Source organism: Streptococcus downii, assembly GCF_004353325.1.
Lineage (GTDB): Bacteria > Bacillota > Bacilli > Lactobacillales > Streptococcaceae > Streptococcus > Streptococcus downii.
This window is the reverse complement of record NZ_MZNX01000002.1, coordinates 57,672-101,919: the sequence shown is the minus strand read 5'-3', so window position 1 is coordinate 101,919 and position 44,248 is coordinate 57,672. Positions and strand designations below refer to the sequence as shown.

The 44,248-nt window shown below is 39.0% G+C and carries 27 protein-coding genes and 1 pseudogene (1 of these 28 running past the window's edge); 1 reads left to right on the top strand and 27 read right to left on the bottom strand.

Going from position 1 to position 44,248, the window contains the following annotated elements; all coding sequences use genetic code 11:
* The 23 genes and pseudogenes from E2R31_RS01065 to E2R31_RS00950 form a co-directional block, all read right to left on the bottom strand.
* The coding region (locus tag E2R31_RS01065) for a beta-N-acetylglucosaminidase domain-containing protein (protein ID WP_132972385.1) at positions 1-7,646 on the bottom strand (7,646 nt) is incomplete at its 3' end.
* 168 nt (positions 7,647-7,814) lie between these two features.
* On the bottom strand, positions 7,815-14,255 hold the full coding sequence (locus tag E2R31_RS01060; protein WP_132972383.1) for a SpGH101 family endo-alpha-N-acetylgalactosaminidase: 6,441 nt from the start codon (positions 14,253-14,255) through the stop codon (positions 7,815-7,817).
* Between the two features lie 283 nt (positions 14,256-14,538).
* Positions 14,539-16,520, bottom strand: a pseudogene (locus E2R31_RS01055) (peptide ABC transporter substrate-binding protein).
* 271 nt (positions 16,521-16,791) lie between these two features.
* A complete protein-coding gene (tagD, locus tag E2R31_RS01050) occupies positions 16,792-17,184 on the bottom strand; it encodes a glycerol-3-phosphate cytidylyltransferase (RefSeq protein ID WP_044812580.1) in 393 nt (130 codons plus the stop codon).
* A gap of 300 nt (positions 17,185-17,484) precedes the next feature.
* A complete protein-coding gene (locus tag E2R31_RS01040) occupies positions 17,485-18,513 on the bottom strand; it encodes an acyltransferase family protein (protein WP_243701277.1) in 1,029 nt (342 codons plus the stop codon).
* 25 nt (positions 18,514-18,538) lie between these two features.
* Positions 18,539-19,543 carry a glycosyltransferase family 2 protein gene (locus E2R31_RS01035; protein WP_132972379.1) on the bottom strand — a complete coding sequence of 335 codons (1,005 nt, stop codon included), beginning with the start codon at positions 19,541-19,543 and terminating at the stop codon, positions 18,539-18,541.
* Between the two features lies 1 nt (position 19,544).
* A complete protein-coding gene (locus E2R31_RS01030; protein ID WP_243701276.1) occupies positions 19,545-20,582 on the bottom strand; it encodes a glycosyltransferase in 1,038 nt (345 codons plus the stop codon).
* A 15-nt stretch (positions 20,583-20,597) separates the two neighbouring features.
* On the bottom strand, positions 20,598-21,389 hold the full coding sequence (locus tag E2R31_RS01025) for a DUF4422 domain-containing protein (protein WP_000789629.1): 792 nt from the start codon (positions 21,387-21,389) through the stop codon (positions 20,598-20,600).
* Between the two features lie 190 nt (positions 21,390-21,579).
* Positions 21,580-21,795, bottom strand: a complete 216-nt coding sequence (locus E2R31_RS09895) for an adenylyltransferase/cytidyltransferase family protein (protein WP_243701275.1) — start codon at positions 21,793-21,795, stop codon at positions 21,580-21,582.
* Positions 21,796-21,800: 5 nt separating this feature from the next.
* Positions 21,801-22,448: a hypothetical protein gene (locus E2R31_RS01015; RefSeq protein ID WP_132972375.1), complete on the bottom strand. Its 648-nt coding sequence runs from the start codon at positions 22,446-22,448 to the stop codon at positions 21,801-21,803.
* Positions 22,449-22,542: 94 nt separating this feature from the next.
* Positions 22,543-23,592, bottom strand: coding sequence for a glycosyltransferase (locus tag E2R31_RS01010; RefSeq protein ID WP_132972373.1), 1,050 nt, complete (start codon positions 23,590-23,592; stop codon positions 22,543-22,545).
* A gap of 4 nt (positions 23,593-23,596) precedes the next feature.
* Entirely contained in the window at positions 23,597-24,526 is a 930-nt protein-coding gene (locus tag E2R31_RS01005; RefSeq protein WP_132972371.1) for a LicD family protein, read from the bottom strand.
* Between the two features lie 13 nt (positions 24,527-24,539).
* Positions 24,540-25,958: an oligosaccharide flippase family protein gene (locus E2R31_RS01000; RefSeq protein WP_243701274.1), complete on the bottom strand. Its 1,419-nt coding sequence runs from the start codon at positions 25,956-25,958 to the stop codon at positions 24,540-24,542.
* Position 25,959: 1 nt separating this feature from the next.
* Positions 25,960-26,817, bottom strand: a complete 858-nt coding sequence (locus E2R31_RS00995) for a hypothetical protein (protein ID WP_165941771.1) — start codon at positions 26,815-26,817, stop codon at positions 25,960-25,962.
* Between the two features lie 331 nt (positions 26,818-27,148).
* Entirely contained in the window at positions 27,149-28,258 is a 1,110-nt protein-coding gene (gene glf / locus E2R31_RS00990; protein WP_132972365.1) for a UDP-galactopyranose mutase, read from the bottom strand.
* 78 nt (positions 28,259-28,336) lie between these two features.
* Positions 28,337-29,704: a sugar transferase gene (locus tag E2R31_RS00985; protein WP_132972363.1), complete on the bottom strand. Its 1,368-nt coding sequence runs from the start codon at positions 29,702-29,704 to the stop codon at positions 28,337-28,339.
* 21 nt (positions 29,705-29,725) lie between these two features.
* Positions 29,726-30,409, bottom strand: coding sequence for a tyrosine-protein kinase (locus tag E2R31_RS00980; protein WP_132972361.1), 684 nt, complete (start codon positions 30,407-30,409; stop codon positions 29,726-29,728).
* Between the two features lie 9 nt (positions 30,410-30,418).
* Positions 30,419-31,111, bottom strand: coding sequence for a capsular polysaccharide biosynthesis protein CpsC (gene cpsC, locus E2R31_RS00975; protein WP_132972393.1), 693 nt, complete (start codon positions 31,109-31,111; stop codon positions 30,419-30,421).
* Between the two features lie 8 nt (positions 31,112-31,119).
* Complete coding sequence (gene cps4B, locus E2R31_RS00970) at positions 31,120-31,851, bottom strand: capsular polysaccharide biosynthesis protein Cps4B (RefSeq protein ID WP_132972359.1); 732 nt, start codon at positions 31,849-31,851, stop codon at positions 31,120-31,122.
* 1 nt (position 31,852) lies between these two features.
* Positions 31,853-33,298 (bottom strand): LCP family glycopolymer transferase CpsA, encoded by a 1,446-nt coding sequence (gene cpsA / locus E2R31_RS00965; RefSeq protein ID WP_132972357.1) that lies wholly within the window; start codon positions 33,296-33,298, stop codon positions 31,853-31,855.
* Between the two features lie 189 nt (positions 33,299-33,487).
* Positions 33,488-35,449, bottom strand: coding sequence for a peptide ABC transporter substrate-binding protein (locus E2R31_RS00960; protein ID WP_132972355.1), 1,962 nt, complete (start codon positions 35,447-35,449; stop codon positions 33,488-33,490).
* A gap of 143 nt (positions 35,450-35,592) precedes the next feature.
* Positions 35,593-37,560: a peptide ABC transporter substrate-binding protein gene (locus E2R31_RS00955; protein ID WP_132972353.1), complete on the bottom strand. Its 1,968-nt coding sequence runs from the start codon at positions 37,558-37,560 to the stop codon at positions 35,593-35,595.
* Between the two features lie 168 nt (positions 37,561-37,728).
* Positions 37,729-39,339 (bottom strand): glycoside hydrolase family 13 protein, encoded by a 1,611-nt coding sequence (locus E2R31_RS00950; RefSeq protein WP_132972351.1) that lies wholly within the window; start codon positions 39,337-39,339, stop codon positions 37,729-37,731.
* Between the two features lie 152 nt (positions 39,340-39,491).
* On the opposite strand from E2R31_RS00950, the gene E2R31_RS00945 reads away from it, so the two are divergent.
* Positions 39,492-40,976, top strand: a complete 1,485-nt coding sequence (locus tag E2R31_RS00945; protein WP_042902876.1) for a DUF1846 domain-containing protein — start codon at positions 39,492-39,494, stop codon at positions 40,974-40,976.
* Between the two features lie 135 nt (positions 40,977-41,111).
* Here the strand turns inward: E2R31_RS00945 and E2R31_RS00940 are convergent, their stop codons facing one another.
* The 4 genes in view from E2R31_RS00940 to E2R31_RS00925 are tightly spaced (at most 12 nt apart) and all read right to left on the bottom strand, a layout consistent with a single transcriptional unit that may run on beyond the window.
* The gene (locus tag E2R31_RS00940; RefSeq protein WP_084945099.1) at positions 41,112-42,143 is read right to left on the bottom strand and encodes a sensor histidine kinase; all 1,032 of its coding nucleotides are present in this window, start codon (positions 42,141-42,143) and stop codon (positions 41,112-41,114) included.
* A complete protein-coding gene (locus E2R31_RS00935; protein ID WP_084945098.1) occupies positions 42,110-42,808 on the bottom strand; it encodes a response regulator transcription factor in 699 nt (232 codons plus the stop codon). Before E2R31_RS00935 ends, E2R31_RS00940 begins: the two co-directional genes overlap by 34 nt.
* Before the next feature lie 12 nt (positions 42,809-42,820).
* On the bottom strand, positions 42,821-43,543 hold the full coding sequence (locus E2R31_RS00930) for an ABC transporter permease (RefSeq protein WP_000588278.1): 723 nt from the start codon (positions 43,541-43,543) through the stop codon (positions 42,821-42,823).
* On the bottom strand, positions 43,543-44,248 hold the 3' portion of the coding sequence (locus tag E2R31_RS00925; protein ID WP_132972349.1) for a lantibiotic ABC transporter permease. It continues 83 nt past the right edge of the window; 706 of the gene's 789 nt are visible here — the last part of the coding sequence; the start codon falls outside the window, past its right edge; the stop codon is at positions 43,543-43,545. Before E2R31_RS00925 ends, E2R31_RS00930 begins: the two co-directional genes overlap by 1 nt.

Genomic DNA, 44,248 nt, shown 5'->3' with positions numbered 1-44,248 from the left:
GCCAATTCATAAAACTCAGCCTTGCCACCTTCCCAGACTAATTTGACGTCTAGAAGAGAGCCACCATTTCGGATAGCGAAGGTTTGGAGACTAGATGTAATGGCACCGAGGTCTGTCCAACTGTCTTGGCCATCCTTGAGTGTTCTAGCAAGAACACGTGCTTTCGCTCCTTCAGGAAGACTGGAAACGAGACGAAGGTGGTTGGCATTGGTTGGCTCAGATAAGTGATACACCAATTCGCCCTTGTCTTTTTCAGACTTGTAGCTGGTCAAGACTTTTCCGTCTACAAGATTGTTGTAGAGATTGCCTTGGCTTTCTCCACTGTTTCCTTCTACTGTCGGATCATTGATTGGTTTGACAAATTCACCATCATTGATGACCAATTCTGTAAAGCCTACAAAACGAGCATCATAGTCTGCAGTATAGAGAACACGGAGATAGTTGGCTTTGACTGGTGTCGTCAATTCACCCTCGATATAGCGATTTCCTGGCATCTTAGAATCATGTGTCCAACCATCTGTCAATGAATCATCGTGTTGACTATTGGCCACACCATCTCCTACTGTCACGACATCTGTCCAAGTTTTACCGTCTTGGCTGACTTGGATCTTACCATCACGAAGATAGTTTTGAGTTCCGTCTTGGATGTAGGCTCTGATTTTCTTAATCGTGCGTTCGCTACCAAGTTTCAAGGTTACATGACCATCTTTATGGGCATAGTCTGAAAACTCAACGAAGTTGTTGTAAACACCGTCAAATAGTTGATCTAGGTTGTTCAGTTTACGAACATCATTGCTGCCGTATGTTGGATGAATGCCCATAGTTGTAGATTCTAGTTTGGTTGGTTGTACTTCTTTGGTTGTCACAAGGAGAGAAGTGGCTGTCACAGCTTGTTCCTGATCCGTTTTGTTGACCAGACGAACATAACGTACCAAGTGGGTTGCGACAGATCTGTCTTTCAACTGGCTAGCTGACGTCCACTCTTGCGCATTTGCAGAATACTCTAGGCTAAGAGCAGGGTTGGCTTGGCCTTGGAGCTGGATGCTCTTGATCTGATGGATACGGTCAAGCTTCATTCCTAGATAGCTATGAGCAGGGAGTTTGGTTCCAGCTGGAATTTGAAGTTCGTAACTGCCTAAGCTATCCACTACTGGTGTTTCCTTCAAGGCGTCTACGTTGGTGTCCGTTAACTCACTGTTTCCAGAGCGTGTCTCAACAGAGAAGTCTTGGATACGCCACCAGAGGTCGAGTGCCTTGGTATTGCGGACTCGGATGTAACGAGCATTAATAGCTCTGGTCACTTCCTTGGTTTGTTCTCCTGATAGGCGATCTAACTCTTGCCATGCAGTTCCATCTGTAGAGTACTCAAGTACACCTGCGGCAAGCTTATCACCCGTCCCTTGGCGAAGTCGTACTTTAGTGACTGACTTGACTTCACCGAGGTCAAGTTGTGCCCAGGCATCTACTGGTGTCGTATTGCTACCGTCAGCATTTGCCATCATGGCTTCTGTATTGTCCTTGCCATCAGTGATTTGACGGGCTGAGGTATTTAGTTTGTAAACTAAGTTTGAGCTTAGACTAACTGTCGTTGCTTGTTGGCTACGAGCTTTTTCAACTGGACGGTTAACTGCAATTTCCTGAACTGCAAACCAAGTGTTCTCGCGGTCTGCTGTCGCAATCATGCGAACTGCCTTGGCCTTGATAGTGAGATTTTCAAACTTAAGAAGGGATTCATTTCCAACATAGCTTGGCTCTTTCAAGGTTACCCAGTTATCGTTTTCATCTAAATACTGCACTTCGGCCTTACTAAAGGTATCACGTGGATTTGCCTGCGTTCCCATTGCAAAGGTCAAGGTTTGGATCGCTACCGGCTTGTTGAACTTCATACCAATATAATCACCTGTCTTGATGCTGTTTGGTGATTTAATAATCGCATGGGTTGCCAAGTCGCCATCCGTTACTTCTGCTAAACCACCTTCTACACCTGTTCGATTGGTGATAAAGGTACTGATGATTTGGTCTGGGTGCAAGACTTTTTGAACTTCAGACGCTAGAACTTCTTTCAGGGATAGGATAAATGGACGAATATGTTGAACACCCAATTCAGCTTTTTCCATATGGTCTACATAATGGAAGGTGTGAGTTTGAGACTGTTCGTACAATTTCAAACCTTTATAGTAGCTATCCCAGAGTTTGGCTGCATCGTTTGTAGCCATGGCTTCAGTTCCTGTAAGGAAGGCATCGAGGGCATTCATTTGGTCGATTGCATTATCCAACCAATAGTGGATTTGGGCAACCATTTTTTTATCGCCTGATGCTTTATAGAGTTCGGCTGCTTCTTTAATCTTGGCAAATTCTGCACGCAAGGCTGCACGTTCCGCAGTCACATCCTGACCTGCTTTGAGTTTGGTCATGAAGTCTGTTAATTTTGGAGCCAAGTCTACCGATTCTTCTAGTTTAACGACACGATTATCCATGTTTTGGTTGATCATGTGCTTGCCAAGTTCACGGAAGGCTGCTGATACCTTGCTATCTTCAAAATGACCATTTTCTACAAAGTTGAAGGCAATATCATTGATTTTCTTAGCTTCTTCTTCTGATTTCCACTGTTTCCATGAGTATTGAGCTCCTGCAAAGAGGGCAATCTTAGATGGTTCAGACTGTTGCATTGGGTTCAACATGATACCAGATAGCAAGCTTGGATCCACATTTGGATGAAGGAATTTCTCACCACCACCTAGAATCAAGTGTTGTTTAGAGTTATCTGTTACTGGCCAGTTAATCCAAAGTGAAACTGGGCGATAAGTCTTGCCACCTGCGGATAGATTGTTCTTGAGAGTTGAAAGGAAGCTTTCAGAGGCTTCACCCCAAATCTTACCACCCGTCAAGGTCATGGATGTTGAACTTGGGAGATTTTCATTGAGGGATTTCAACTCATCCTCACGTCCATTACCCCAATACTGGCCAGGAACAAAGATCATTTCTTTGCGAAGACCACTGTAGGTTCCCTGCATTTCAGTCAACCACTTGGTCATATCTTGCATCAAGCGGTTGTAGCTATTGTAGCCTCCGACTGGGCTTGGAGCATCATCTGCAAGGATACCAAATTCGCGGACACCCACTTTCATCAACTGGGTAAATTTGGCCTTGATGGTTGCCAAATCTTCTTGGTAATGCGCTTCATTGCCAAAGCGGATGCGGTTGTTCATGAATGGATGAATAGTCCAGACATAGCGGGTTTTACTTTGATTTCCGACACGAGCAAGTTCACGGATTTCAGCTAGTTTTTCTTCTGGATAGAGTTCACGCCATTTCTTGTTGTGATATGGATCATCTTTTGGTGCAAAGAAGTATTGGTTCAATTTCAAATCGCCACCATAACGCATGAGCTCTGCACGATCGGCATTCGACCATGGATTTCCATAGTAACCTTCGATGAAACCACGGTTCTTGAGCTCTGCGTAATCTTCTACTGTCACATTGCGAAGAACTGGAACTTGACTTTCCTTGAGCATATGTTTCAGAGTTGTCAAACCATAGAAGACTGCATCTGTATCTTTCCCGACGATAGAAATCGAGTTATCCTTAATGGTCAAGACATAGGCGTCAATCTTGTCAAAGAGACCTGCTGAAACATTGGACAAGTTTTGCTCTGCTTGTGAACCTTGTCCATGCACTCCAAGATAGATATTGGTTGCGCCAGCGATTGCTGCCTTACCAGTTGTATAAGATACTTGATTGTCCTGCAAGACACTCTTCAAGCGATTACGAGTATAGATATCGAGTTGATCGCCCATGACCAGATTGACTTGCTTACGAAGGGCTGTGACTCCTTCTCCATAAGTCACTTTTTGTGGCGTTGGGAAGACCTTGTACTCTTTCTTGAGATAGTCTGCGCTCTTGCTGGCAGCCACAATGCTGTCTTCGCTAGCTGGTTTACTTGCAGTGAATTGATCTGCCAATTCAACTGTTCCATCACCTGTTTGCTCTACTTTTGGTTTTTCTGGTGTAGTTGGTTTTTCTGGTTGACTTGGTGCAGGCGTTTCTTGCTCTTCTTTGACAGGCTTCAATAGATGAACTTCGGCTGCACTTGCAAAGCCACCAACGCCTTCCAATACTTTCAACTCAATCTTGTTGGTATCTACCGCCGCAAAGTTGACTGTTTTTTCTTGGGCGTTGTTGTCCCAGTTTCCTTCTGAAACCTTGACCATTTGGCCATCTTTTTGTGCGTAGATTTCGTAGCGTGTCACGACACCATTTCCACCACCTGGACGTGGGAGATAGGTCAAGCCATTGACTTTTTCTGCTTCTTTCAAGGTCATAGTAAGGGTGTATGGCGCAGTGTCACCAGTCCACTTAGTATGCCAGAAGGTATTTGGATCATTGTCAAAGGCCTTTTCAACAGCGCCTTCAGTCGCATTTCCTGGAAGCTGCTGACTGCTTGCGGTTGCTGTAATCTTATCATTTGAAATCAAACGAGGATTTACAAATGGTTTGTCTGACAACTCTGCGCTATGCAAGATTCCTTTGAATCCACCGATGCTTTCAAGCGGTAGTACCAAGCTATTGTGGGCAAAGCGAGGGTGGGCTGGATTTGCGATACGCTCAATCTTTTCACCATCCACATAGACTTCTGTTGACTGTGGTTTGGTTACGATGGAGATTTGATAACGTTTGTTCTTTTCAAGTTTTTTATTGAATTGGATATGGAACTGTTCAAATTGATAAGCAAGGTAGCCGTCTTTATCAGCTAGATAGATACGGTTGTCCCCACTTGTTGAGAAGGTTTGTTCACCGTCTCCAGTGATAGTTACATCAAACTTCAAGACATGACTTGGACCAACATCACCTGCTAAGCCTTCGATGCTGCTGTCTTTCTCAAAAGCCAATCCATTTTCTGTTGCAGTTACTTTCTTCGTTGCATATTCTTTCACCTTATCTGGAGTGATGTTGAATAGTTCCTCTGAAGCAATTGCTTTTTCAGGGTTAGACTGTGGCGCATAAGGACTAGTTGGTAGGGTGCGTTCTGCAAAGCTCGCAGCCGCACGATCGGATCCCCAAGTACGTTCTGCAGTGGTTTGCATGCTCTTGAAGAAACGTTTAAAGATATCATAAGAGGTCAAGCCTGTCTCATGAAGGTCGATATTGTCATTCCAAACTGCGTGCCCACCACCAAGGATACTTGGATGAGAAGCTGGTAGAAGTGGACCTCCACCTGTTCTAAAATCATTCGGTGTCCAGCTATTGTACTGACGTTCGTAGTTGGCATAGTCCCCGTAGGCTGCTTGACTATTGCTTCCACTTGGGACACTATATGTCGGCACATCCGTGATGTTAATAATCTTAGCTCCCTGAGCAATGGCTTCATTTGGTCGTTGCCAGCCAATGCTCCAGATATCAACTTCTACTCCGTTCCAATCAACAGGAGTGTTCCCACGTTTCGCACTGAGCGAGCCCCAGATACGTGGTGTATAGCCCTTAGATTTGATATATTGAATCAAATCATTGACATAACGACGATAGCTTTCTCTGCTACCATAATACTCATCTGTACCGATATGAACAGTGGATACACCATGCAAAGGAGCATCTGGACCATCGAGGAGTTTGTCATAGACGGATTTGACAAAAGCCAGCGTTTCATCGTACTTGTTATCCAAGTCTAGCATGGCTACGCGCTCAACATTGTGCTTGCCTGAATAATCGCTCAAACTACCTTGATACATGAGGTCTGGGCGAACTTTGACAAAGGATAAGGCGTGACCTGGTGTGTCAATTTCTGGTACTAGGTTGATATGCAAGGCCTTGGCAAGTTTAATCAGATTTTGCATTTCTTCCTTGGTATAATGCTCATCTGATGTCAATTTTTGGCCATTCTTACCAACAATATCTGTCTCCACACGGAAACCAGTCTTAGCGTGTTCAAGTACATACTTGAGTTGTTCTTCTGGACTTAAATTCTTACCTGCCAAGTGTTCCTTTAGGAAGATATAGTTATCGTTGAGGTGCAACTGCAAGTCGTTCATCTTGTAGTAAGCCATGTTGAGCATGATGTCTACAAGAGTGTCGTAAGGGATAAATTTACGACCTGTATCTAGCATAAAGCCACGGTGGCTGAAACTTGGGAAATCACGAATTTCGCCATTTTGGAGGTTACTTTCTCCCATTTGAAGAAGGGTCCGAGTGGCGTAGAAGGCTCCTGTGTTTGTGGCAGCTTCGATGGTAATCACATCATTTTGGATAGTGATGCCGTAGCCTTCCTTACCGTAACCCTTGTTTTCAACCTTTTTAAATTCGATTCGTTTTTGAGCTTGCTTGTCACCTGTTGCTAGTTCCAATCCACGGCTGGCAAGGTCTGACTGATAGAAGGTTGCAGCCTGATCAAAGCCAGAATCACCAACTGAAATAACAGTATCAGCTGTAATCGAAGATTTGCCTTCGCGACCATACCATTGTTGGACCGCTGGTGCAACTTTTGGTTTCACACCCACACCCTCATCTTGATGTAGCCCCTTGATAACAACTTCAAATTCTTTAGTAAAAGTATGGCTGTCTTTGATTTGTTGTATCATGACCTTGACACGTTGATCTGTCAGAGGTTGGTAGATGCGATTTTGAAGGTCAATCACACCCTGCTTGTTACTGCCAATCAGACTAACCTGACCTGGCAAACTTGGTAGGACAAGAGACTTGCCATCTTCAGCCACATCCAACTGGTTAACTTGGCGGATATCCGTTACCTTACTATGGTCCGGAACGTTAGAATAAGCTCGAATTTCTTGGATTCCAACGTTTCTCCAGTTCATTGTTCCCGCTTGGTAATCATTGATCTCCAATTTGAGGTACTTAGCTTTGATACTTTCAGCTAGGTCTACTTTCTCATCTAAAACAGGATCTCCAGTCTTGGTATGCGCTAGTTTCCATTGTTTTTCTCCATTAGCGCCCACGTCTTCTTGACCTGCGTAGTAGAGACTCCAAGATTTGATATTTGGGTCATTTTGCCCATTGCGAAGACGACGATCCCAGTCAATTTCCACATGCTTGATGAGGGTAGTTTTTGGAAGAGTTAATTCAAAAGTTGGTTTTGGTACATCTTTGTCTGTAGCCCAACGAGTATTGTCATCTCCATCAATAGCCTTATCTGCAGTAAAGTTGGTTCCAGCCTCATGGTTGTTTGCTGAAGCAGTAGCACCTTCGAGATGGTTGACATCTTCTCTATCTTCGATTGTCTTTTCAGCTGGTTTTACTGCTGGTGTAGTGGTTTCCGCAGGCTGTTTGTCTGCCTTTGGTGTTTCAACCGGTTTCGGCGTTTCTGCTGGCTTGGGACTTGCAGGACTTGTCTCTGGTTTTGTCTTTTCACTTGCTGCAGGTTTTGTTCCTTCTTCGGTTGCCTGGCTACCCTCTTGATTTCCTTCTGTTGCAGCTTCTGCATCCGCCTTTTCAAGCGCAGCTGCTAAATCATCTGGTAACTTATCCAGAGCTTGAACATGAGTGATACTTCCCTCTGTCTCTGAAGGCGCTGCTGTTTCTGCTGCCTGAACCATATTGGCTCCAAAGATACTAGCACCAATCATAACTGAGGCTGCACCAATTGCAAATTTGCGGATACTATAATGACAGCGTTTCTCAAAAAAGTGTTTGTCCATATTTCTCCTATTTCCTTTCATCCGCCTACGCTAGTAAGCGTTATCATTTCTCCTTTTAAAAAGGAGAGAACCAAGAGGTCCTCTCCAGGTGTTTGATTCATTTTCCGACTCTGACCCCCATAGAAGTCCAAGTCACTTATCCAAACAATGTAGCTGTGGAATAAATATCTATTCTTTTTTACTGTTAATAGCAAAGAGGGCAGCTGACAATGCTAGGCTGATTCCTGCTAGGAAGAGGGCTGTATCAGACTGGTCTTCTCCTGTTTCTGGGAGTGTCTTCTTGCTTTCTTCATTTTTCAGAGTATCTTTGATTTTTGATGTCTTTGTATCAGCTAGCGGAGCTGGTGTCAACTTATACTCTGGTTTCTCAACAGTTGGTGCTGGTTCATCACCTGCTGTACCTAGCGGGCCTGTGTACTCTGGTTTTTCATGTACAGCTGGCTCAACTCCATTGACGCCACCGGTGTATTCTGGCAATTCGTGAACCAAGGCTTCAACCGCATTGACTCCTCCCTTGAACTCAGGAACCTCATGTACAGCTGCTTCTGCCGCATTAACGCCGCCCTTGAACTCAGGGACTTCATATACAGCCGCTTCTGCCGCATTAACGCCGCCCTTGAACTCAGGGACTTCATGAACAGCTGCTTCTGCCGCATTGACTCCGCCTTTGAATTCTGGTACTTCAAGAACTGGTGGTTGCTCTTCACCCTTGCTGCTTGTAGGAGCGTCTGGTTTCGGAGCAGAATCTTTTAATTGGTTGAGATAGTCTGCGAAGTAGGCCACCATTCTTTCCGTCAAGAGATGGTTATCCGTCGCATATTTCATGCTCGCCTGAACGCTAGCCACTTCCTCTTGATTGTCCTTGTCTGTTAATTTCTGCGCCTTAGCTAAAGCTGCTTCATATCTTGACAAGTCAAGCGGTGTTTCTGCTACTTGTGGACGGGTAAAGATGAGTTCCGCTGCAGATTGGTATTTATCGCCACCATCTCCGTAAGTCTTGGTACCAGTAAGGACAATTTTCTTAGCCTTGATTGTCTTGCCAAAGTCAATGTCTTTTGGCTTATTGTTATCTGGCCAATCTGTCACGGTGAAGGTATGCTCCTTGCCAGACTCATCTGTGACAACCAGTTTCACATCACGCAAGTTACCATTTGAACCTGAACCACGTGGAACATAGCGAAGTCCTGTGATTTCAGTCGGCTCTTTCAAGACCATGGTTGCAGGCTTGCCTACATCTCCACCATTCCAAGATGTATGCCATAGACTAGACACATTACCATCAAAGGCATTCTCTAGACCTTCACCTGGTTGAGCTGGCGCATCCAAACTTTCAAAGTCTTCTGCTACCAAGGCTGTCTTCTTCTGAACCAAAGCATTCTTCAAGGCTTCAATCTTGGCAATCTCTGCACGCGCTTCTTCGACACTGATATCATCATCTGCCTGACTAAGGTTAAAGACTGCCTCTTTCAATGCATCCATAGACTCTTTGGTGTAGTTGGTCATGGCAACCGTTGGCAAGTAGTTCTTCAGAGCATTTTCTGTCAACATCTTACCTGTGAGGGTAATTTCTTCGATTTGAAGATTATCCATCATGAAGTCGTTATATCCACGGAAGTTGGCATTTCCACCAGAATCACCACGAGTATTGCTTGCATTTCCAGTTGAGTAGATACCTACCCAAGTATCACCTGTTTCTGCACCAGTCACGAGGAAGGTTGCCTTCTTGGCTTTCTTAGAATCTGTCCAGGTATTTGGCAATTCATGCATTTCCAAGTTGCTTGCTTTCGTACCACGGTTACCAGATTGGAATTCTCCCTTACCAACTACAAAGGCGTAGGTATTGTCTGATCCTGCTTCGTATTCAAAAGTTACACGATAGGTCTTACCAGCTTCAAAACGGAAGTTTTGTGGAATAGTTTGATAAACCAAGTTACGACGGCTCACTAGTCCATTGGTCTTCAATGACCAATTTCCATCGATAACATCATCAACTTTCTTACCGTTCCAACCACGTTGTGTATATGGATCATGCTTTTCAGACAAGTGAGTACGGTTATCTTCAACACCTTCGACACCGCCCACTACGAATGGGAAGATACCCTGAGCAACATTTTCAAAGTCTTGTTTGAAGGTGCCTTTACCTGTATCATGGTTTTCTCCGTACATGCTTGAATTATTTTCAAAGGTACGAATTTCATCAAAGTAAGTTGCTTCATCACCAGCTTCACGACTCAAAGTAAGAGTAACATTTGATACGTCAGAACCAGTTGTAAAGAAGGCGTACATGTTTTGGAAGTAACTTGTATTGTCAACTGTAGCATTGTCACGACGATTGTTATGAGCATAAGCTTTGATATAGTTGAGAGCGAGTGACTTATTGGTATAAGTAGTCACTTCTTTCTCGCCAGTATTCACTGTGATACTTGCCTTAGCATTACTACGGTTATCAACACCGACATAAACCGCATACTTAGTATTTGGTTTCAAGCCAGTCAGTTTCTGAGTGAGGCTGACCTTGCTCTTATTGCCTTGGATACGAAGCATTTCATTTGCGCCTTGTGATTTGACAATTTCTGCCTTAGAAGCATCACCAGAAATAGTCCAATGTTTCAAGGTACCGCTGTTAAATCCTTGGTCATAGATATGCATGCCTTCGCTCCATGACATTTCAGGATTGGTTTGTTTTGAACGATAGAGAACGTATGGTTGATTTGCTAGAAGGTCTAGGGTAATCTTGCCATCTTTTACAGTTAGTTCTTGCTCTTCTGTCTTACCTTGGTCAGTTAGCTTGTAAAGGTAAACCTTGCTATTTGCCCAATCACTCGGAAGTGTCCAAGTTGTTGCGCCAGCTTGCGTATTGAAGTAGTACATCTTTTCCTTATCAGCAGGAAGTTTCTTACCATTTGCATCCCAGTTCCAAGGAGTCAAGTAAGCTGAACCATCTTGGATCACACGTCCGTTGAGAGTTACTGTACGTTCGCGATATTGTGGGCTATTGACATCATTTGACTTACGAGTCACAACCACTTTATTGTTGTCAGCATCTACCAATTCCACTCTCATTTCTGGAGTCCATTTATAGGTGCTACCGTTATCAGACATGGTAACTGGTGTACCATTTTCCCATTTACTTACAGTGAAGTGTTGGAAATACTTGGTCATCAAGTCGTGGGCAAACAAGTTGGTTACATAGCCATTGTAATCACTTCTTCCTTGCCAGCCTTCAAAGTCTTTCATGCTGTAGCCACCTAGAAGTGGATAATCTGCTGCACCACCGTAACTTCTGTAGTCCCCTACCCAAGCATCTTTTTGATGGTTACGGATAAAGCGGGTGATGGCACTGTTGATACCTTTATTGGTGTAGCCACCGTAGGTCAAGTCAGCAGCCCAATGATGGAAGGTAGAGTCGTACTCACCACCATGGCCCCACTCGATTGCAAAGCGCCAACCTTGCTTGTTGATTTCTTTTGCAAGAACGTGGGTAGCCCAGGCACCGTTATCACCTGATTGACCATTACCCCAAACGTCCACATAGATAAAGTCGAGACCGTCACCAAGTTTTTTCTTCAAATCTTCCCAACGTGCCAAACGGCCATGTGCTAGGTCATAAGCAGCATCAATGTTGATACCTTGGTCTAGCCAGTTCCAGCCATAGCTATAGCTACCATCTGGATTCTTACGGAGGATTTTTTCATTGAAGTATTTAGACTCAGGATAAGTCTCAGAAGCGTTAACATGGATACCTAGATGAGCACCATATTTCTTCGCTTTCGCAATCAAGGTCTTGAAGTCTTCAACACCACCAATACGTTTACCAATATCAGCATAGTTCAAGTGACCAGAGTCATGACCTTCACTACCATAACCTTTAAGGAGAACACCTTGTCCTAGACCATCTGTGTGAAGATTGATTTTCTTGATACCATCCAAAGTCATGAGGAATGGGTTCTGTGCTTGAGAACCAAAGTTCATCGCGATACGATAAGCTGTGATATCCTTGACTTTTTCCCAACCTTGAGGGTTGTTCATGATACTACGGTAAGCAATGGCTCCATCTTGCCAATCCACTTTCTTATCCGCATTGGCATCTTCAGTGATAACAACCTTGGCACTTGGAAGTTCCTTGGTATACTCTGGGAAGACAATGCCCTTATAAGCTTTTTCCCATTGCCATTCAGAGCTATGAATTCCGACATAGTTGGTATTCCCGACTGTTTCCTTGTAGGCTGTCAAGCGGGTCCAGTCATAAGAACCTCCACCGTAGCTGTTTTGAGAGTTGCTCCAAACACCTGCAGCAAGCTTATCTGTAGAAACAAATCCATACATGTAACCCTTGGCTAGGTCTTTCATTGGATTGGTTACATCAATATGATCATCTCCGCTGACATGGGTATTATTTGACATGGTTGCCCCGTCAAACTTAGCACCAGCTTGGTCACTTGAAACAGATACTAAAGCATTGCCAAGGAAACTAATGGAAGAAAGCAGTTTTCTTTCATCATCAATCTTTTGACCTGGAGTAACTTGATTATGGTTGACAATCTTGGTCACATCAAAGTGCAATTGATTATCCACAACTTGCAAACGAACTGTCATTTCCGCATTGATAAGATTAGCATCATCGCGAAGCTTCATCAAGTACTCTGCTGTTGTCTCATTGATTTTTTTGTAGGTAACTTCAGGTGTGACTTCGTGTTTGTTGATAAACACTTTATTGAATTGTTGGACTTGTCCTGGCAAGGTATGCCCGTTCAAACTGTATTCTTTAATACGTGGGAAGGCTTGGTCAATAACTGCTTTGAGGACCTTAGACTGGATAGTGTCATAAGTCACCTTGCTATCATCAACTTCAGGACCTGTTTCTTTTTCAGCAGGAGTATCCTCTGTTTTTACCCCCTCTTGGTTATCCGTCTTAACGCTAACAACTGTTCGCTCATCGCCATAAGAGCCTGCCTTGAGAAGAATCTTCTTCTCATTTTTAAGATGGTCATTGACCGCAGCTGGTAGAGTAACTGTGTCAAAGAGATTGATATCGTTATTGCTTGCATTTAGCTGACCGTCTGACTTGAGAGTGATAGAGAGACGGTTTGTTGATCCTGTTTCAGGGGCAGCGACACGACTACCTCTATACCAAGTGCTAGTTGTTGGAGATTTATACTCCCAGAACCAGCCATCCTTGTCATAACCGACAAAAATATTATTATTGGTATCTTTAAATTTCAGGAAGACACCAAAGCGTGATTTGCCCTTTTCAGAATCTTCTTTGAAAGTTAAATCAACAGTTGCATTTCCATTGGCATCAACGGTCAAGCCCTTCTTTTCAAACAGGGCTGGTTTGCCTGCGTTATCATTTTGAGCAGTTGAGGATAGTTGGTTGTAGCGGACACCTTTTTCTTCTCGGATAGTGACTGTTCCTTGTTGTTCTTTTTTCTCTACCGTTTGCCATTCAGCTGTCACTTTTTCAGGTGTTTCAGGTTTAGCAGCTGGTTTGTCCTCTTTTGGCTTGTCTTCAGCTGGTTTTTCTTTCTCTTCCAAGTCTGCTGGTTTGACACTTGAAATTCCCTTCATGTGATCTTGGATCCATTTCAATTGAGCAGGTGAGAAGAGAATACCACCACTACGTTGGCCAACAACTCCATTTTGATGAACACCGACGAGTTTTCCTTCTGTATCAAAGATACCACCACCACTAGCACCTGGATGGCTACCTTGATAACCGATCCCTTTTACGCCCTCACCGTAGGATTCGACTAATTCAACAGTTGTATTGAGGACTGGTGATAATTTTCCAGTTGGGTAGCCAAAGACATGCAATTTATCTCCAACCTTTTTCACTGCAGGTTTTTCAGTCACTTCTGCTGGAGCATTTTCCAGAACTGTTCGCAATCGAACAAGAGCCAAATCATTCTTGTAGCCTTTTAGGAAACCTTCACGATCCCAGTGAATAATGTCTTTTTTACTAAATTTAACATCTGGTAGTCCTGGATAGGAAATGCTATAGATATCTCCATCACCATTATCATTGTCAACGACCTTACGATTATTGCCATCTGGAACATCTTTTATAAAGTTATGTGAAACAGTTAAAACAAGATTTTCGCCAATGACTATCCCACTACCTTCACCTGATGGTGTCTTAATTTTGACAGTTGCTCCGTAGTTTAATTCACCATTCTTGGTTTTAGCCACATCTTCTGGAACAAGATTCCCAGTATCTTTAGCTAATTGATCCTTATCAACTTCTTTCCCTTTATCTTCAGCCTTATCCAATTTGCCCTCTAAGCCTTCTGGTAACTTATCTGAACTAGCTGATTTTGCTTTTTCAAGTGCTAATAGTTCTTCTTCTGTCTTAGGTCCATCAGTAACTTCTGGAGACCCTTGGTCTTCTCCCGCCTTTGGTGCTTCAAAATCACGCCCATCATTCTCTTTTGCTGTTGCAAGAGCAGCGGCTAAATCCGCTGGTAAATTCGCTGTGGAGCCAGACTGCACGCTATCTGCAAGAACTGTACTTGTCCCAAAGAATGCAGCCCCAATCATAACAGAAGCAACACCTAATGAAAATTTCCGAATACTATATTTACAACGTTTTTCAAATAATCCTTTATTCATAAATTCCTAAATCCTTTCATTTTTGAGTAAGCGTTTACATTCTTTTTTTAAAAAATACTCCTTCCTCTGAAAGTGCAATGCTTAACCCTGATAAATAAAAAATAATTGTGCTTTTAATATAACAAATAATAGCTAAGAAAGCAATAGAAAACAAGTAAAATTAACGAAAATTTTCTCTATTCTGACAAAAACAGGCTCCAAATTTAGAATCTTTCTTTACAAATGTAAAAAAGGATTCAGCATTCAAGAGAAATACTAAATCCTTTCTTATATTTTGCAACAGTTATTTCACATGTTTTGCAAGATCTTCTTGGGCCTTTTTATTCGACTCTTCTTTTTCTTTCATCCATTTATCTTGAGCTTTTTGGTATTCATCTGCTGTCACTGCTTTATCTTGTACGTCTAGGTATTTATACAAGAGAGCTTCGCTTGTACCCTTGTTACCAGAGTATGCAAACGGAAGCGTAAATGGTACCATCTTAGACAACATTGGACGACCAGTTTTAGAAGTTGTTGGGATGATCAAGGCACTGTCGGTCAACCAAGCTTGGGCTGCAGCATATTTCTCATAACGTTTTGAAACATCACTCACTTCTTCCCCGGCTTCTACAACCATTTTTTCGTAGTCTTCCAAACCAACTTGCTTAGCTGCAGCGTTGTTTGTTCCAGAGTCAAATCCTAGGTAAGTCTTTGTATTTTCTCCGACAGATGGCTTGATGATATCAAGGTAAGTAGATGGGTCTGCAAAGTCTGGAGACCATCCCACATTATCTGAGATATCCCAGTCTTCTCCAGCTGCAGTTTCAGCAAAGTAAGTGATATTCAAGACATCATCTTTTTGAAGTTGTTGGATATCGACAACGACGTTCTCTGACCCTAGAGTAGCTTCAAGCGATTGTTTGAAGGATTGAACACGTTGGACTTTCGTCGTGTTTGTTTGGTCTACTGGCATATCCAAGTGGATTGGGAATTTCACACCTTCTGCTTGAAGAGCTGTCTTAGCTTTGGCAAATTCTGCTTTGGCCTTATCTGCGTTATAGAGTCCATCTTGGGCATCAGCTAAATTTACATCCTTCCACTCGTCTCCAAAAGTCACCAATTTTTCTTTGACCAACTCACCAAAGTTTTTGCCATCTGCTTGAACAAATGTAGGTGGGACAAACAAGTTACGAAGCAGTTTAGTCGCACCACTTGCACCGTTTACTTGAGAGGCATAGGCGGTTCTATCAAAACCAAAGGCAAGAGCTTGACGGAAATCTTTGTTTAGAAGAGCTTTCTTGGTTGATGTTTTTTCTTCATCCGTTGTCTTAGAAGTATACTTATAAGACTGGCGATCAATATTAGTACCTACTAAATAAGTAGTAGAATCTTGTTGTGTGTAAACAATATTATCTTTAAATGCTTTTTCAGTCTCTGGGTAGCTAGCGCTTGTTGGGAAGAGACGGGCCATAGTGAAACTTCCATCCTTGAAGGCTTCAGTCGGTTTGTTGGTATCTTGACCATCCCAGAATGATAATTTAACCTTATCAAGATGAACATTGTCCTTATCCCAGTAGTTTGGATTTTTTTCAAACTCAACAGAAGATTTAGCTACGATAGATTTGAGCAAGAATGGTCCATTGTATAGGATGCTACTTGGATCTGTTCCTTTAGCGAAATCATCCCCTTTAGAGTTTAAGAACTCTTCATTAACTGGTGCCATTACACCCATCGTTGTCTTAGAATTCCAGAAGCTTTCTGGTTTGTTCAAAGTGTACTGAACTGTCTGATCATCCAGAGCCTTAATTCCTACTTGTGAGAAATCTTTGATTTCCCCTTTTACATAGGCGTCCAATCCTTTGATCGATTCTTGAACTAAATAAAGACCATCAGATTTTTTATCAGCAGCATATTTAAGTCCTGTTACAAAGTCTTGAGCTTTGACTGCCGCGTATTCTTCACCTTCAGAAGTATACCATTTTGCATCCTTACGGATAGTATAAGTGTAAGTCAATCCATCCTTGGATACAGACCAATCCTCAGCCATAGATGGCACAAAGTTACCATAGCGGTCATTTTCAAGCAATCCATCAATCACATTACTAGTAATGTCAGCGTTGCAGCCTTACCAGTTGTTAAGTAGTTGAGATTATCTGGGTCTGTTTCATAGATATATGAGAATGTCTTCTCTCCTTTAGCGCTCGAACCTGATCCAGAGCATGCAGCTAAAGTAGTAGCCGCCAATAAGGTTACACCTGCAAGAGCAAATAGTTTTGAACTTTTCATCATTTTCTCCTTTAAAACTTTCTATCTATTATAGAACCTTTTCAGAAAGATGTCAACAGAATTTTCAGAATTTTTGTGTTAGTTTGGTATATTCTGAAAAATCAAAAAGGAGAAGACCGTGATTGTCCTCTCCAGATCTTATCTGACAAAGAGCCACATTATAAATCTAAAATAATTTATTTTAATTGGGAAATGAGATTTAAATAGTCAAGACATTAATAATTATGGAAACAAATTTATTATCTGATCTCAAAATATTTTTGTAAAAAATCTAATCTGCTAAATCTTCTTTAATTTTAGTTGTAGATATTTCTTTAGTTCTTGGTAAATAAACTACTTCCACTCCTTCTTCTTTTAAATAATCAAATTTTCCTTTCCAATCATCCCCCATAACAAATGTATCAATGTGATATTCTTTAATATCTGTTTTTTTCTGTTCCCAGCTTGTTTCAGGAATCACCAGATCAACATATCTTATTGCTTCAACCAAATTTTTTCTATGTTCAAAATTAAAGTAACATACTTTATTTTTTTCTTTCAAATTGAACTCATCACTTGAAACTACAACAATGAGATAATCTCCTAATTGCTTTGCTCTCTTTAGCAAATTGATATGTCCATAATGAAGCAAATCAAAGGTTCCATAAGTAATTACTCTTTTCATTGATATTTCCTTTCAATTTTTTTATTAATCCTAAATTACATAAAAACAATTATTCATTATTAATACTGGTTTGATATCCACTATATTCTTAATTTGATTCTAAATTTTCAATATCAACTTTTTAGCGATGTAATTATTTTATTTCTCTTTGTAAACAAAAGAAATAAAACAATTACAATAATTGCATATCTTATAATGGCTAAGTTATAAATAACAAGTATCAAAAATAGTATTATTAATAATATTAAAGATATTATAGAACTTCTTCTTCCTTTAAATTACATCATAAGTTCAAAATTACTATTCAGTTTTTTTCTTTAAATACTTCATAGGGTAGAAAACAAAATCAACGTAAGAAACTTTCTTGATAAGGTAAAGAATAAATAGTGAACCATACCAGCCTAATAATAATCCTAGTATTAAATGAACATAAATGTTACTAATATTTAATTTTAATAAAATAATGCGGGTTATAGAAACAATTGGTGCATGTAATAAGTATATGACTAAACTATTCCTCCCTATCTTAGAAAAATACGTCCCAAATCTTTTGAAGTTATTTAAAATCGGATAGCAAGTAAAAGCTAAAACGACCGACACGGAAAAGATTAACCCCCATAGACCAGGAGTGTCGTAAGAAATATAGAAACTAGGAGATGATTGTTGCCAAAATATCAAAAACATTATAATAACTCCTATACTTAAAGAAGTTATCCATTTCCACTGCTCCAGCAAGAACATCGTCAATCCAGATTTTTTCAGCCAATAACCAAAGATAAAGAAGAAGGACCAGAGAAGTACTTTTTGGATAATATAAATATTAACTGGAAAAAATAAAGATAAAATATAAGCAAATAAACTAATTAGAAATAATTGATTATAAGATTTAACCCTAATAGAAATCAAACCAACAACTAAATAAATCCACCAAAGAACATAAAGGTACCAAGAAACGCTTAAAGGTGTTTTATAAATCTGTAGCAGATCAGCAAGAGATGCTGCATTTCGAACACTTTCTCCACCTATTGTTTGCAAAATAAATTGAAGAACTGAGTAAAAGAGATATGGCACACCTAGGATTATTGTTTTTTGCTTAAAATAGTTCCAAAACTTTTTTAAATCTACCACTGGTTTGAAGAAAAAACCTGACAATGCGTAAAAAACAGGAATATGGAATAAGTAAAAAACTTGTGTTAGGAATAGAAGCACAGTATTACTATTTTCGAATTTCCTAGATTCAAAAAGACCTAAAACAACATGTCCTAAAACGACCATTAGAATGGTGAACCCTTTACCAAAATCTATCCATTCAATACGTTTGCTTTTCATTTTCACCTCTTAAATTTCCTTGTAATCAGAGTAAAGATAAACAGTAGTTTTTAAAACGAACTATGAAATGAATTACAGATGCTATCCATGCATAGTGACTACAAAATAATATAATAAGCATTTTCCTATTCAAAGATATCTTTTCTACGAGTAGGCTTTTTTTGCTTTTCTTCAAACGAATACGCATCTCTTTAATTTGATTAGCATACTTTCTCTTTAAACTATAAAAATTTTTGTCCATTGCGAGCATCATCAGCAAAGATAAATCAATTCGTTTAATATTTATATCAATCCACTTATCATATATTGGATTGGTATTAATTTTTTCAACAACTGCCCAAGCTTTATAGACATCAAATTTTTTATCTGTAAAAGTTGCCGTTACACTTTTGGGATTGTTATAATAGTTGTACGTTATTTTGTCAGATATCGCAATTATTTTTGAATATAATATGTATTCAAAAACAAATGGAACATCCTCTGCTATTCGCAATTCAGCTACAAAACGAATCGATTTTAATATACTAGCTTTATATAACTTATTCCAAGGATAATATTCTATGGATTGAGACTCAATTTTTAAAAATTTTTTAACATATTCGTCTTGTTCAAGTAGCTGTTCCTTCACATTTTTTGATGTTGATACCTTTGAAGATAATTTACTTGTCCGATGATAAGAAGCTACAACTAGATCAGCAGAAGTTCGTTCCTGCAAATTAATCATATACTGGAGCGCATCTTCTTCTAGCCAATCATCTGCATCTAAAAAAGTGATGAACTCTCCTAAAGCTAAATCTAAAGCATCATTCCTTGCCGAGCTAACTCCTTTATTTTCTTTGTAATAAATTTTAATACGATTATCTTTATTTGCGTAAGAACTTACTATCTGTCTACTAGAATCGTCACTGCCGTCATCAATAACTAAAACCTCAAAATTAGGGTAGGTTTGAGCTAATAAAGAATCTAAACATCTTGTCAAAGTATTCTCGCTATTAAAAACAGGGAGAATTACACTAATTTTTCTTTTCATATTATTTTAAAGCATCCAATGCCGTATTAAAGTAATAACCTTGGCGAATCTTTTTACCTATCATTCTCACATTCTGCTGCATTTCTTGATAATTTTTCTCTGAAACTCCCTTTAGGCTTTCCGAAAGATGATGAAGATCATCAATTACGATACCAATATTATTTCGTTTAACAAAATCAGCCATAGCCGCTTGTGACCAAATAATAACAGGAAGATTGGCTGCCAAATACAATGATGTTTTATGTGGATTATTATATTTAAGATAGGCACCTGTATTACCAGTACATTTCTCTACTGAAGTTCCATCCCAAACTAATCCAAAGTTTCCCTCTAAATGTTGAATCAATTCATCTGGTGAAAATGCTCCCTTATAAATATCATCAGGAATATCCCCTTCATAATTGACACCATACAAACACATATCTACATTCAGTTCCTTTAACTTATATACATAACCACTTTTTTCTCTCGTAAGATTTCCTGCAACAATCACCTTCTTTCCATTATTACGGATTATTTCAGGAACTGGTTCATTATATAAATAATCAAAAATTTCAAGATTTACAATTTTTTCTGAAGATATTCCAATTGAATGGAGATATTCTGACATAAACTTATTATGACTAATAACATAATCAAATCGAGGTAATAATTTTAAATCCGCTATGATTGCAGTAGATTTTCTTTGTTGCCCAATACCATCACGCAGTGTCTCCAAATCGTGAATTAACGCAATGAACTCTACTTTCTTTCTTTTTTTTATCCAGGGAATAAATCTATTCGCATATCGTACTCCAGGAGCAGGATGTTGCCAGATAACACGGTCTCCATTCTTTACAGTCTTAGCAATATGAATCCAGACTTTAATACTCTCAATTAAAAGAACGAATTGACGATAAAATAAATTTTTATCAAAAGGCATTGGTGGAATTACAAACGATTTCATTCCCCTTCGACGACAAATTTCAGCAATATCGTCGGGCGCCTTTGCTCCTGCATGTGCTTCTCCTTTATTACGAACCTCAATAATATAGTCCATTTTTTCTCCCTTCACCTAGAAACTTTTTCCATACTTTTGGTTGAAGAATTTAGCAAATAAGAACGATTTTAACTTCCTAATAAAATCAACTTTATCCATATAGATGAATGGCATTTCTTTCACAGTCAGCTCATTTTCTACTATCCAAACATTAAACAATAATTCACTTATACGACCAAACAAACGCGCTTCAAATGGTGTATATTCTGAAACGTCTATTCTTTCATATAACTCTTTAATGATAGGAAATAACCAACTACAATATCTGTCTGTCAATTCTTTGCTCATAATAAACATATTAAACATATAGCCACTATTTTGCTTCATAACCTTATCATAGCTAGTTAAATAATCAGGAGTCAATTCACTTATAACCTTACGTGTTTCATCTAAATGACTTGAATCATGGGTGTTTGAATAATGAGAATATAGAGTTTCTATATAGTAACGTCTTTTTTTAGGAACAATAACGTCTGCCTGCTCCAATTGTTTCTCAACATCTTCTTGATTTAAAATCACTTGATTTATATCGATATTTTCTTTATAGAATATTGTTTTTCTAGCAAAATACCTTCTATAATGTACCAAACCTAGATAGTCAACATCAAGATTCTTCCATGCCCAATATAGTCCTGTTAATTCACAATAATAAGGATTTAAGTTTGAAATATTTTCTCCAGTATTATCTCCTTGATAACCCAAATCATTTTTTCCTTCTCTACCAACATGGATTGGTAAGTAAAGTTGTCGATCCTTAGGCATTTGAAATTGTTTATGTGTTGCAATAATTAGCTTGATATTTTTCACTAACTTTTCTATCCCCTAATCTACATTTTTCTCTGAAATTAGTGCTCTTAGTTGACTACTACTTGTTCCATCTGTATAAGGGAAATAGATTATCTCAACTCCCTTTTTCCCTAACTCTCTCATAATTTTTAAAACGTTCCGTTCCTTTATAATCACTACCAACAAATAGCTTATCATAATGATAAATATTTCAAGCATCACTGTCTTCTGGAAATGATTCAACTGCTTTATCTACATAAGAAATAGAAGCGATAATATCTAAACGTTCTTGAAAAGATATAAATGTCTTCTTTCCTTTATGTGAAGCATTAGGATGTACTCCGACAATTAAATAATCACATTGCTCCTTGGCACGTCTTAACGAATTCAAATGTCCAACATGAAATAAATCAAATGTACCAGACAAGTAGCCTATCTTATCTTTGTGGTATATGGCATCATCAAGGTTACTATTTTTTTACAGTGTCTATGCATCAAATCAAATTTACGAAATTCTAATAGATGACTTTCAAATAATTCCCTTACAGATTTATCACAATATGAAACATATAATTCTTCAATGATTGATACTGTTAATCTTTCAGTTTCCTCATCAATATGAAGAAATTCAATCGAATCTAAAATGACACTTAAGATTCGATTATTAATTTTACTGCGTCCAAGTTCCATATTGATATCCTTAATCGTTTTAATCAATGCAACTTGAGAACCAGAATATATGGAAGAGGATGCAGAAGAAAATATTCCTAAATCTGGAATCACTACACCTGTATAAAAATTTTGTTTTGATAGAATTTTATCATAAAGATAGTGTATGATCTTCATAACAGAAGTTACATTAACAGTTATAATTCTCTGTATTTCAGTAATACTCAAAGAATCAAATGGCGTAGCCTCACTAAATTCTGTAATAACTAATAAAATTTCAAACAGTGGATCCTCTTTTATAATTTCAATTCTAGTGATATCGACAGCTTGTAAATCAATAGAATTATATTGAATTCTATCTTCTTTTAAGATAACACCTTTTGGAGGCGCAACTGAATCAAAGACGTGCACAAAATAACCTTTTTAATCAACTGATTAACTATAGCCACACCTGGTTTTGTACTTCCTCCGAAAACTGCAGCTTTTTTCATAATTGCCTCCAAATTCAGTGTTTAGTTTGATCCATAGCAACACTAAAATAATGTCCTGCTTTTACTTTTTTTGAAATTTTTTCAATATTATCTAACATTTTTGTATATTGATCATCGGTTACTTTAGCTAATGTTACTTCCAGATGATTTAAATCATCAATAACAATACCTACACCATTCTCCTCTACAAAATCAGCAAGCGCCGCCTGTGACCAAATAATAACAGGTAACTGTGCTGCCAAATAAAGTGAAGTTTTATGAGGATTATTATACTTCAGATATTGTCCTGTATTCCCTGCACATTCTTCTAATGAATTACCATCCCAGACTAACCCAAAAGCACCTTCTAGGTGCTCAATTAACTGATCTGGACGAAATGTTCCTTTATATGCAGAGTCATTTTCATCACCCTCAAAAAACATCCCATACAATCTTAAATCTACATTTAAATTTTTCAAATCATAGATATAGGCACTTTTTTCACGTGATAAATTGCCAGCAATAATAACTGATTTATCATTTATACGAGATATCAGATTTGGAGTTCCTTCATCTAAGTAATCAAAAACTCCTAAATTAATTAACTTATTAGATTCAAAGCCTTGCTCCAACAAATAGGCCGTCATTTTTTTATTATGACTTATTACATAATCAAATTTAGAGAGTAAAGAATTATCTGCAATCTTTGCTCTAGATTGATCCTTCGAATCATAAGAACCAATCCCCTCTCTCAATGATTCTAAATCGTGAATTAGAGCTACAAAGGTTACTTTTTTGCGCTTTTTAATCCAGGGGATAAAATAATTTGCATATCGAATACCATAAGCTGGATGTTGCCAGACTACAATGTCTCCATTTTTTACAGTGAGAAACACACGAGCCCACAATTTAGTACAAGTAATAAACAACCAAATTAAAATGTAAATTCTTGATGTTTTGTTTGGTAATACTGGAATTGTAAAAACTCCCATACCTCGTTTTCTGGCAATTGATACAATATCATCTGGTGCTTTTGCACCGGCATGCGCCTCACCAACATTCCTAGTTTCTATAATATATTCCATTTACCTACCTACTTTTATTAAATTTTTCTAAATAATCCGTATACGGTCTATCAACATCAAAAATAATTTTCCCATGCATAGAACCTCCTTTTACAGGCTTCATATAATCTCCATAGCGATCAGTAAGAATATGATTATATCCTTTTGGCACAGGAATCTGCATAAATTCAAATGGCATATAGACAATATCATCATAGTCTGCACGCGATTGAAAATGAATCGGATCAAATTGAAAACTCAAAAGAGAAATTTGGGGTGTCTGAATATTATTATATCGCGCACATTCTCTTTCAAAAAGTCTATAAGGTTTTTCGCAATTCTTATTTTTCCATCTATAATATGTACTTCTTAACGGCGCTAATATATTTTTAGGAAATTTGTACTGCTTCTTTTTATAATTGTATATCACGTCTCGAAGATACAGACAATGTCTACGATATGATTCAGCTCTTTCTTTTTGCTCCTCAAACAACTTTTTATCATCTATAACAGAATCAAAAGGGAAAATATCAATAAAAATCCCCTGATTAAATTTCTGAAGACCTTTTTCAAACTCAAGGATTGCAGTTGTGGAACTATTTCTTAGTTGAGCATGTCCACGAAGACTACCCGGATCCGTATACTCTGTTTGCCAAAAATAATTTCCTGTAAATTCCTTTGGTGCAATTTGACAAAGTTTTTCATAATTTTCTCGACTTAACTTCACATCTATATCATCATCCCACGGAATAAACCCCTTATGACGAACGGCTCCCAACATTGTTCCCGCATCTGCAAAGTATGTAATATCATATTTTCTGCATACACGATCAAATTCAGCAAATAAATCAAGTTCTACTGCCCATACTTTTTTCATGTCCGAGGTAACTAGGTACCCTTCACGTATCTCTTCATCTAAAAAACCGTCTGGAAGATCAATTTTTAGTTTTTGCATTTTTATCCTCTCTTTACCTTTCTGACATTTTCGCCTTCAATATTTGAAGAATATTATCTTTTTGTAAATAAGTTATCATAAAATAGGTCATACCTCCAATAAGCACTTGAATTAGCAGTCCCAGTAAATCATTTGATAAATATTGTTTTATAAATAAAATAATTAAATACATAATGAAACCCGCTATAAACCTAGGATTGAAATAAAAAGCTAATTGTTTAAAATCTACATAACCATTTGAATTTTTCACATATAGAAATGTGATCAATGATTCGGCTAGTACTGAAGAGATAACCGCTCCTTTACTTCTAAATACTGGAATAAATACTAAATTGAGTAGAAGATTCAAAACTGATCCAATTATTATATATTTAGCACTCTGACTACGAAGTCCGGCAGGTGTATAATATTGTGAACCCAAACAATTACTTACACCTATAATAACTACAATCGGAGAAAATACATAGAGCAAATAAATAACTTGATCATAACCTTGCCCGAAAAATATAGGAACAAAAGTTTCTGAAACAGATAGAAGTCCAAAGAAAAATGCCATTCCTATGAAAAAAATAAAGTCTAGAGACAATGCTATTCGTGACTTAATTTCATCATACTTTTTCTCAGAAAACAGATAAGCGATACGAGCCCCTAGCACAGAGTTCAATGCAGTAAAGGTTATTGATTTCAATATATTAATTATTTTTGTCGCTTGTTCGTAATAACCATTCTCATTAGCATTTTGAGTTATCACACCAATCATTGTCTTGTCTAATACAGTATAGATAGAGGTTGCTATAGTTGGTACAAAATATATCAATGTTTGTTTTAAGTGCCCCTTTAAACTTAGAGTATTCAAAGATACTTTTACCAATATTTTAGGAAGATAAATCCATAAAGAAATGCTTGATAACAAACTAGTAGATGCAATAATAAAAATATAAGTATTCAAATCCGATGGTTCTTTTATAAAAGTAAAGATTGCAATAGTACCAAATATTTTAAATAAGGCATTTAATCCAATTGTATACACGAATTGTTCCAAACCTGTATAAAACCATGATATATCAAATAGAACAGCAAATAAATTCAAAGTCAAAATCAAATAAATTAATTGAAACTCTTTCGAAAAGACAGCCCATAAAAGCCACAAAATAATTGCAACAGAACTAGTCAAAACCGTAAGTAATTCAATTTCCCAAAATAGGGTAGAATACTGTTTTTTATTATCTCTCTTGCGAGCTATCTCACGAACACCATATACTCCTGTACCCAAGGCGGCAAATATTGTAAAATATGCTTGAATAGATGAGGTATAACTAAAAATTCCTGTTCCCTCAGCTCCTAGAACCCGTGAAACATAAGGAGCCGTAACTAATGGCAAGAATAAGGTTAGTAGCTGATGTATTGAGCTCAAAATAATATTAAATTTCAAACTATTGTTTCTCATATCTTACATTTGAAGCCAACAAGCTCCCTCCCAACATGAAAAGTAATGGGTTATATGTTATGTTTACCCAAGTGTTATTTATAAATGAAAAGAAGAATATTGCCATACACCATATATATATTGCCTTATCTTTATTTTTATAAGCCTTATAAAAAATTGATGTATATAATATTATTAATAGTATTGTAAATAAAATGCCATATCCTAGCCAAGAATATAAAAAACCAGAATCTAAGTAGAAACTATTTTCTGTAACAATTCGATTCAAAATTTCAATCTCATAATTTCCAACCATTTGAATATCATTTCCAAATAACTGAGGTTGATATAAAGCAAATGCAATTTTTTGAAAACCTAGACGATTACTCAGTAAATGATTTAAGTTTCTCCAAATTACCTCACCCGGATCATAATTATTTGCTATATAAATAGAGAGCAAAAGTCCTACTGAGTAGGAATATAATGAAAAAATTTTAAAAAAATATGATTTAAATTTAATCCAGTTTAATTTAATTGCTAATACAAACATTAGCAAAACAAAAATTCCGAGATAATGACTTAATCTGTTAGTTGTAGTTGAATATACAAGATAGTCGATAGCAAATAATCCTATAATTTCAAAATAAGTAATACTTTTACCTCTTAAAAATAAATAATTAAGAAATAAGTAAAATACTAAAAATGATAGATGAGAAAAATATGAAAAACCAAAGCTATGTGATATACGTCCTCCCGTAATATAAACAAGGTCGCTTAATATTCCCATTTTTGATGCCACAACTACTGTTAGTGTAGCAATCAAAGTCCCCCAGAATGAACTATTAACAATTTTTCTAAAATCCACAGTCATTCCATTAATTATAAAAAGTGCATAATTTATTAAATATAATCTTTTTGTAACAAATGCTGAAATAAGAAATATTATCAATATGAGAACAGAAATCGTAAAATATTTTATATTTTTTAAATAGCTTAAATTCTTCCCAAAGAATATTATTATCAAAAATACGAATAATATCATTTGCACAACATTATTTAATTGAAAAGTATTAAATAACGATAAATCTATAACATAGAAAAATGAATACAAGAAAAATAGTAATAATAACAAAAAATTCAGATTAAATTTTATATAAAATTTCAAGTTCAAACCTACATTTTCTTTTTACTAATTATCACTTAATCTCACTACGAACGCACTGTAAAGCCGCTGCTATAACTTGATGCATATCATAATATCGATAATGTCCTAAACGACCGCCAAAAATAACATTTTTATGTGCTTCTGCAAGTTTCTTATACGATTGGTATAAACGATTGTTACGATCATTATTAACCGGGTAGTATGGTTCATCTCCCTTTTCCCATGTTTTAGAATGTTCTTTAGTAATAATAGTTTTTTCTTGATTCCCAAACTCAAAATGTTTGTGTTCAATAATGCGAGTATATGGGGTATCAGCATCTGTATAGTTCACAACTGCATTTCCTTGGTAATTCTCCATATCCAAGGTCTCGTTTTCAAAACGAAGACTACGGTACTCTAGTTCGCCCAACTTATAGTCGAAGAATTCATCAATCATACCCGTAAAGACAATCTTAGGAAACTCTTTTAGATATTGCTCTTTATTCGCAAAGAAATCAACATTTATTTCTACATCAATATTTTCATGATCCAACATTTTTTCAACTATTTGAGTGTAACCACCAATTGGAATCCCCTGATAGGTATCGTTAAAATAGTTGTTATCGTAGGTCAGGCGTACTGGCAAACGGCGAATGATAAATGCTGGAAGTTCTGTAGTTGGCTTGCCCCACTGTTTCTCTGTATAGTCTTTGATTAATTTTTCATAGATGTCTGTACCTACAAGAGAGATTGCCTGTTCTTCCAAATTTTCAGGAGTTTTCCCATTTAAAACTGCACGTTGTTCATCAATCTTAGCTTGTGCTTCTGCTGGCGTTACAACTCCCCAAAGTTTATTGAATGTATTCATATTAAAAGGAAGGTTATAAATCTCTCCCTTATAGTTTGCAACAGGAGAATTTGTGTAACGGTTAAACTCTGCAAATTGATTTACATAGTCCCAAATTTCTTTCTCAGAAGTATGAAAGATATGTGCACCATACTGATGTACTTGGATCCCTTCCTCTTCACGAGTATAAATATTTCCCGCGATATGATCGCGTTTCTCAATCACTTTTACTTTTTTTCCTTTAAGCGCAGCCTCATGTGCAAATACTGCACCAAAAAGTCCTGCACCTACAATAAGATAATCATAATTTCCCATTTTTTCTTCCTCTTTCACTTTCTTTATCACACTTACAAAAGACGCATTATAATATGAGTAGTAGTTGAATTTAACTCTCTACTTCGCTCCATCTCTCATAAATACTACTTTAACTGTCTTCAATAAAATTTCAATATCTTTCCAAATTGTCCAATCGTCTATATAGGCCACATCTAATTTGACAACTTCATCGAAATTTTTGATTTCACTTCGTCCGCTGACCTGCCATAACCCCGTTATGCCAGGTTTAAAACTTAGGCGACGTTTTTGTTCTGGGGTATAGTGCTCATACTCGTCCACTGTTGGTGGTCGTGTACCTACCAAACTCATATCTCCCTTTAGAACATTGTAAAACTGTGGTAGCTCGTCCAAGCTAGTCTTCCTTATAAAACGACCAATTTTCGTGATACGTGGATCATCATCCACCTTAAACATTCCACCCTGCATGGTATTTTGTTCCATGAGTTCTCTTTTTTTATCCTCAGCATCTACACACATAGAGCGAAACTTATAAAAAGTGAACTGGCGGCCATTTTTCCCAATACGCGTCTGAGCAAAAATAGCAGAGCCCCCATCCTTTCGAATCAAAGGAACCAGCACAATACTGACTAAACCACATAGTATCAAACCTACCAGAGAACCGATAATATCAATAACCCGCTTAGCAATCACGTGGCTAGTCTTATAAAATGTTGTAGAAAAAGTCACAACGTTTAATCCTGCCATCTCACGAATTTGCTTGTTACGTGCCAAACTGCGATCAAAAGCATTTAGATTGACTGTTACATCAATTCCCATCGTTTCAAACTGAGAGACGAGCTCTCCAATATTGTATTTTTCACTTGGAAGATTGATAAAAACTTCATCGACCACCTCATGAGTCGCAAAGTTTACTATCTCCCCTTCTGCTACAACCTTTAAATAATCATGCTGAAAATCTGGTTTGTCTAAAACACTGACGGCTACCAACTCCCCAACAACATCATCTGATTCTATTAGTCTATCCAGTACCTTTTCGACACGAGAAGCTGCTGTAAGTAGGAGGATCTTCTTACTTCCTTTAAAGTTGGGATAAGCCCGCTTCCAATACCACTTGATAAATAGGTTTAGCAAATAGACTAAGAGAGCATGTAATAGGAGGAAGTAAATCATACCTCGTCTGGAAATACTAAATCGATCTTCTAAGAAAAAATTAGAAATACTAATCGCTAGCGCAAAGAATAGGATATATTTCAATGTCTGGACAAGTTCAATCAAATATCCCCTTTTAAAAAAATCCTGTCCATAATCACTGATATAAAAGACAAAATAGTGGAGGATATAAAGTGCAATAGCTGTTGTTGAAACAATCTCCGTTTCTCTCACAGCACTAAGTAGATAAGTCAATAAAATAATAAGAAAACTCTGGACTATGGCCAATGAAGGCTTTACTACTTTTCCATTCATCTCTATCCCCCAGCCTATTTTTTATTCTTTTCCGTAATCACCATAATTTCCATAAGAACCGTATTTGTCTACTGAAGTATCGAATTTGTTCAACACAACTCCTAAAAACGGCTTCCCAGTTTGTTCCAACTGTTCTTTCGCTTTTTGAATATCCCGTCGATTTGTTTCACCTGCCGCTGTCACTAAAATAGAAGCATCGCATTTTCGCGTAACGATAGCCGCATCAATCACGACACCGACAGGAGCAGTGTCTACGATGATATAGTCAAAATATTTACGCAAGGTTTCAAGCATTGTACTGAAATTCTTACTTTGGAGAAGTGCTGTCGGATTTGGTGACACAGAGCCAGCCTGAATCACAAAGAGATTCTCAACATTGGTATCACAAAGCCCCTGTGACAGGTCTGTAGTCCCTGATAGAAATTCTGTCAGACCTGTAATTTTATCCCTTGCTTTAAAGACACCTGACATAACAGAATTGCGAATATCTCCATCAATCAGCAGCGTTTTGTAACCTGCACGCGCAAAAGCCCAAGCGATATTGGTGGAAGTCGTTGATTTTCCTTCTCCTGGTTTCACAGAAGTGATAGAAAATACTTTCAAATCATCTCCACTTAACTGTAGGTTCGTGCACAAAGCATTATAATATTCCTCTGCCTTTTTTACAAGATCCAATTTTGCCTGTGAGATTTCTAACGTTGGCATAACTTCCTCCTATTTCATTTTGTCCAAAGCTGGAACGACTCCTAGAAGTGGAATTTGCAGTACATCTTCAACATCTTCAGGACGTTTCACACGGGTATCGAGTAACTCAATCAAAAGAACAGTAATTACTGTTACGATGGCTCCTCCAAGAAAACCAAATAAGGTATTGCGTCGAACATTTGGAGAAGAGGGAGTCGTAGCTGATCGCGCTTCTTCAAGCGTCGTTACATCAGATACTCGCGTTACAGCGATGATCTTTTCTGCAGCAACTTCTCGTAGAGAATTAGCAATGCGACTGGCTTCCTCTGGTTGTTTATCCTTGACAGAGATTGAGACGATACGAGTGTCAGCTGGTACAGTCACTTGAACTTTGCTAGCTAACGTTTTTGCTGGCATATCCAATTTCAAATTTGTCGCTACCTTTTCCAATACATCTTGCGAAAGGATAATTTCGCGGTAGTCTTTTACCAGATAAGATCCTGCCTGCAAGTCCTGATTCGTTAGTCCTGGCTTATCTCCTTGATTACGGTTGACTACGTAAATACGCGTGGTACTCGTATATTCTGGCTTAACAATAAAAGTGCTATATGCAAAAGCTCCCGCACCTGTCACAAGTGCCACTAATAAAATTATTAGCTTGCGTTTCCACAAGGTTTTAAGTAATTGAAATACATCAATTTCTATCGTGTTTTGTTCTTTCATCATTTCTCCTAAATTAGTTGATCCATTACAATTTTTCGAGGATTGTCTATAAAAAGTTCCTGAGCCTTTGCTTCTCCGTATTTTTGGGAAACAAGGTCATATGCTTCTGCCATATGAGGAGGTCTACCGTCTAGATTGTGCATATCACTTGCAATCACATGAACCAAATCACGCTCCAAGAAATACTGCGCTCTTTTTTTCATGAATTTATAACGTTCTCCAAAAAGTTTGGATTTGAGGACATGTGAACTATTTACTTGCGTGTAACAGCCCATATTGATCAGCTCTCGAACGCGTTGTTCATCATTTTCAAGTGCATCATAACGCTCAATGTGAGCAATGACTGGAGTAATTCCCAACATCAATATTTTACTCAAGGCACTATGAATATCGCGATAAGGGGTGTTCATACTAAACTCTATCAAGGCATAACGACTATTATTGAGGGTCGGAATCCGATTTTTTTCCAGCTTAGCCAAAACATCTGGTGTGTAGTAAATTTCAGCCCCATAAGCAATGACCAAGTCACTCGCGACTTCCTTAGCTATTTCCCGAACCTGAAGAAAGTTTTCTGCTATCTTCTCTTCTGGAGTTTCAAACATGCCCTTGCGACGGTGAGAGGTAGAGACAATGGTTCGCACCCCCTGTCTGTAGGCTTCTGTCAAGAGAGCCTTGCTTTCCTCTCTTGACTTGGGACCATCATCTACATCAAAGACAATGTGCGAATGAATATCAATCATTTCATCTACCCTCCAACACGTCTTGAATAGCAGTTTTGACAGATGCAAGGCTACTGTCGTTAATTTCCATCATATAGAGGTTACTATCTGGCATCGCATAGGAAGGAAGATCCATCCGTCCCGTACCCTTCAAGTCTTGCGAATTCACTTTGTAAGTTCCACCACTTTCTAACTGAGCATTGACCAAGTTCATCATGGTCTCAAGTGGCATGTTTGTTTGGATAGAATCTTGCAAGCTATCAATGATTGTACTATAATTTTTCAGTGCTTCGGTCGAAGTTAATTTTTGAAGGATAGCCACAATCACCTTTTGTTGATTGCGTCCACGATCACGATCTCCATCTGCTAGAGAGTAGCGCTCACGAACAAAACCAAGAGCTTGCTCAGAATCTAAGTGGACATTTCCAACTGGATAGTACTTCCCATTAGTGTGTGCGGTAAATTCCTGATCATTATAAACATCTACCCCACCCAACAAATCAATCAATTTCAAAAATGAAGTAAAGTTCAATCGGACATAGTAATTGATATCAACCCCATATAGGTTTTCCAGGGTATGAATCGACGAGTCTACTCCATAAATGCCTGCATGGGTCAATTTATCCTTTTGATTATTTCCACCATCTGCGATTGGTACATAAGCATCACGTGGCGTTGTGGTCAAGAGGATTTTCTTGGTATCTCGATTGACAGTCATCAGGATATTGACATCTGAACGCGACACCGAACTAATTGGACCATAAGTATCAATTCCACTAACATAGATATTGAAAGACTGATTCTCAGACGTCTTAGGAGCTTCTACTTTTTTAGTGAATCCCTTGGTATAAATCTTTTTTATCTTCGATGCGTAATCTGGATAGTCTGACTCGATGATATTTTCAAAGACACTATTTAGGACAATGGCTTTGGCATCTCCTGCAATCAAACTCTTGTAGGCTGCCAAGTAAGACGAACTCTGATTGACCGTCAAATCGGTATTCTGACTTGATTTGATATCAGCTAGTAGTTTTTGAATATTTTCATTATCAGTCCCAGTCGGTGCTGTCACATTCGTCAGTTGCGTAACATTCCCAATCTCACTATCTGCTAAAACAGCGACACTGATCGAATATTCTGAGTAATTAGATGTCGCATTTAAACGATTGGTCAGTCCAACAAACTGCTGTACTGCAAAGAGCGACACAGAGCTGGCAAGGATAGAGAGCACCAACAGAAAAATGGTAAACTTTTCAGCTTTTTTATAGATAATCAAGAGCAGCCCTACTAAGGCAACTAGTAGAACTAAGGCAGTTGCCACTAGATTAAGATATCTAAAAGCAAGGATATGGTATTTAAAAATCAAAAACAATAAAAAGCCAGCCAACAATAGATAAACAGCTAACAAGGCTATGTTAACGCTTCGCTTTACTTTCCCCGAGCGAGATCTCTTTGAACGTTTAGTCATGGTACTCCCCTATACGTTAATTATTAGATTAATTATACCACAGAAGTAGGACAAATTCCATTTATTTCCCTAATTCTCAGCGTTTTCATTCATTTTTTCTTAGCTATATTTCGAAGTGATCGCTTTCATTATTTAGGAGCTTGAGCAAACAAAAATAAGATCCCTTGCAAGAGACCTTATTTCAACTTTTTATTTAACGTGGTTTGAAAATTCTTTTTGACTCTTTTCGATAGCTTTTTTACTTTCTGCTTCCCACTTAGCCTTGGCTTCATCAAATTGTTTCTTGGTAACAGGATCTTTTTGTAATCTCATGTACTTGTAATTATTTCCGTCACCCTTGATTCCCACTAGAGAGTAGGCACGTGTAAACGGAGTTACTTTGGTTACAGAGGCTGTACCACCATTTGACATAGCAGACATGACCAGAGAATTGTCGATCATCCAAGCTTGAGCTTCAGCGTATTTTTCATAACGCTTAGCGACATCTTTGTTCTCAGCATCTGCTTCTTTCAGGAGTTGTGTATAGGTATCTAACCCTAGACTCTTGATGAGCTCTTGGTCATCCTTGGCGTCAATACCAAAAATCTTGAGATAGAAGCCAGTTTCAGCGTTGAAGGGATCTAAATAAGTTGATGGATCCTGGTAATCACCAACCCAACCATCAAAGTTTAGGTCGTAATCACGAGCTGCTGGATTTGGTGCTAGGAAGGCGACATTTCCAAAGTCATCTGTCGAAAGCTGTTGAACATCAATGACGATATTGTCAGAACCTAGTACTGTTTCAAGGGTTTGTTTAACCGAGTTCATACCAGAGACCGCATTTTTATTCGTCTGATCAACAGGGACATCCAAATGGATTGGGAAAGTCACGCCTTGGGCTTCCAATTCCTTTTTGGCTTCCGCAAATTTTGCTTGGGCCTTTTCCTTGTTAAAGTAGGCATCTTGAGCATCTGCCAAATTGATACCTGACCACTCAGTTCCGTAGTTCACAAGCTTAGAAGCTGTTACTTCTCCAAAAGTCTTATCTCCCACCTGGACAAATGTTGGGGGAACAAGGGTATTTCGAAGGGTCTTACTTGCCGCTTCTTCACCGTTAGATTGGGCAGAGTAGGCTGTTCGATTAATACCAAAGTTGATAGCCTGACGGAAATTTTTATTTAAGATAGCTGTTTGCGTTGAGTTCTTTTGTTGATCTGATGTTTTTGCAGTATGGTTATAGGCTTTACGGTTAACGTTAAAGTTGAAGTACCAAGAAGTCTTGTCCTGCAAGCTATAAACGATATTGTCTTGGTATTTTTCTTTCGTCTTAGCATAGTTCGAACTATTTGGATAGACTCCTGCAATCGAGTAAGCACCACTTTCAAAGTTTCGAATGGTCATCTCCTGATCAGAGCCATCAAAATAAGCCAGTTTAACTTTTTCAATGGTTACTTTATCATGGTCATAATAGTGTGGATTCTTCACATATTCGATCGAAGATTTTGATGTAAAATCTTTTAACAGATATGGTCCATTATAAAGGATACTGTCTGGTGTCAAGGTACCAAAATCTTTATCCTTTGATTTCAAGAACTCTTCGTTGACTGGGAAAAGGATACTATTGGTTGTTTTTGAGTTCCAATAAGGTTCTGGCCGTGTCAAAGTATACTCGACTGTGTAGTCATCCAAGGCTTTGACACCAACTGTTGTGAAGTCATTGGTCGCACCTGTCACATAGTCATTCAATCCCTTGATAGAATTTTGAATGAGATCCATGGCTTGCCCCTTGTTGTCCGCAGCATATTTGATCCCAGCGACAAAATCCTGAGCTTTGACTGAAGCATATTCCTCACCATCAGCCGTATACCACTTGGAATCTTTTCTGAGTTTGTAGGTATAGGTCAAACCATCTGCTGAAACAGACCAATCTTCAGCTAGAGCTGGCGTTAGATTGCCATAGCTATCATTTTCCAGCAAACCATCTACAAGATTGGTAATAACGGCAGTGTTATCCGCATAATAATCTAGAAGATAGTTAAAAGTTGTCGGATTCGCACTAAATGTGGATGAATAAGTGCTTGTATCTGTGTTGGACTGTCCACATGCCGAGAGCAAAATCCCTGTCGCTAAGACAAGACCTGTCCCGATAAGTCTTTTTTTCATTTTCATCATTCACTCCTTTATGTCACTTTTTATAACATAGGCATATTTTATCAAATTTATTCAAAAATGTAAAGTTACTGCTTTTATGACAACTGGTATCTCAAAATAAAAAAGGAAGCACAGTTTCTGCAACTTCCTTTTCTATTTATAGATTACTTGACGTGTTTTTCTAGCTCTTTTTGGTATTTGGCATTTGTTTCAATCTTTTCTTTCTGCCATTTCTTGAGAGCTTCTTCGTATTCTTTTGTAGTTACGACATCCTTTTGCAGCTCCAAACCTTTGAAGACAAATGGATCTCCCTTGATTCCGACTTGTGAGTATGCTTTTGAGAACGGTACAGTTCGGCTAACAGTTGGAGAACCACCTGAAGAAGCTACTGGGATTAAGAGTGAGCTATCTGATACCCAAGCTTGAGCTTTAGCGTATTTCTCATAACGCTTATTGAGGTCACTGGTTTCAGCTGCGGCATCATCCAAGAGTTTCTTGTATTCGTCTAGACCGACTTGAGCCATCACTTCTGGGTCTTTTCCACGGGTGATACCCAAGTGTTTAAGGGCAGAACCCTTCTTAGCATCAAGAATGTTTAGGTAGGTAGCTGGGTCCTGATAGTCTGGTCCCCAACCAGTTCCGTTCAAGTCATAGTCTTTTTGTGCTGGAACCTTAGCTTGAGACGTAATACTCATTTTTTCATTATCTGTCATTTGAAGGACATCGACGATGACATTCTCTGTACCAAGTGTTGACTCGATAGACTGCTTGAGTGAGTTAGTCTGTTGAACCGCGATTACATCTGTTTGTTCAACGGGGATGTCCAAACGGATTGGGAAGGTCACACCCTTGGCCTGCAATTCTGCCTTAGCCTTTGCAAAGGCTGCCTTAGCTTTTTCAGGACTATAAATCGTATCCTTGCCATCTGTAAGGGCTACATCTTTCCACTGGTCACCATAAGAAACGAGCTCTGCCTGAGCCAACTCTCCAAAGGTCTTTTCACCTACTTGAACGTAGTCATGAGGTACTAGGCTATTACGGATAATCTTGTCCGCCCCTTCTTCACCATTCAACTGAGCAGTGTAAGAGTGACGGTCAAGGGCAAAGTTCAGTGCCTGACGGAAGTTCTTGTTGAGAAGAGCTTCTTTGGTTGATGTTTTTTGAACTTCGTCTGTTTTGGCTGTTTTATTGTAAGATTGACGGTTTACGTTAACAGTGAGATAGTAGCTTGTCGCTTCTTGTGGACTGTAGACAATCTTATCGCCGTACTCTTTTTTAGTTGATTCAAAGTTTGAGCTTGTTGGGAAGAGACGAGCTGTTGTATAAGCACCTTGTGTAAAGCTGCGAATCAAAGATTCTTGGTCGGAACCATCATAGAAAGTTAGTTTGATGTTGTCAATCTTAACATTGTCCTTATCCCAGTAGTTTGGATTCTTTTCATATTCGATGACTGATTTTGAAGTCAATGATTTCAAGAAATAAGGACCGTTATAAAGAATACTTGATGGTGTTGGCGCACCGTAGTCGCTCCCTTTAGAATTCAAAAACTCTTCATTAACTGGAAGCATGGTTGCAGTTGTAACTTTAGAGTTCCAGAAACTTTCTGGTTTGTTGAGCGTGTATTCTACCGTGTAATCATCAACAGCCTTAACTCCTACAGTAGAAAAGTCATTGCTTTCACCACTGATGTAGGCAGCCAAGCCTTTGATAGAATCTTGAAGGAGAGAGAGGCCGTCTGATTTACCGTCAGCTGCGTGTTTCAGACCTGTAACAAAGTCTTGAGCCTTGACTTCAGCATACTCTTCTCCATCAGAAGTATACCATTTTACGCCCTTACGAAGTTTGTAGGTATAGGTCAAGCCATCTTTAGAAACGGACCAGTCTTCTGCAAGTGATGGAATTAAGTTCCCATACTTATCATTTTCCAAGAGGCCATCGACAACGTTGGCTATAACGTCAGAAGTTGAGCTCTTGCTCGTCACGCTGTAGTCCAAAGATGATGGATCTATTGCATAGACATAAGAAAATGTCTTGGGAGCATCAGCCTTCTTTTCGCTTTGCCCACAAGCAGTTAACAGAAGGGCTGCACTCAAGACAGCACCTGCTCCTAAGAGCCACTTTTTCGATTTCATAAGTAATCTCCTTAAAGATAGTGTTTTCACCATTATACCCTATTTTTTCATAAAAGCAAGGACTTTCGCCAGATTTTTTAGAAAATTCTAACAAATATTTTTTTAAGATTTTTCTACACAATTTTTAGTAAAAAACCTCAAGCTTTTGAAACTTGAGGTTCTCTCATTTTAGTCAGTCATTTCCACACAGAAGGCATCCCATGGAGCCAAGGTCTGTTTCTCAAGCGCTTCTTGAGCCACAGTGTTTTCAATCAAGACAGATTTCACTTTTCCTTCTACTGAAAAATCTTGTTTTTCATTGGACAAATTAGCCACGACTAGGAAACGACGGTCTCCGTCCTTGCGGATATAGGCAAAGACCTTGTCAGCCGTATCAAGTAGTTCAAAGTCAGCTCGAATCAGCCAGCTATTTTCCTTACGGATCTGAACCAGCTTCTGATAGGTATAGAAAATAGAATCTGGATTTGCCAGTGCTTCTTGAACATTGATTGCTTGATAGTTCGGATTAACTGCCAACCAAGGTTGACCTGTTGAGAAACCAGCATTTTTGCTCTCGTCCCATTGCATTGGGGTACGAGCATTATCACGCCCGATGACACGGATGCTGTCCATGATTTCCTCTATAGAAACGCCTTTTTCAAGAGCTTCACGCGCATAGTTGAGAGATTCAATATCTTCTACTTGGTCCAGTGTTTCAAACGGATAGTTTGTCATCCCAATCTCTTCACCCTGGTAGATATAGGGGGTCCCTCTCATGAGATGAAGCAAAATCGCAAAGGCTTTAGCAGATTTTTCACGGTATTCTTGGTCATTTCCCCAGATAGAGACAATACGAGGGAGGTCATGATTGTTCCAGAAGAGAGAATTCCAGCCGTCCTCAACTCCTAACTCTGTCTGCCATTTGTTGAAGATTTCTTTTAACTTACTGATATTCAGCTCTTTTTGGTAATACCACTTAGGTTGCCCTTCCTGATACTGAAGACAGATGTGTTCAAACTGGAAGACCATAGACAATTCTTGTCCCTTTGGATCCGAGTAGAGCTTAGCAATCTCTGGCGTTGCTCCCCAGGTCTCTCCTACTGTCAAGAGATCTTTGTCGCCAAAGGTCGCCTGATTCATTTCCTTGAGATAGGGATGGAGCATAGGACCATTATTCACTACCTTCTCATTAGGAATTTTCCCAATCATGTCAATGACATCCATACGGAAACCACCAATACCTTTATCAATCCAGAAGTTCATCATCTCATAGATTTTCTGACGAAGTTTTTCATTCTCCCAGTTGAGATCCGGCTGTTTCTTACTGAAAAAGTGGAGATAGTATTGACCCGACTTTTCATCGTATTCCCAAGCAGACCCACTAAAGATAGACTCCAAATCATTGGGCTCATCTCGCCAGATATAGTAGTCACGCTCAGGGCTATCAGGATTCTCACAAGCCTTGACAAACCATGCGTGTTCATCTGAGGTATGATTGACCACCAAGTCCATGATAATTCGAATATCACGTTTCTTAGCTTCTGCGATGAGTTGGTCCATGTCCTCCATGGTTCCGAAAATAGCTGCAATCGCTTGATAATCAGCAATATCGTAGCCATTATCATCCATAGGGCTATCATAAACAGGAGAAAGCCAAATCGCTGTGATTCCTAACTTGGCTAGATAGTCCAACTTACTAGTAATTCCTGGCAAATCGCCAATCCCATCTCCGTTGCTATCCATAAAACTCTTTGGATAGACTTGATAGACTACGGCATTGTGCCACCATTTTTCTTGCATCTTCTTACCTCATTATTTTAATAATCTATAGTCTATGATAGCGCTTTTTTTAACTTAGTGCAAGCGTTTGCCTAATCTTTTTGATTTCTTTTTTGACTCCGTAGTTTCCTATCTTCCAATTTTTTATTATAATAGAGATCAGAGGTAAAAAAATGAAAAAACAAGCTTTTAGTTCTGAACAATATTTGAATCTACAGCGCGATCATATCTTGGAGCGCATCAACCAATTTGACGGCAAGCTCTATTTGGAGTTTGGTGGCAAAATGTTAGAAGATTTCCACGCTGCTCGTGTCCTTCCTGGTTATGAGCCTGACAATAAAATCAAGCTCTTGCAAGAATTGAAAGAGCAGGTTGAAGTTGTGATCGCCATTAACGCAAGCAACATCGAGCATTCTAAAGCGCGTGGCGACCTAGGCATTTCTTATGACCAAGAAGTTCTTCGTTTGATTGATAAATTTAACGAATTGGGAATTTTTGTTGGCTCAGTTGTCATCACACAATACGCTGGCCAACCTGCTGCAGATGCCTTTCGCAACCAGTTAGATAAAAATGGGATTGATTCTTATCTTCATTATCCAATCAAAGGATATCCGACGGATATGGATCACATTATTTCTCCCGAAGGCATGGGGAAAAACGACTACATCAAAACCAGTCGCAACTTAATCGTCGTAACCGCTCCTGGACCTGGTTCTGGAAAATTGGCAACTTGTATGTCCAATATGTACCATGACCAACTCAATGGCATCAAGTCTGGTTACGCTAAGTTTGAAACCTTCCCAGTCTGGAACCTGCCCCTTCATCATCCAGTCAACTTGGCCTATGAGGCTGCCACCGCAGACCTTGACGATGTCAATATGATTGACCCTTTCCATCTCCAAACCTACGGAGAAACCACTGTCAACTACAACCGTGATATCGAAATCTTCCCAGTTCTCAAACGTATGTTGGAACGTATCCTAGGTGAATCTCCATACGCTTCACCAACAGACATGGGTGTCAACATGGTTGGTTTCGCTATTACAGATGATGAAGCTGCTGTCGAAGCTTCTAAACAAGAAATCATCCGTCGCTACTATCAAACTGTTCTTGATTTTAAAGCTGAAAAAGTCGGAGAAACTGCTGTCAAGAAGATTGAACTTCTCATGAACGACCTCGGTATCACACCTGCAGACCGCAAGGTTGCTGTCGCAGCACGCCAAAAGGCAGAAGAAACTGGTGGCCCTGCCCTAGCCCTTGAATTGCCAAATGGGGAAATCGTGACTGGTAAAAACTCTGAACTCTTTGGTCCTACAGCTGCTGCCTTGATCAATGCTATCAAAAAATCAGCTGACATCGCTAAGGAAGTGAAACTAATCGAGCCTGAAGTCGTCAAACCAATTCAAGGTCTTAAAATCGATCATCTAGGTAGCCGCAATCCTCGCCTCCACTCAAATGAAATTTTGATTGCACTTGCAATCACAGCTATGGAAAATCCTGATGCTGCGCGTGCCATGGAAGAACTTGGGAATCTCAAAGGAAGCGAAGCTCATTCAACCATCATCTTGACCGATGAAGACAAGAACGTCCTTCGCAAACTAGGTATCAACGTAACCTTTGACCCATTCTACCAATACGATCGCTTGTATCGCAAATAAATAAACAAGGCTGGACAAAAACTCAATTCGAGATAAAAATCCAGTAAATCTTTACATAATAAAAAAATCAAACGCATAATATCAAGTCTTTTGGACACTTGGTATTATGCGTTTTTATGATTTTTCCATCCTCATTTATTTCAATGAAATTGTCAACTCGACAGAGGCTCCTCCTTGGTCTAGATTGAGCAGGGTCAGACGACCACCATGCAAGAGAGCTACCTGCTTAGAAAAGGCTAAGCCGATACCATGATGGGGATTAGCTGAATTGCGGCTTTGGTCACTCTGATAAAAGAGCCGTTCCGCTCCTAGCAGCATCTCCTCTGAAAATGCAGGTCCATTGTTCCAGATAGCAAAAACCAACTGGTCCTGCTGCACTGATACCATCAGCTTGACTTCCTTTTGATTCTGGTCTGCATGTTCAAGCGCATTCAGTAAAATATTGAGCAAAGCTCGCTTGAGATAGTCCAAATGAATGGACAATCTCAAGCTAAGATCACAATCTTCTTGGAGATAAAAACGATAGCTTTCCTGTTTACTGAACAGTGCCCAATCGTCCTGGAGATAAGCCAAAAAGTCCTCTAAGGAAAGCTGACTGAACTGATTAGAATCAATCTGAAAAGCCTTAGCGTAATCAATAAGAGAGCCACAATATTCTTCCATCTTGTAACTAGCCTGCAAAATCTCAGCAGCATAGTCTGCCTGTGGCTGTCCTAACTGCGCCAATTCCAAGAGCTCAGCATTCCCCTTAATCACAGTTAGGGGCGTTTTCAAATCGTGCGATGTCGCTGATAGCTGTAAAATCAACTCCTGATTATGCTGCTGCTCTTTTTCTAGAAGACGAGCATTTTCTTGGTGGCTACTCCGTAAATCGCTATAGACTTCGAGCATTTCCTCGATCCGAAAAAGCTGGCTTTGATTTTCTTCTAAAAGCTTCTTACTCGTTAGCATTTTTATTTCCCTGTCGATTTTTCGGAGCAATTTCAAAATATGATAAAAAGTAATCAGCAGCAAGCTCCCCGCCCAAAAGAACAAGGTGAAAAGAACGTGATCACTTCCTTGCGTAAATTCATAACCTATAAGCACAAAAATCAAAACATGGAAAAAGACGATTTTTAAACTAGTTGTCCAGACTAGGCTTTTGAAATTACGGGTTCTAATTGCCATCTATAGCCTACTCCTCTCACTGTTGTGATTGCTTGTAGCCCTTCTTGTTTACATTTTTGACGAATCTGATATACGTATTCTGAGATGGAACGAAGCTGTGTTTCTGAGCTTTCTGGATAAAGCAAAGTATGCAGGCGTTCAGCTGAAAAGGTCTGCTTGGGATTGCTAGCTAGTAAATGCAGCAACTTAAACTCTCGCTCTGAAAATTTCAAGACTTTACCAAAACAGATAATTTCATAGCGCTCTGGATAAAATTGACAAGAAGCAATCTCAGAATAGCGCTCCTCACGTCTTTCCTCCCGCCGAAGATGCGCCCTGACACGCGCCAGCAATTCGTTGGTCCCAAAAGGCTTGACAACATAGTCATCTGCTCCGCGAAAGAGCCCTTCCACCTTGTCCGCCTCCAATTCCTTGGCCGTCAAAAATATGATGGGACACGAAAGATGAGGACGAATGTAGGAGCACAGCTCAAAACCATTAACAGGCTCCATCATCACATCTAGCAAAATCAAGTCATATCCGACAAAATGCGTCAGCTCTAGCTCTTCTATTCGATCAAGCGTCGTCACATCATAAGCATCGAGCTCTAGGACATTTTTCACCAGCTTCAAAATGCTCCGGTCGTCATCAACCACCAAAATACGATACTGTCTCATGATTTCCATTATAGCATACCTCTAGCGAACATCTCGTTTCAAGGTCAAGAATATAGCAGAGCTCCAAATCAAAGCTAGCCAGAACAGCTGTATTCCCAACCCTGATAGATCTATCGAATTCTGAAGCCCTTCATACTCAAAAAGATTTAGCGTAGCCAGATCGGGCAGGTACTTTGCTTCTTTGATAAAAGTTGCCAATAAACGGCTAAGACCAATCAAGAGAGGAAATAGCACCGACACCGGCACAACCCAAGATTGAAAGAGCAAAGCGAGGCCAGCAGCTAAAAGAGCCAGAAAAAGATTGCTGAGAAGACCAAAAGAGCTGTAATAGAGGAATTTCCCCAGTAAGGGCCAGCTAAAGTCTAGGTCAAATCGAGCCAGCATAACAAAGAAACAGCTGCCTATCATGACACTGTAGAGAACCAAGAGCAGAACGGCCAGAAAAAGGAATTTCCCAGCCAACCAAGCCTTTCTATTTGATACGGTTAGAAAATTCGTTCGCATCCCAGACTTGACAAACTCCTGGGCAAAATAGAGGGAAGTAAAGATGACGATGACAGGCTGCGCCAGATAGAGAGCATGCAAAGCTTCACTCAGAGCCTTTGTCTGGCCAACTGCTGTCTGACTGTAGTCAAGATTCATCAGAAAAAAAGGAACGACTACCAGAGCCACAAATGCGGCACCAAGAACGAGATAGTAAGAACGAAACTTAATCCATTCACTTTTAAGCAGAGCTTTTATCATCAGTAGCGTCCTCCTAAATCCGTCTTCAAAAAGCGCAGAGAGGCCATGACGCCGATGACTAGCAACCATACGCTTATTATCAAGAGTCCTTGCAAGGGATTGTTGGCATATTGGGAAGTTGGCGTTGCAGCAAACAACTCTACTGCTGGCTGTGGCAAATATGCCCCCCAACTCGTGTGAGCAGCTAGGTAGTTTCCCAGATTATAGATCTGGGGTACGAGAAATAGCAGAGGAACTAGCATGGTCCGAGCCAATAAACCTAACAAAAATGAAAGGATCCCCAAGAGGGTTAGAGATAAGGTTTTCCACAAAATCAAACTCCAAGCTGCCTGATTGAGCAAAATCGGATCAAGCCCTTCCTTTCCTAAAGCCAGATGCATGACCAAATAACTAAAGTAAATTGATAAAAAGTTGCTGGCAAGAGAAAAGCAAGTAAAGGTCATAAGTTTTCCGACAAGCAACTTCAGTCGGTTATTACAGGTCAAGAGGCTAGTTCTCAAGCTATGAGACTGAAATTCCATAGCCCCCAAAATTCCAGCTAAAATGACCAAAACCATGCCCGCCATAGAAGCTCCATTGAGGCCTAGATATTCCAGCGGGTCAATGGCTTCTGCCAGACCGGGAACCGTCTTAGGGGTGGCATCCAAGCCAATAGACAAATACTGTCGCCCCTCCAGCCAGGATACAGCAGGCACCAATAGCAGC

What these genes read in the sequence shown, in the direction of transcription:
- cpsA (WP_132972357.1), bottom strand. Translation starts at nt 33,298, where the DNA reads ATGACTAAACGTTCAAAGAGATCTCGCTCGGGGAAAGTAAAGCGAAGC.
- E2R31_RS00945 (WP_042902876.1), top strand. Translation starts at nt 39,492, where the DNA reads ATGAAAAAACAAGCTTTTAGTTCTGAACAATATTTGAATCTACAGCGC.
- E2R31_RS00950 (WP_132972351.1), bottom strand. Translation starts at nt 39,339, where the DNA reads ATGCAAGAAAAATGGTGGCACAATGCCGTAGTCTATCAAGTCTATCCA.
- E2R31_RS01030 (WP_243701276.1), bottom strand. Translation starts at nt 20,582, where the DNA reads ATGGACTATATTATTGAGGTTCGTAATAAAGGAGAAGCACATGCAGGA.
- tagD (WP_044812580.1), bottom strand. Translation starts at nt 17,184, where the DNA reads ATGAAAAGAGTAATTACTTATGGAACCTTTGATTTGCTTCATTATGGA.
- E2R31_RS00940 (WP_084945099.1), bottom strand. Translation starts at nt 42,143, where the DNA reads ATGGCAATTAGAACCCGTAATTTCAAAAGCCTAGTCTGGACAACTAGT.
- glf (WP_132972365.1), bottom strand. Translation starts at nt 28,258, where the DNA reads ATGGGAAATTATGATTATCTTATTGTAGGTGCAGGACTTTTTGGTGCA.
- E2R31_RS00930 (WP_000588278.1), bottom strand. Translation starts at nt 43,543, where the DNA reads ATGATAAAAGCTCTGCTTAAAAGTGAATGGATTAAGTTTCGTTCTTAC.
- E2R31_RS01005 (WP_132972371.1), bottom strand. Translation starts at nt 24,526, where the DNA reads ATGCAAAAACTAAAAATTGATCTTCCAGACGGTTTTTTAGATGAAGAG.
- E2R31_RS01060 (WP_132972383.1), bottom strand. Translation starts at nt 14,255, where the DNA reads ATGAATAAAGGATTATTTGAAAAACGTTGTAAATATAGTATTCGGAAA.
- E2R31_RS01040 (WP_243701277.1), bottom strand. Translation starts at nt 18,513, where the DNA reads ATGAAAAGCAAACGTATTGAATGGATAGATTTTGGTAAAGGGTTCACC.
- E2R31_RS01035 (WP_132972379.1), bottom strand. Translation starts at nt 19,543, where the DNA reads ATGAAAAGAAAAATTAGTGTAATTCTCCCTGTTTTTAATAGCGAGAAT.
- E2R31_RS00960 (WP_132972355.1), bottom strand. Translation starts at nt 35,449, where the DNA reads ATGATGAAAATGAAAAAAAGACTTATCGGGACAGGTCTTGTCTTAGCG.
- E2R31_RS00955 (WP_132972353.1), bottom strand. Translation starts at nt 37,560, where the DNA reads ATGAAATCGAAAAAGTGGCTCTTAGGAGCAGGTGCTGTCTTGAGTGCA.
- cps4B (WP_132972359.1), bottom strand. Translation starts at nt 31,851, where the DNA reads ATGATTGATATTCATTCGCACATTGTCTTTGATGTAGATGATGGTCCC.
- E2R31_RS01010 (WP_132972373.1), bottom strand. Translation starts at nt 23,592, where the DNA reads ATGGAATATATTATAGAAACTAGGAATGTTGGTGAGGCGCATGCCGGT.
- cpsC (WP_132972393.1), bottom strand. Translation starts at nt 31,111, where the DNA reads ATGAAAGAACAAAACACGATAGAAATTGATGTATTTCAATTACTTAAA.
- E2R31_RS00935 (WP_084945098.1), bottom strand. Translation starts at nt 42,808, where the DNA reads ATGGAAATCATGAGACAGTATCGTATTTTGGTGGTTGATGACGACCGG.
- E2R31_RS00985 (WP_132972363.1), bottom strand. Translation starts at nt 29,704, where the DNA reads ATGAATGGAAAAGTAGTAAAGCCTTCATTGGCCATAGTCCAGAGTTTT.
- E2R31_RS00980 (WP_132972361.1), bottom strand. Translation starts at nt 30,409, where the DNA reads ATGCCAACGTTAGAAATCTCACAGGCAAAATTGGATCTTGTAAAAAAG.